The organism is Parasutterella secunda (assembly GCF_024733725.1).
In the GTDB taxonomy this organism is placed as follows: Bacteria; Pseudomonadota; Gammaproteobacteria; order Burkholderiales; family Burkholderiaceae_F; genus Aphodousia; species Aphodousia faecalis.
In genome coordinates, this window is record NZ_JANRHP010000008.1 from 1 (window position 1) to 57,671 (window position 57,671).

Annotated in this window: 46 protein-coding genes; 24 read left to right on the forward strand and 22 right to left on the reverse strand. The window is 46.8% G+C overall.

Annotated elements, in window-relative coordinates; genetic code table 11:
* The first annotated feature begins 72 nt into the window (after nucleotides 1–72).
* The 12 genes from NW199_RS07650 (at nucleotide 73) to NW199_RS07705 (ending at nucleotide 24,139) form a co-directional block, all read left to right on the forward strand.
* Nucleotides 73–8,130 (forward strand): hypothetical protein, encoded by an 8,058-nt coding sequence (locus NW199_RS07650; protein ID WP_258334177.1) that lies wholly within the window; start codon nucleotides 73–75, stop codon nucleotides 8,128–8,130.
* 174 nt (nucleotides 8,131–8,304) lie between these two features.
* Nucleotides 8,305–13,311: an autotransporter domain-containing protein gene (locus NW199_RS07655; RefSeq protein WP_258334178.1), complete on the forward strand. Its 5,007-nt coding sequence runs from the start codon at nucleotides 8,305–8,307 to the stop codon at nucleotides 13,309–13,311.
* A gap of 223 nt (nucleotides 13,312–13,534) precedes the next feature.
* Entirely contained in the window at nucleotides 13,535–13,999 is a 465-nt protein-coding gene (locus NW199_RS07660) for a helix-turn-helix domain-containing protein (protein ID WP_258334179.1), read from the forward strand.
* A 346-nt stretch (nucleotides 14,000–14,345) separates the two neighbouring features.
* Nucleotides 14,346–14,771 (forward strand): hypothetical protein, encoded by a 426-nt coding sequence (locus tag NW199_RS07665; RefSeq protein ID WP_258334180.1) that lies wholly within the window; start codon nucleotides 14,346–14,348, stop codon nucleotides 14,769–14,771.
* Between the two features lie 12 nt (nucleotides 14,772–14,783).
* A complete protein-coding gene (locus NW199_RS07670) occupies nucleotides 14,784–15,191 on the forward strand; it encodes a hypothetical protein (protein WP_258334181.1) in 408 nt (135 codons plus the stop codon).
* 68 nt (nucleotides 15,192–15,259) lie between these two features.
* Entirely contained in the window at nucleotides 15,260–16,537 is a 1,278-nt protein-coding gene (locus NW199_RS07675; RefSeq protein WP_258334182.1) for a hypothetical protein, read from the forward strand.
* Between the two features lie 10 nt (nucleotides 16,538–16,547).
* Complete coding sequence (locus NW199_RS07680) at nucleotides 16,548–18,146, forward strand: hypothetical protein (RefSeq protein ID WP_258334183.1); 1,599 nt, start codon at nucleotides 16,548–16,550, stop codon at nucleotides 18,144–18,146.
* Entirely contained in the window at nucleotides 18,146–19,369 is a 1,224-nt protein-coding gene (locus tag NW199_RS07685) for a hypothetical protein (RefSeq protein WP_258334184.1), read from the forward strand. Before NW199_RS07680 ends, NW199_RS07685 begins: the two co-directional genes overlap by 1 nt.
* Before the next feature lie 10 nt (nucleotides 19,370–19,379).
* Complete coding sequence (locus NW199_RS07690) at nucleotides 19,380–20,180, forward strand: DNA-methyltransferase (protein WP_258334185.1); 801 nt, start codon at nucleotides 19,380–19,382, stop codon at nucleotides 20,178–20,180.
* 17 nt (nucleotides 20,181–20,197) lie between these two features.
* Nucleotides 20,198–21,454 carry a hypothetical protein gene (locus NW199_RS07695; protein ID WP_258334186.1) on the forward strand — a complete coding sequence of 419 codons (1,257 nt, stop codon included), beginning with the start codon at nucleotides 20,198–20,200 and terminating at the stop codon, nucleotides 21,452–21,454.
* Between the two features lie 13 nt (nucleotides 21,455–21,467).
* Nucleotides 21,468–22,775, forward strand: coding sequence for a hypothetical protein (locus NW199_RS07700; RefSeq protein WP_258334187.1), 1,308 nt, complete (start codon nucleotides 21,468–21,470; stop codon nucleotides 22,773–22,775).
* Nucleotides 22,776–22,816: 41 nt separating this feature from the next.
* The gene (locus NW199_RS07705) at nucleotides 22,817–24,139 is read left to right on the forward strand and encodes a hypothetical protein (RefSeq protein ID WP_258334188.1); all 1,323 of its coding nucleotides are present in this window, start codon (nucleotides 22,817–22,819) and stop codon (nucleotides 24,137–24,139) included.
* A 47-nt stretch (nucleotides 24,140–24,186) separates the two neighbouring features.
* On the opposite strand, the gene NW199_RS07710 is transcribed toward NW199_RS07705, so the two are convergent.
* The gene (locus NW199_RS07710; protein WP_258334189.1) at nucleotides 24,187–24,330 is read right to left on the reverse strand and encodes a hypothetical protein; all 144 of its coding nucleotides are present in this window, start codon (nucleotides 24,328–24,330) and stop codon (nucleotides 24,187–24,189) included.
* Here NW199_RS07710 and NW199_RS07715 point away from each other — a divergent pair.
* From NW199_RS07715 to NW199_RS07725, 3 genes are all read left to right on the forward strand, one after another.
* A complete protein-coding gene (locus tag NW199_RS07715; protein ID WP_258334190.1) occupies nucleotides 24,329–27,175 on the forward strand; it encodes an autotransporter outer membrane beta-barrel domain-containing protein in 2,847 nt (948 codons plus the stop codon). The two genes, NW199_RS07710 and NW199_RS07715, sit on opposite strands and share 2 nt — an antisense overlap.
* A gap of 47 nt (nucleotides 27,176–27,222) precedes the next feature.
* Nucleotides 27,223–27,708, forward strand: a complete 486-nt coding sequence (locus tag NW199_RS07720) for a hypothetical protein (protein WP_258334191.1) — start codon at nucleotides 27,223–27,225, stop codon at nucleotides 27,706–27,708.
* A gap of 95 nt (nucleotides 27,709–27,803) precedes the next feature.
* The gene (locus tag NW199_RS07725) at nucleotides 27,804–28,559 is read left to right on the forward strand and encodes a competence protein CoiA family protein (protein WP_258334192.1); all 756 of its coding nucleotides are present in this window, start codon (nucleotides 27,804–27,806) and stop codon (nucleotides 28,557–28,559) included.
* On the opposite strand, the gene NW199_RS07730 is transcribed toward NW199_RS07725, so the two are convergent.
* From NW199_RS07730 to NW199_RS07740, 3 genes are all read right to left on the reverse strand, one after another.
* Nucleotides 28,453–29,001, reverse strand: coding sequence for a hypothetical protein (locus tag NW199_RS07730; RefSeq protein WP_258334193.1), 549 nt, complete (start codon nucleotides 28,999–29,001; stop codon nucleotides 28,453–28,455). The genes NW199_RS07725 and NW199_RS07730 overlap by 107 nt on opposite strands.
* Nucleotides 29,002–29,120: 119 nt before the next feature.
* A complete protein-coding gene (locus NW199_RS07735) occupies nucleotides 29,121–29,696 on the reverse strand; it encodes a recombinase family protein (protein WP_258334194.1) in 576 nt (191 codons plus the stop codon).
* 133 nt (nucleotides 29,697–29,829) lie between these two features.
* Nucleotides 29,830–30,558, reverse strand: a complete 729-nt coding sequence (locus tag NW199_RS07740; protein ID WP_258334195.1) for a hypothetical protein — start codon at nucleotides 30,556–30,558, stop codon at nucleotides 29,830–29,832.
* A gap of 77 nt (nucleotides 30,559–30,635) precedes the next feature.
* Between NW199_RS07740 and NW199_RS07745 the strand changes: the two genes are divergently transcribed.
* The 9 genes from NW199_RS07745 (at nucleotide 30,636) to NW199_RS07785 (ending at nucleotide 39,556) form a co-directional block, all read left to right on the forward strand.
* On the forward strand, nucleotides 30,636–30,953 hold the full coding sequence (locus tag NW199_RS07745) for a hypothetical protein (protein ID WP_258334196.1): 318 nt from the start codon (nucleotides 30,636–30,638) through the stop codon (nucleotides 30,951–30,953).
* A complete protein-coding gene (locus tag NW199_RS07750) occupies nucleotides 30,940–31,416 on the forward strand; it encodes a hypothetical protein (protein WP_258334197.1) in 477 nt (158 codons plus the stop codon). Before NW199_RS07745 ends, NW199_RS07750 begins: the two co-directional genes overlap by 14 nt.
* The gene (locus NW199_RS07755; protein WP_258334198.1) at nucleotides 31,409–32,032 is read left to right on the forward strand and encodes a LexA family protein; all 624 of its coding nucleotides are present in this window, start codon (nucleotides 31,409–31,411) and stop codon (nucleotides 32,030–32,032) included. Before NW199_RS07750 ends, NW199_RS07755 begins: the two co-directional genes overlap by 8 nt.
* Nucleotides 32,033–32,034: 2 nt before the next feature.
* Nucleotides 32,035–33,297: a Y-family DNA polymerase gene (locus NW199_RS07760; protein ID WP_258334199.1), complete on the forward strand. Its 1,263-nt coding sequence runs from the start codon at nucleotides 32,035–32,037 to the stop codon at nucleotides 33,295–33,297.
* 88 nt (nucleotides 33,298–33,385) lie between these two features.
* Entirely contained in the window at nucleotides 33,386–33,532 is a 147-nt protein-coding gene (locus NW199_RS07765; protein ID WP_258334200.1) for a hypothetical protein, read from the forward strand.
* Nucleotides 33,533–33,586: 54 nt separating this feature from the next.
* Complete coding sequence (locus NW199_RS07770; protein WP_258334201.1) at nucleotides 33,587–34,237, forward strand: GIY-YIG nuclease family protein; 651 nt, start codon at nucleotides 33,587–33,589, stop codon at nucleotides 34,235–34,237.
* Between the two features lie 101 nt (nucleotides 34,238–34,338).
* A complete protein-coding gene (locus tag NW199_RS07775) occupies nucleotides 34,339–36,102 on the forward strand; it encodes a site-specific DNA-methyltransferase (RefSeq protein ID WP_258334202.1) in 1,764 nt (587 codons plus the stop codon).
* A 12-nt stretch (nucleotides 36,103–36,114) separates the two neighbouring features.
* Nucleotides 36,115–38,781, forward strand: coding sequence for a DEAD/DEAH box helicase (locus tag NW199_RS07780; protein ID WP_258334203.1), 2,667 nt, complete (start codon nucleotides 36,115–36,117; stop codon nucleotides 38,779–38,781).
* Nucleotides 38,782–38,794: 13 nt separating this feature from the next.
* Entirely contained in the window at nucleotides 38,795–39,556 is a 762-nt protein-coding gene (locus NW199_RS07785; RefSeq protein WP_258334204.1) for a metallophosphoesterase, read from the forward strand.
* Between the two features lie 133 nt (nucleotides 39,557–39,689).
* On the opposite strand, the gene NW199_RS07790 is transcribed toward NW199_RS07785, so the two are convergent.
* The 18 genes from NW199_RS07790 to NW199_RS07875 form a co-directional block, all read right to left on the reverse strand.
* Entirely contained in the window at nucleotides 39,690–41,114 is a 1,425-nt protein-coding gene (locus tag NW199_RS07790; protein WP_258334205.1) for a hypothetical protein, read from the reverse strand.
* A 150-nt stretch (nucleotides 41,115–41,264) separates the two neighbouring features.
* Nucleotides 41,265–41,801 carry a hypothetical protein gene (locus tag NW199_RS07795; RefSeq protein ID WP_258334206.1) on the reverse strand — a complete coding sequence of 179 codons (537 nt, stop codon included), beginning with the start codon at nucleotides 41,799–41,801 and terminating at the stop codon, nucleotides 41,265–41,267.
* A gap of 45 nt (nucleotides 41,802–41,846) precedes the next feature.
* Entirely contained in the window at nucleotides 41,847–42,359 is a 513-nt protein-coding gene (locus NW199_RS07800; protein WP_258334207.1) for a hypothetical protein, read from the reverse strand.
* A 47-nt stretch (nucleotides 42,360–42,406) separates the two neighbouring features.
* The gene (locus NW199_RS07805) at nucleotides 42,407–42,937 is read right to left on the reverse strand and encodes a hypothetical protein (protein ID WP_258334208.1); all 531 of its coding nucleotides are present in this window, start codon (nucleotides 42,935–42,937) and stop codon (nucleotides 42,407–42,409) included.
* 148 nt (nucleotides 42,938–43,085) lie between these two features.
* A complete protein-coding gene (locus tag NW199_RS07810) occupies nucleotides 43,086–43,847 on the reverse strand; it encodes a Fic family protein (RefSeq protein ID WP_258334209.1) in 762 nt (253 codons plus the stop codon).
* A gap of 244 nt (nucleotides 43,848–44,091) precedes the next feature.
* Nucleotides 44,092–44,289 carry a hypothetical protein gene (locus NW199_RS07815; protein ID WP_258334210.1) on the reverse strand — a complete coding sequence of 66 codons (198 nt, stop codon included), beginning with the start codon at nucleotides 44,287–44,289 and terminating at the stop codon, nucleotides 44,092–44,094.
* A 74-nt stretch (nucleotides 44,290–44,363) separates the two neighbouring features.
* Nucleotides 44,364–46,121: a type IV secretion system protein gene (locus NW199_RS07820; RefSeq protein WP_258334211.1), complete on the reverse strand. Its 1,758-nt coding sequence runs from the start codon at nucleotides 46,119–46,121 to the stop codon at nucleotides 44,364–44,366.
* 2 nt (nucleotides 46,122–46,123) lie between these two features.
* Complete coding sequence (locus tag NW199_RS07825) at nucleotides 46,124–46,909, reverse strand: TrbJ/VirB5 family protein (protein WP_258334212.1); 786 nt, start codon at nucleotides 46,907–46,909, stop codon at nucleotides 46,124–46,126.
* A 12-nt stretch (nucleotides 46,910–46,921) separates the two neighbouring features.
* The gene (locus tag NW199_RS07830) at nucleotides 46,922–48,385 is read right to left on the reverse strand and encodes a TrbI/VirB10 family protein (RefSeq protein ID WP_258334213.1); all 1,464 of its coding nucleotides are present in this window, start codon (nucleotides 48,383–48,385) and stop codon (nucleotides 46,922–46,924) included.
* On the reverse strand, nucleotides 48,372–48,926 hold the full coding sequence (locus NW199_RS07835) for a conjugal transfer lipoprotein TrbH (RefSeq protein ID WP_258334214.1): 555 nt from the start codon (nucleotides 48,924–48,926) through the stop codon (nucleotides 48,372–48,374). Before NW199_RS07835 ends, NW199_RS07830 begins: the two co-directional genes overlap by 14 nt.
* A gap of 2 nt (nucleotides 48,927–48,928) precedes the next feature.
* The gene (gene trbG, locus NW199_RS07840; RefSeq protein WP_258334215.1) at nucleotides 48,929–49,816 is read right to left on the reverse strand and encodes a P-type conjugative transfer protein TrbG; all 888 of its coding nucleotides are present in this window, start codon (nucleotides 49,814–49,816) and stop codon (nucleotides 48,929–48,931) included.
* Between the two features lie 15 nt (nucleotides 49,817–49,831).
* Entirely contained in the window at nucleotides 49,832–50,623 is a 792-nt protein-coding gene (locus tag NW199_RS07845) for a VirB8/TrbF family protein (RefSeq protein ID WP_258334216.1), read from the reverse strand.
* A complete protein-coding gene (locus NW199_RS07850; RefSeq protein ID WP_258334217.1) occupies nucleotides 50,607–53,219 on the reverse strand; it encodes a VirB4 family type IV secretion/conjugal transfer ATPase in 2,613 nt (870 codons plus the stop codon). The genes NW199_RS07845 and NW199_RS07850 overlap by 17 nt, the downstream gene beginning before the upstream one ends.
* A gap of 15 nt (nucleotides 53,220–53,234) precedes the next feature.
* On the reverse strand, nucleotides 53,235–53,579 hold the full coding sequence (gene trbD, locus NW199_RS07855; RefSeq protein ID WP_258334218.1) for a conjugal transfer protein TrbD: 345 nt from the start codon (nucleotides 53,577–53,579) through the stop codon (nucleotides 53,235–53,237).
* Nucleotides 53,580–53,659: 80 nt separating this feature from the next.
* Entirely contained in the window at nucleotides 53,660–53,989 is a 330-nt protein-coding gene (locus NW199_RS07860; protein WP_258334219.1) for a TrbC/VirB2 family protein, read from the reverse strand.
* A 60-nt stretch (nucleotides 53,990–54,049) separates the two neighbouring features.
* Nucleotides 54,050–54,994, reverse strand: coding sequence for a P-type conjugative transfer ATPase TrbB (trbB, locus tag NW199_RS07865; protein WP_258334220.1), 945 nt, complete (start codon nucleotides 54,992–54,994; stop codon nucleotides 54,050–54,052).
* 41 nt (nucleotides 54,995–55,035) lie between these two features.
* A complete protein-coding gene (locus NW199_RS07870) occupies nucleotides 55,036–56,181 on the reverse strand; it encodes a replication protein RepA (protein ID WP_258334221.1) in 1,146 nt (381 codons plus the stop codon).
* A 105-nt stretch (nucleotides 56,182–56,286) separates the two neighbouring features.
* Entirely contained in the window at nucleotides 56,287–56,655 is a 369-nt protein-coding gene (locus NW199_RS07875; protein WP_258334222.1) for a hypothetical protein, read from the reverse strand.
* Nucleotides 56,656–57,671: the final 1,016 nt, after the last annotated feature.

Consider the following 57,671-nt stretch of genomic DNA (forward strand, 5'->3'; position numbering starts at 1 on the left):
AAAGAGACGTTTGGAGACGCAACTCAGATCGTTTTTGAGGGCAACATTTCAGGTGTTTCGAAGAACGATGTTTTGAATGTTGCGAAGGTAAACGAACTCTATGAAAAAGCCGGTCTCCAAGATGTGATTTATGTTGATCGCGCCCTGGAAGGCGAAGGCACCGATGTTGTCATTGGCAATGACGGTGTGAAGAATTCCACGGGCTTTACCTCCGTCAATGATGCCAAGTCGATTACCGTTAAAGACGCCAAGAACCTGGTGCTGATCGGTAACAAGGAAAACATGGACATGACAGGCGGTAAGGCAATTACCGCTCAAGGCGAAGGCTCGAAGGTCACTTTGGGTACTTTGGGATTGGCCGAAGGCGCTGATTACTCCGGCACATTGGCTCAAATCATCCTCAAGGGTGGAGCCGGATTGGATGTTGTCAACGGGACGTACAACGTTGATGAACTCGAAGCTCGTGAATCCACCAAGTCCAACATCAATATTGCCAAGACCGGTAAGCTCACCGGTAAGGGCTTGCGCCTTTACGACGGTTCGACTTTTGTCAATTCCGGCACGGCCGAATTTTCCGGTAGTTTGCAAGGGACGTTGAGCGCTCGTTTTACCAATGAAATCGGCGCGACAGCAACCATTAAGGGCGACTCCACCTTCTCCGGCAACTTCGCTAATTATGGCAAGATGACCATGGGTGATTTGGAAATGACTGGTTCTTTCACCAACGGTGAAGGCGCCACCATTGACATGAACACCTTGGTGTTAGCCGGTGACCTTAATAACTACGGCAATTTGAACGCGTTGGATGACTCGTACTTAAATGGTACGTTGCTCAACACTGGTGTGATTAAGCTGTACAACACCACAGTGGAAGAAGGCCGTGGTGATGTCAACAACACACATACGATCGATGCCAAGGGCACGATCACAATGAACGGCTTGCTCTCGAACGTCGATAACGCTGACTTGGAAGCTATCGTTGTTTCGGGTGAAAAGGCTCGTGTTTACAACATTAGCGGTAATTTAACCGCGAGCGACAAAGAAGGCACTGACGCGACGGGCTTGATTGAAGTCTCCGATGGCGGTGAAATCTACAATACCGGCAACATCGTGGCCGATAAAGTAGTCGTCGGCGCCGGTGGCTATATGGTCAACGGTGTCATGGCAGCCGAAGCTCAAACCGGCACACTGGCTACTTTGGGTTTATATCGTGCGCCACGTCAACAAGCAACTGAATCGCTGCGCGACCTTGAAGTGAATGAAGGCGGTCAAAAGACTAACGCCGGTATCGGTTATTACGCTCAGGGCACTATCGCCGGTATCTTCACCAATGCCCAAGGCGCACAGTCTTTCGGCGGTATCTCGTCAACTTGGCCTGACGGTCAAGGTTTAACCATTACGTCAACCGGTCAAATCCAGAACGGCGGTACGTTCACGATGGGTGGTAGCTTGGATAACCAAGGTACCATCACGGGTGACGGAGAATTAATCTTGAAGCGTGAAGCGGCTGCGCAAAACATCTTCAAGAATTCCGGCACGATCAAAGTCGGCACGCTCACGGCTGACAACATCACGTTCGAGCACACCGGCGGTGATGTCCAAGCCACAAACGGCTGGTTTACCAATTCCACCGTGAACGTGAAGGGCGGGGCTATGAGCCACGCAGAGTTGGGTACGGGCAACACCTACAACGTGGGAACCGGCAACAATACGAGCACGGCAACCCTGGCCGTTGATCGTTTGACGTCTGATTCGACGGTGAATATCACCGAAGGTGGACTTTTGAAAGCGACGGAAATCGCTTTAACGAAAGATGAAAAGACCACGCACTTGTTAGGCGGTACGTTAAATACGACATTGAATCAGATCTTCAATGACGTTTATTACACCGCGCTTGACATTGACGCCCAGGATCCCGATGACATTGTGAACATCGAAGGCATTAAGGTCGCCACGGGTGTTTCCGACATTATCGATTCTGTCGCCAAGGGTATCGAGTTTGGCTGGGGTACCATCGCTTTTGATGACGCCTCTTACTCAGCCGGTATGGCAAGCGACGTTTTAGCGAAGTTGGACGCCAACGACACGGATCCGGCCGGCCACGAAGGCCAATTGGAAGTGACCTTCAATGGTGACGCATCCGAACACTTCAATATTGATATGGCCAACCAAGTGCGCGCCATTGATAAAGAAGGCGGATCGACTTTTGCTACATTCTCTCGTGAATTGCTCACGAATGAAGCCAGCGGCAGCGACGCCACGGCTTTGTTGGTGGCCGGCGCTGACTATGACCAGGCGATTCTTAAAGATGCTAACCGATTAACGACCTCGATCGGCTTTAAGGGTATTGAAGGCGTAACGGGTGGCACCGAAGTGGCCGACGGCAAGCACTTGGTGCTTGTCGGTGAAAACCAATCCGTCAACGGTGCGAAAGACTTCGCCATCCTTGACGGTGACTTGATGATTCACGGCAATACGGCCGATGGCGTTGAATCCATGGTGACCTTGGGTTCTTACGGCACGACCGAAATGACAACCGGCACCTTAAAGGACATCTATGTCGCGGTCAACCCGAATGACAAGGATGGTTCTTACGGCAAGGGTATGTTGCGTGTTCGTCACGGCGACTTCTACGCTAACAACGTTTACGTCGGCGGTACGATGTATGTCGGCGGCAACGGTGAAAATGGTTTGCGTGAAGATCATGACGCCACCTTTAAAGCCACTCAATTAGTCCTCAATTCTGAAGGAAAAATTACGAACTGGGGCACGCTTAATGCGACGACGCTCGCAAGCGGTGCGGGTTCCTATGGCGGTGTTTTGAACAACTACAACGTTATGAATGTCGAAACCGGATCCATTTCCGGCGAATTGCATAACTTCGGTCAATACACCGGCGGTACGCTCACATTAACCATTGGCGCCGACCCCACGAGCTTGGCTTGGGCAAGACCGACCGTTAATGAAGAAACGGGTGTGATGGAATTGGATACACTCAATGTGAACGCACCGGCTGAATACGCCACGGGTGCTTCCGCTGCGGGCGGTATGCAAAACCTGGGCGTCTTGACTGTCAATAATGACATGACGGTAGGCGGTGCTTTCCAAAATGATAAGACGGCAACGATTGCCCACTTGACTTTGGACGGATTGGGCCAATTTGTGAACTCCGCCACTGGCGAAGCCACAATTGATTACCTCACTACGACGGGCGGTAAGCTCGATAACGCCGGTACAATCACTTTCGCTCAAACCCAAGGCGCGAGCTCTCTCGGCTCCGTGTTGAACAACTCCGGAACGATGAACATTGCTGAAGGAGCGAACGCCTTTACGGTGGCGACGGGTGGTACTTTGACGAACACCAACTTGATTGAAGCCAAGGGCGGGATCAGTGTGGAAGGCGGTACGTTCACGAACGCCGGTACGGCTAACCTCACGGGTTTGAATGTTACGGCCGGTCAGGTCATTGCCGAAGAAGGTTCTACCTTCAAAGATAGTGGCACGACCACGATCAACATGACCAACGCCGAAGACGTGGCCATTGACAACAGCACCACGCTTGAACTCGCTGACCTTGATTTAACACAAGGTACGATTGAAGGCGGTACGCTTAATGTCGCGGATGGTCAAGTCGCCTCCGGTGGCATCCTCAAAGATATTGTCAACTTCATGGGCAATATCTTCTCGTCAGGCTCCATTAAGAACGATGTAGCCACGACCATCACCGGTACCGTGACGAACGCCGGCACGGCTGACTACACGGATGTGACCGTGGTGGCGGGCGGTAAGCTCGACAACCAAGCCACGATGAACGCGGATAACGTAACGGTGAACACCGACGGCACGCTCGCCTCGTCGGGCGCCACGGAACTTGGCAGCCTCACGGCTCAAGCGGGCGGTGTGATTGAAGTGTCCAATGGCACGCTTCACACCGGTAACTTAGTCGCCGACGGCGCGATCTACAACCAAACGGGTGGCACGATTTCGTCGGATAAGGGCTGGTTCGTGAATTCAACATTAAATATCTCCGGCGGTACGCTTAACGCTAACAACATTAAGGACGCCGAAGGCAACACAACTGGTTTGCTTGGCCATAATACGGTCAACATTTCCGGCAAGAACCCGATGCCGACCATCAATAACGATGATCCGTCTGCGGTGAAGATGCCCTGGAAGGACGGATTGACAGTGGTGACAGCCGATGTTGTCAACTCTGATACCACCATCAATATTTATGAAGGCGGTGTACTCGATGTTGAAGATTTGCAACTCACGGCTCCGGGCACCATCACGATGCAAGGCGGTGGATTGCAAACGAGCTTGGGTGACTTCTTTGACTATGTGAAGACAGAAGCCATTAAGATCGACGCTGAAGATCCTGAAACGGGTGTGGTTGAAATCCCGACTGAAGTCCTTGTGTCCACGACCGTAGGCGATGTCCAAGACAGTATTGCCTCGGGCATCAATATGGAAAGTGGCATGGTGGCCTTTGATGACGCGCTGATTAGTCAATCGACCATCGTCTCGGCCGGTATCCAATTCGGCGAAGCTTTTGCCGACAGCGATGTAACGTTGCACTTCTTAGGCGACCTTGAAAGTGACTTCACGATTGACACGGCTGAAGAGTTGATCGCCGAAGGCTTGAGCCAGGTCTTGCATGGCATTGTGCTTGATACCACGACGTTGCATAACGTCTCTGAAGCTAATGGCGATACCAATAAGAACCTGGTTCTTGGTGGTTCAGCGGAAGGCGCTAACTCCATTGGGGCAGGTACTGACGCCTTTAAGGGTATTGGCTTTAAGGACATTGCCAACGCAGAAAACGTCTTGATCCAATCCGGTCAAGAATTGGCCCTGGTGGGCACGGTTCGTCCGGATGACTTCGACTGGACGACGGGTTATGACGACAGCAACAAGTTGTTGATCGACGCAGCCGACGGCGGACAAGTCAATATTGAAAACGGCATCTTCACGATGGGCAGCGACGGTGTTCGCAATCCGACCGTGGGTTGGATCAATAGCTCTGACATTGGCGCTGACGGTCAATTGGTGGTGAAAAACGGTGAATTCGCTGATTGGACAATCACCAACGCCGGCACCGTGACCGTGAAGGATAACGGTATTCTCCATACCAATACGTTCACGAATAACGGTCAGTTGAACATTGGCGGCGGTATGACGATTGGCACATTGGATAACGCTAACGGCACCGTGACGAACATTGGTAATTTGCATTTGACGGCCACGACCGATCTCAACGGCACGATCAACAATGGCGGAACGCTCACAGCGGATGGCGCGGTGACGGTATCCGGCACCTATGTGTCCGATTCCGACAGTCAAAACAACTTCGAGGATCTTACGATCACGAGTTCGATGACTAACGGCGGAGCCTTGACAATTGCGGGCGAAGAAGGCGTCAATGATGACGAATTCAAGCTCACGATTGCCGACGGCGCAACGCTCACATCCACCGGTACGATCACCAATACAAGCCATGACACACTCGTTGAAGGCGGGCTCACGAATAACGGCACGGCTAACTACGATGACATGACGATTGCCGAAGGCGGTCAATCGATCAACACCGTGTATGAAAAGGGCGACATCTTAACGATTGCCCAGGGCGCAACGCACCAAAATAGTGGTACTTCCATTTGGAACAACATGACTGTGGAAGGCAGCGCCACGAATACCGGTAAGAATGACATCGATGGTACGTTCGACATCAATGGTGATTACACCAACAAGGGTGAAATTGACGCGACCGGTACGCCCACTACAAATGTGGCAGGTGATTTGACGAACGAAACCGAAGGCAAGGCCAATTACGATGATATGACCATTGCCAACGGCGGTACGTCCACGAACGCCGGTTACGAAAAGGGCGACATCCTCACGGTTGAAGAAGGCGCCACGCACACCAACTCGGGCACATCGATTTGGAACAATATGCAAGTCGCGGGCTCGGCAGAAAACAGCGGTAAGGCTGATATCGACGGCACGTTCGATATCAATGGTGACTACACCAATAAGGGTGATTTGGACGCCACGGATACCGAAACGACCAATGTGGCGGGCGATCTTGTCAACGACAAGGACGGCACCGCTCACTACGATGACATGGACATCGCTCAAAACGGCACGTCAACGAATAACGGCTATGAAGAAGGCGACATCCTCGACATTGGCGGCGATTGGACGAACAATGGTGAATCCCATTGGAACAACATCGTTGTCGGTGAAGGCGGTGAAACGCACTTTGGCGAAGACAGCACCACGACGACCGATAAGATCACGGTTGATGGCGGTGACTTGATCGCTGACGGCGGTAACTTCGTTGCGGGCGAAGCTGAACTCAATAATGGCACGTTCGTGGTGGGTAACCACAAGGAACTCGGCGAAGACAACAAGGTTGATTTCACGATTTCCGGTGAAACCACGATCAATACCGACACTTGGGTGATCGGCAACGGCAACCTCGCGCTCGGATCCACAACCGATTTCGATTCCATTATCGGCATGCCGGATCTTCCGGAACATCCGTCTCGCGTGACGGTGGGCTCCACGGTCACAGTGGGTGACACGGGTAGTCTCGCGGTTGGCACGGGCGTTTGGACGGACAAGGACAACCACTTGGATATCGCCAACGGTGATTTGTACTTTGCGACCGACTCCACGACGATCATCGACGCGGGTTCTTTGGGTCAAACGAACCCTGCCTTCCAAGCCACGTTAGACACGTCTAAAGTGACGGTGGAAGACGGCGCCACATTGATTCTCGGCAACATCAAGGTCAACGGTGAATACAAGATCACCGAAGGCTTTGCCACGGCCGGCAACACCGACGGCACGAACTGGATCGGCGGTTGGACGCAGGATAATCTCTATGCGCTCCCGCAAGACGGCTCCGGCCTCGGTTGGATCCTCGATATGTTCTACGACGAAGACTCCATTTGGGTGTCCGCCGTGCTTGAAAATGTCGAAAACGTTTATCCGGATATTGTGTTGCCCGACAATATCAATGACAACAATAAGCATCCGGAATACGAAGGTACCGATGTCGACTGGATCGACAGTGTGTTGCAAGATCAAAATCATGGTGTCGATGACAAGACTCGTGTCATCAACTCGGTGGCTGAAATTGGTTTTGCTTCGGGATCAATGGCTCTGGCTTTGAACGACTTGACGACGGCCACGAACGCGGTTGAAAACCGTGTCTCGATGATCGGCGAAGCGTTCACCAACGAAGGTGTGATGTTACGTGATTACCGTAAGGGTCATGCTTTGTGGATGGACGTTTTAGCCTCCAGCCAAGAAGCTGATTCTTACTCGGCTTCCGGCAACATGGATATGGGCTTTGACGCTGATTCTTATGGCTTCATTATGGGTTACGATCACTTGCTCGAAAACCATAACGTCATTATCGGCGGAGCTTTCAGTTATCAAAAGGGTGACGCGAATTCGACGGGTGATTCGTTGAAGACCACGAACGACTACAAGACTTGGGGCTTGCATGCTTATGCAGCTTGGAGTCCGTCTTCAGTCATCAATGTGATCGGTAACGTGAGCTATATGAGAAGTAGCTCTGAAGCTGAACAAAATCTGCCTTTCGGCAATGCACAAAAAGCAACGGCCGATATGGATACGGATATGTTCACGGCCGGTGTTCGTGCTGAAAGCAACTTAAAAGTTGCCGAAGGTGTGAGAGTCGTTCCCCATGCCGGTATGCGAGTGATCCATATGGATCAAGGATCGTTTACAACGAAGCTTGATAAGGCTGATGGATTTGACAACAAGACGGATGCAACCACTTTGGTTCAATTCCCGATTGGTGTCGCGGTTCGCATGGACAAACAGCTTGAAAATGGTTGGAACGTCCGTCCGAGCGCAGATCTCACGATCATTCCGCAAGCCGGTGACACGGATCAACGCATCAAGGTCGAAGGCAGTCACGGTGTGACCGACACGGTGAAGGGCGACTACGCCGGTAACTTCAACACTCAAATGACTTTGGGTGTTCAAGCCGACAAGGGCCCGGCCACCTTTGGCGCTCGCTACGGCTTAGGCGTTGGCGGTGACGGTAAACAAGATCATCAATTTAAGGTCGAGTTCCGTTATCAGTTCTAATCACTTTTAGCTGAAAGAAACCCGAGGTTGAGCAATTGGCCTCGGGTTTTTCCTCATAGGGAAGTAATGAGTCGGAATTTTCCGACTCGTTCATTTCAAAATTGAGCCGATGCGCTCAAAAAGTCTTTGTTAGCATAAGACTGTCAATTAAAAACGGGCTACAAGGAGCCAAGTATGAATAAAGTCTATAAAACGGTTTGGAACGGTTTGCGTCAGTGCATCGTTGTGGTGAGTGAAGCCATGAGCTCACAGGCTGCCAGCGGTAAAAAAGCAGTTAAAGTGGGTGTTGTGGGTGCAGTGGCAGCCACGGGATTGATGATTGCCGGGCAAGCCGGCGCTCAGTCGGTGCAAGTGGAGGCATTGGTTGGTTTGGATAATGCCGACGGTCAATCTCAAACAATTGAGTTGCCCGCCAATCCGACAGAGTTGAATTCTTTGACTGCCGATCAATACAACAATCTCATTTTTCATACAGTCGTCGCTCAAAAAGGCACAATGAATGAGACGGTGACTTTCGGTAAAGAAGATAGTACGCAAGCGTTTTTCAAAGATAGTGACCGCGTAACGCAAAATTTAGGCCTCAAGGCTTTAACCGGTTTTACTAAAGTGGAAGTCGCAGACGGTCATCATTTGGTGCTGATCGGAGAAGACAGTAGTGTTCAAGACGCTGAAAGCTTTTCGATTTTAGGCGACGGGAACTTGTATGTGCACGGCAACGACGGGACTACTGAAACCCGGGTATCTCTTGGTGCACTCGGAGCGAATCAGTCCAAGGGACAATTAAATGACATTTATGTCGGTGTTAGTCCAAACGACATTGATGGCAGTACGGGAAACGGGACTTTGGAAATCCGAAACGGACAATACACGGCAAAGGATGTTTATACTGGGGCAGACATTGTTATCGGTAGTCAATCCGATTCAGACTCATCTCTGACAGTACAAAACTTAACAGTGAACTCTCAAGGGATCGTTCAAAACTACGGAACTTTATCTGTCACAGGTACTTTGGGTAGTGGAAAAGGAACGCACGGCGGTCAAATTATCAATCATAAGACCTTAACTTTTGGGACGGCGGATCTTTCTGCTTTTATTGACAATTATGGTTCCGTGACCGGTGGCGCATTGACTCTTAGCACTGGAGCTGAAAAGCAAAACGGCACTTTGGCCGGTGAAGGGACGATTAATGAAAAGTCCGGCACAATGAATTTAGCTTCACTGACTCTGGAAGGGCTAAGTGAATTTGAAGCCGGAGCCTATCGTGCAGGTGCTATGCGAAATGCTGGCTTACTGACGGTATCCGGTGCTATGAGTGTTTCCGGCTTATTTAGTAACAGTGGCGAGACCCACGTCGGAACGCTTGCTGTGAACAACGAAGGCAAAATTATCAACAACGGTAGTTTGAACGCTTCAGGTAGGGTCGCGATTAATGGAACGGGTGCGATAGAAGGAACGGGTACGATTGAAGTCGCTCAAGTTAGTGTTTCAGCTGATGAAATTGACGGTGCTGGCACCCTGATTCAAGATCAACTCAAAGTGACAGGAAATTCTGGTGTTTTAAATAACGGAACTATTCGCGTTAATATCTTGGAAGCAACTAAAGTAGCGAATAATAACGGTCAATTGAAGGTCGGAAGCGCAACGGTTACTGGTGTTTTAGAAAATTACTCTGATGTGACTATTTCAGAAAAAGCAGATATTAATGAGTTGATTCAACACTCAGGTTTTATTCAAGGTGAAGGAGCCACTTTGAGTGCTGATGCCGTTACGGTTAACGACGGTACTATCAATGTGGGCACGCTCGATGTTTCTGGAGATATGGCTGTTGATGGCGGTAGCGTGACTGCCGATGTCTGGAAATTAGGCAAAGTGACGGAGATCAGTGGCGGCACGATTAACGTTAAGGATATTCAAAGCCAAGGCTCTGAAATTGCGTTCACTGGGAATAATTGGTCTTTTGCCGAAGGCAGCGATTGGTTTGATGGCGCCACGATTAACTTTAATAATGGCGTTGATTACACCATGAAAGAAATGGGTGAAGGCAATTCCCTTTATGTCCAAGCTGGCGGTACGTTGCGTATTAATGAACTCAATAATGATTCACAAGTTTTTGTGGGCCAAGGCGGAACGCTCGTTGCCGGTACCGTTAATGATTCAACGGTATCCATGCTCGGCGGTACGCTTCAAACCTCGTTGGATCAGCTTTTTACTTTTGAGACAGAAGGTGGAGATCAGCCGGTGGACGCCGAAGGCAATCCTTATGATGAAATCCTTTTTGGCGGCAATACGGTCATTACCGGTGTGCGCGACGAGATTAAAGGATGGAATCAGCAACTTAATGGCTCGTTGCAGCTCTCTGGCGACTATGTATTGAGTCAGGACATCGGCCAAATTACCGATGTTTTGCAAGAAAACGGTTTTACCACAACGAATACAGAATTAGTTTTAACGGGCGATATTAAAAACAGTGAAGCTAACATTGTGACGATTCAAGGCTTATTGAATACTGGGAAGTATGAAGGCGGGTTGATTCTAGCGAACACGACGTTCCAAAACCGCCTTAACGTCGATGGGGATTACCAATCAGAGGCTAGGTTTGGTCTAGGGTTTGCTGCCAATAGTACCTTTGGTTTTAAAGATATTGCTGGTGCGGCCACTGCGTTTGTAGGCGAAGGCAATCATTTAACCCTTGTCGGCGCAAGCGACGTGGAAAACTACAAAGACGCTCATTTGTTGGATCCGACGCAAGGCGGTGAAACTTCCATCACAATTCATGGCGGACAGAATGCGAGCTCTCTGACATTAGGGTTGTCCGGAGGCACTGCCACAAAAGGCTGGATTGATAAGATCACAGATAATTCCGACGGCGATGAAGTGGGCTTAACCGTTCAAAACGGCGAATTTGGTACGGGCACACTCGCTACTGGCAATATGCACGTCGCGGGCAACGCCACGTTCCATGTTGAAAATAAAGCTGAGATTAAAGGCAATTCCATCGTGGACGGCCATTTGGATGTTCAAGGCGGCACGATTGACGTCAGCATGGGTAAGTTGACCAATAACGGCACCGTTGATGTCAACGATCTTCAATTGCAAAATCAAGGCCAAGGCGTCGAAAACACCGGCTCGCTCACGGCCAACACCGTGACGGCCGGTGCGGACATCACAAATAAAGGCTCCTTGACAGTCAAAGACTCACTGAGTATCACCCTCGGTCACTTTGTCAATGACTCCGGCGATAAAGTTTTATCCGTTGGTGAATTGAACTTGACCGGTAACGGCGATAAAAAACCTGCGTTTGTTCAGAAGAGCGGTCAAGTTGAAGTGGGTACGATGGATGGCAATCACCACTGGTCAATGGAAGGCGGATCCATGCAAGTGGATACCTATAAGGGCGCTATCGGTATCTCGATGACTGACGGTGTGCTTTCCATCGGTGACTATCAAGCTAAGTCTCCCATTGAAGTGCAGGGCGGTCAATTAACGATTGACAAGAAGGGCGATCAAACCATCGTGGTAACGGGCACGGACGAAAAAGAGGCGATCTTGCAGTTGACCGCTCTCGATCCAATGACCGGTCATGTTGCCGTGTCGGGTAATAGCCAAATGATCTTCGGCAACAACACAGATATCGCCGGTGTTCCGGAAACGGGTACCCGTGTTGTCTTCTCGCAAAAGACCACGTTGGCTGACGGTGCGACCTTGAATGTCGGATCGACCACGAAGGCCGTCGTGGACGCCACGTTTGGCAAAGACTCCGTGACGGTTGTTGACGCCGGCGCATTGGGACTCGATAATGCAGCCTTTGTCGCGGGCGGGTCGGATCAATCGTTGAAGGTTGAAGAAGGCGCTCAATTGATTATCGGCAATGCTAAAGACCAGGGCAACTACGTGGTGACCGAAGGCTTCAATATTGATGATAACTTTGATAGCGAAGGTAATTGGATCGGCGGCTGGGCCGATGGCGTCAAAGTGTTGAGTCAAGCCGGCACCGGTTTGGGCTTTGATATTGAATTCAATACCAACAAAGAAGACGGCTCCATCTACATTACGACCGTGTTAAACGACGTCTCGGTGTTGTACCCCAACATCGGTATCCAATCGATTGCCAACGCCGCGGTGCGTGCTGAAGGTGAAATGGCCGCCGGTTTGAGCTTTGTGAAGGACGTGCTTTCGTCAGAAAACTTGACGGTGGATGAAAAGACCAACGCCGTGAACTCCGTGGCTGAAATCGGTTTGGCTTCGGGTTCCATGGCCGTGGCTTTAAATGACGTTGAAACAGTGACTGATTCCATCGTCAATCGTCTGTCCCTGGCCGAAGAGCCGAGCAAAGCCAACGGCTTGTGGGTTGATATGCTCTATTCAAGCCAAGAAGCCGACGACATGAAGGCTGAAGGCCACATGAAGTACGGCTTTGAAACCGACAGCTACGGCTTTATCATGGGTTACGATCATCAAGTCGCGAACTCCAATGTTCGACTGGGCGCAGCCTTTAGCTACCAAAAGGGTGATTTGGACTCAACGGGCGATGTTCTGAAGACCACGAATGACTACAACACCTTTGGCTTCCATGGTTACGGTGTGTGGCAGCCGACGGATCGCATCAATGTCTTGGGCAGCGTTTCTTACTTGCGCTCAAGCTCTGACGTTGAACAGCAATTGGGTGTGGCGGGCCACAACAAAGCCACGGCTGACATTGACACTAATGTCATTACCGCGGGTGCCCGTGTGGAAGGCGTCTTCCCGGTCGCGCAAGGCGTGAAGGTTGTACCGCATATCGGCGCCCGCGTCATTCATGCCGATTCCGGCTCTTATGACACGAAGATCGACGGTGCTAAGGCTTTTGATAACGACGCGGATGCGGCGACGTTATTCCAAGTGCCTATCGGTGTGGCCGTTCGCATGGATAAGACGTTGGATAACGGTTGGACGGTTCGTCCGCACGCCGATTTGACGGTGATTCCGCAATTTGGCGACACTGAGCAAGACATCAAGTTGAAGACCGGCGCGTTCACGGATACCGTTTCGGGTGATGTGGCCGGCGACTTTGCTACGAAGGCAACCTTCGGTGTGCAAGCCACGAAGGATAACACTACGGTGGGCGCCCGTTACGGCTTCACGGCCGGTGACATGGGTCGCCAGGATCACGCCTTCAAGGTGGAAGTCCGCTACGCCTTCTAATTATTAGTGAGGAGTGAGAACCGGGTTCGAGCGATCGGATCCGGTTTTTTTGTTGTAAAAATGAGCCAATACTTAAAAGAGTTTGGCCTAATACTTAACTAATACTTAGATCAAAATCAAAAGTCGATCAAATACTTAAAAATCCGGAAGGCGCCGAATTTTGGGGCCTAATAAGCTGATAGCAGGAAGTCTAAAACATCATTATTTGTTAAAGGTGAAAAATATGAAGACAACGGTATGGTTCATTAAAAATGTGAATAAATTAATGACTGACTTTGACATCAGTCAAACAAAATTGGCTGAAAAAACCGGCTTATCTCAGGGAGGGATCAGTGACCTTCTTCAAAACAAAGGAAGAAGTCCTTCACTGGAAGTATGCGAGAAAATTTCCGAAGCTTTAGGGTATCCCTTGGCAGCGCTATTGGTACCAAATATGTCTTATCCTGTTATTGAATTACCTAGCAGTGAGAAATGGGAATTAAGGGTGGTTATCAACAAAGAAATATCTTCGCTTGATTGTTTGTTTAACGATCCAAGAAAAGAAATTATTCAATATAAGTCAGATGAAGAAGACACAGAAGAAGATATTGAATGGCATACAAATAAATTAAAAAACGATCTACTTTTAAAAAAAGAATTTGAAGAAATGCAACGTAATTATGTAAAAGATCTTCGTAGATACAGCTAGGAATAAAGAAATGCCCGGAAACGCTCAACACGTTCCGGGCTTTTCTCTCTCTTTTGTATATCCTCACACTTCCAGGAAAGGAAGAGGAGCGCTCATTCTACACAAAGCATGGGCAATGACTGTTTGAGAAAAGTCAAAGAGCCATATCTCTTTTCGTTTTCAAAATTGACCCTAAGTCGAAAAACAAAGCTTGTTAAAATTCCTTTTAGCAGTCGAGTACCACCCGGTTAAACGATGAACCGGTGACTGAACAGCGGATTGGTAAGACAAGGCTTATCAATCAGAAAATGACCGTGAATCGTGAACGGTTGTTGTTCGTCGTCTCGGCTCCAAAGAGGAGTTAGCGATGACTAATCGTCAAGTCAAATCCCCCCGGTCGCAAAAGACCTCCGACAATCAAAAACAATCGGAAACCGGCCATCAACTCATTGAAAATCTGAAATTTAAAACCATAGAGATTCAAAAAGAACCTTGGATAGCCAATCAGATGGTGGTGAAAAGCGTTAATCTGGATGACAAGGGCTTTCATTATGAGATTCTTTTTGAAAACTTTTTGGGCGTTACGTCCAAGACCATTATTGATCGAGCCGATTGTTTCGTGAATTTCCCGAAAGTGATCGCCCAATTAACCGCGGGCGGTTACAGCTACGACGTCAACAACCCTAAAGCGCTTGACGCCATTCGCACTTTCTTAACCGGAATCCATTTAGATCCGGGCGACTTCGCCAAAGCTCAGGAAACGGGCGAGAAAAACAAAAAGAAAGCCAATTAAAGAGGAGTCCACATGGAATACAAAGACATTTCCATCAAACTGATCGTGACCGGGACGGCCGAATTTAAGACCATCACGCCGGCTTCCGGCGTGCACACCGGCAAGCCCACGAAGATCATCACTTTCCGCGCCTTCAAGCCTAACTATCTGAAAAAAGATGACGGAACTTGGCAGCGCCAGGAAAGCACCTTCTATTCCGTGCGCTATTACGACGCCACGGAACGCATGGCGGGGCTCATTAAAGACGGACTCACACTTTTTGTGGTGGGAACGACTTATGACCGTCCCTACACCGGCAAAGACGAATCCGAGCACATCGAGCACGTTTTAAATGCTGAAAAGCTTATGGTTCCGCTCGAACAAGAGGAGCTTAAAGACCTCGTATTTGAAAAGAAAGAAGCCAAGAAATCTAAGAAATAAGCGCCAATAAACGGGATGCCGGTTGTACCACCGGCCGGCATTTCCGACGCGTTCACAAGGGGAACGAGATGGCCAGAAGCCGAAACTATTACGAATTTCATGCGTTCGACCGCACGCATTGCATTGAGCCCATTCTCAATATCAACGATGTTTGGACACCGGATCAGGATAAAGAACACCTGATTCACAACTGTTTGCGTGAAGGGCTTAATAATCAGCAACCCAGCCCACAGGCGGTTATCGAAGATCTTAATGAATTACGTCAAACGGGCGGGTACGCCCACCTCTATGACGACCTCACGCGCGCCTACCGGCTCACCGACGGCGAAAACGTCTATGAAGTCATCACGCGACCGAGCACCTATTTGAACGAATTCGACGATCCGTGTCTGTCGGTTGAAATGCTCTGGGACAACCTCATTGAAGACGCACTCAAAAAAGTGAGAACGTTCCCGGTTGAACGGGTGCTCAATGAACACGAATACCAGGAAGCCAAAGCCTATCCCTTTCGGCTGAAAGCCGACGAGTTGTTTCAATGTCCGCTTCGCCGGATCTCGGTAACAGACGACTACGAGCCTTTTTACATCAAAGAAGAAGGGGCGCTCAAGCGCGTCGATATTTTCACCCGCACCTATGTTTACGGCCTATTGGATCAAGACTACCGCACCATCGCCACGGTACCGGTAAAGGTCAAGGCCGTGCGGGTGGACGATGATCTCGACATGGACATCACCGTGAATCATGAACGCGATAACGTCACGTTTGAAGGGGGGAAACCCTTGGCCCCCAACGATACGATCGCCAATGTCCTCAATCTCAAAGTCGCCAATGAATTAAAAGGCGAGGAATACTACATGATCCACGCGGTCGATACCGCGGCGCTCGTCTTCACCAACAATCTCCCAAAACGCCGAACCGAAACCCAGCAAGCCTTGGTTGAATACGAACGGGGATTGGAAACAGAAAACCGACAAGTCACGCTCATTGAACCGGGCCTCACGTGGGAAGAAATCCGCGAAGCTCTCGTCGCCCAAGTGCTTGTGAACTTATCCACCAACCTCACGCCGGACGCCTACAAAGACCTGATGTCCATCCCTGCGGATCCCCGCCAGGGGCATCCCCTGCAATTTTGGGAAGGGTGGAATGTCGCCATCACCGACGGCGAAGAAGTGTACGAGGCTCAGGTGGACTTGAGCCGACTGGCGCCGGAGGCGACCTATGCGGACTTGTGTCAAACCGTGGCCGAAGAATTGCTCATTCGCGACAGCCACCCGGTCACCAAAGTTCAGCGCTTGGAAAACGTAGAAACCGTCAGTTTGGATCCGAAGAAATTCCGCTTGAGATAAGGAACACACCATGAAATCCCTTTATGAATTATTTAGCGAAGCGGTGATTGATACCCAGTGGTACATCCAAGACGGCCATTATCACTCGCCGATCTTAGGCATTAATGTCAAGTCCGTGATCGATGGGGAAGGCTGGGGACATCCGGCTATTGAAATGGTGTATTCCGAACCCCTTCAGAATGAAACCTTGACCGTTGGATCCGTTGTGGCCGATGACCGGCGCCTCACGCACGGCCGAGATGACGAACTTCGTCACACCTGTGTGGACGACGCCCTGGAGCTTTTCGGTCTTACCCGGAAAAACGTGCTCAAGGCCGCGGGTTATCAAGATGAAATGGTGTTGTCCCGGAAATTACTCAATGCCTTTATCAATTTAAACAATGCCGACGATCCGTTGCCTTTTTTAGATGAAGCGGAAAAGAAGGAGTTTGGCGCGATTTTGGAAAACCTCAAGAAAAAAGGGATCTCAACCGATTTTCGTTATGTCACGAAGTTTGAGAGCTACGAAGAAGGGGAACGGTACCGGGTTGTCTTTGGGCCTTCAACAGCTCACGAGATTTTCACCGTCGAGCCCTCGAAGACGCTCACCTATGCTCAGGAAACGGTTATACGCGACTTTCAGGATCAATGTGAAGGCGCCACGATTGAGGAAAAAGAAAAAGCGGTCTTTGAAAACGCCATTTTCGTTCCGAAGACAGTATTAAACGCGGCGCAAACGTGGCTCGAAGAAGAGAAAAAACGCGCGAGGGAAATGGGCGTCAAAGTCACCGATCCTTATCCGGCAGACGGCCCCGGCAAGCAATACACCTTGGGCACGCCCTCCTATGACTACGCTCCGCGGTTTATAAACGATGATTTAATCATCGGGCGCGTTGATGTGTTCCGGGTGGATTTTGACACCCGTCTTATCGACCCCAATGGCTTTACGATGGCCACGCTCCCTGTGACGCTCATTTTTGAAAGCGACACTGAACATAAAATCACCCGCTTTGATATTGAAGTGCATCCGGAAAACGCCCTGGATTGTGAAGGGCGCGCCATTGCTGAAGATTCTGACCTTTATCGAGAAATCTATCGTATAGCGATCTCACACTTGGCCATTTACGGCAAAGAATACGGCAAGGTGTACGCCAACACGGCGCAGCTTGTTTTTAACGAACTGCCCTTATCTCACGAATTCATGCGCGGCCAAGACTACGTTTTGTACGTCGATGGCCATAACGATATTCGCCGGGACATCCCACCGATGATCGGTTTGGCCAATACCGAAGATGAAATCCTCGATCAATGCAAAGCCGTGTTGCTCACGCAACTGATGAATCGCGAACAGTTTGAAAAACGCTTCAATGAAGCGCTTAAATCGAGAGACACCTCGTTAAGAGGGGATTATCGGCCGGAAATGTCCCGCAAAATCCTCGATCCGTTAAACACGACGGAGCTCGTATGCACCGACGGCAACCGACTTTATCGCTTGAGCCACTTGGCCGTTGAAAGCGAAGGCAACCACTTGCAGTACGCCCTGGATTGTCTGCACAACGCCCAATTTGAAGCCACGCCCATTCTCACGAGAGAAGAAGCGCTGCGCTTCCAAAAAGGGAGGGGCCGTTGATGAAAGACTTGGACTTTTTTAAATGGGAAGATCCGGGCGAATATTTCCGGTTGTTCGACTTAAAAGACGATCCGGAATTTCAGAACGGGCACTACAAGGAAAGTCAATATGTCACCTGGGCGCTTTACGGCGCCTTGCCGGAAAGACGTCTGCAAAAAGCGATTGACGCTTTTGCCAAAGACGCCGACGCGGAAAGACTCGCCCAAGCGTTTAATCAGACCGTTCATGTCACAAACGGCCAAGTGGTTTATGAAGCCAAAATCGACGGCCTCGCGACTGTGAAGAAACTGTTAGAACTCGGATGCGAACACTTGCCGAAGGTCATTGACGACGCCATTGACGAAGCGCTTCGTCATTGCAAGATTTATTCCGTCCGGGAGTATTGCTACGGGCCCATGTGGGAAGAAATTCAATATCAGAAGTACCGTCATGCACCACTCGAAGAACTCACTTTTCGCTTAACGCTTCAAGAAAACCTTTTCGACCCGGCTCTGATCGAATGGCCGGATCGCTATGAGCGATTGGATAGCTACACCAAGCGTTACGCGGGGGAACTTTTGTACAAAGACCGAGTGATTGTTCAAAGCCCTGTGGATGTGACGTGTTCGCGAGGCGAAAGAGATTGTTCAATTGTCTCTATTCCGGGCGCGGCGCATTTTGTCGATGGGCACGACCTTGATTATTACCAAGACCGGGAACTTTTTAACTGTTTAGACAATCACATTGACCGCTATGTTGCCAAGCATGAAAAGACGCTTGAAGCGGATTGCAGAAAAGAAGCCCGGGCCTTCTTTGTCCATTTGCCTAAAGAGCGAGTGATTCCGAAGCCCACGATTGTCGGCGAGTTTATCGACGAGAAAGGACAAAAGCGGATCGCCCAGCTCATTGAAATCAAACCGGAAGACGGCATGGACATCAATGAGGTGTTGGATGCATTGCAACTCTTTCAATTGCCCCGGTTTGATGACTTTTACGACCTCAAAAAAGAAGAAGCCAACCCCCGGTTTTATAAGAAAACGTCGGACGCGATGGCGGAGGCTTTAACTTATGCAGCCGTTACCGACGGCCAACACGTTTTTTACGCCCGTAATCCTCAAGAGGTGGACACCCAAGACTACACGACGGCCGTGATCGACGCCCTGGAGCAAGGTAGGCTCGGCCGAGTGAAGGCTCGGCTCATGAATCCTCAAACGATTCAAAAGGCCCGGAGTCAATCACGATAGGGGAGGCGCCATGAGGATGGAATTATTTAATAACGATTGCTTTGAGGTTTTTGGGCAAATCAAACCCAAAAGCGTTGACGCGATCATTTGCGACCTTCCTTATGGCACGACGCACTGCGCGTGGGATAGCGCGCTGCCGTTGGACAAATTGTGGAACGCCTACAAACGGATCATCAAGCCCACCGGGGCCATTGTTCTTTTCGGCACGGAGCCCTTCTCGTCCATGCTTCGTGTCTCGAACCTTTCCTGGTTCAAATACGACTGGATTTGGGACAAAGTGAGGGGCACCGGGTTTTTAAACGCCAAAAAACAGCCGATGCGCAACCATGAAATCATCAGCGTTTTTTATCAAAAACAATGCACCTACAACCCGGTGATGACGGAAGGCCACGAAAGAAAAACGGCCTTAAAGCGTAAAGACCTTCAATCGGAAATCTACAACCCGACCTACGAGGACAACTTTTACGACTCAACCGACCGGTATCCGAGAAGCATCCAAGTCTTCTCGACGGACATTCAAAAAGAAGCGCTTCACCCGACGCAAAAGCCCCTGGAGCTTTTGAAGTACCTGGTGCTCACGTACACAAACCCGGGCGAGACCGTGCTCGATAACTGCATGGGAAGCGGAACGACGGGCGTGGCGTGCAAGATCCTTGACCGCCAATTTATCGGCATCGAAAAGGATCCTCACTACTTTGAAGTGGCACGCCGGCGCATTGATGAACAAGAGGCTTCCCTTTTGCCCTTAAACGGCAATGCTTTTGAGACGCCGGAACTCACGGCGGAGTCTTTGTCCGGGTACCTCTTTTAAACATAGGAACGAATGAAATGACTGATTCAAAGGATTATTACCTCTGGCACGATGAAAACGGGGAAGAACATTGCCGAAGGCTTTTTAATGTCTCCGAGTGGATTATTCCGGACAGTGACGGGAACCTTCAGGATGATATTAAAAAGGCGCTTTACCACGGCTTTGCCAATCACCCGCCCGTGACCGAAGTGGACTACGAGCAAGAAGCTGAAGAACTCGTGAATACCTTTGCTGGATTTGCTCAATACTATAAAAGCCAAAGTCAATTCGTCACCGACGGTGAATACATTTATGAAGGCAAATTTAATCACTCCATGAGTGATCTTGACATTAAGCGCTACCCCGTTGAAAAGCGAATGAACACCTGGGATTTTTACAGCTACGGGCAGGAAAAGCAGATCCAATACGAAAACACCCACGATGTGGACAAGCTCACTTTTGAGCCGATTCATACGGATTGGACGTGGCTTTATTCCTTCAGGGATTCTGAGCCCATGGGCTACGTCTTCCGGGAAGATCGAATCAACAAGACAATCACTTTCGGATTACTCGATGAAAACAAAAACGTCATCGCAACGATCGGGCTCATGTTTGAAAAGAGCGGTGAAGAAAAAATCGACCCGTTTTTGCAGCGGGTGAATGCGAACTTTTATATCAAGGGCGAGCATTGCCCGACGCGGGGCGGTTCGCCCTTGAACCACAAACTGTCAGAAGCATTGGCCATTTATGTCGAAAACAACAGGGACGAACTCAATCAAAGCTATCTCAAAGAACGCGAAGAACGAGCGCGAAATTTGCCGGTGAGCGGTTTCCCCGGATTGTTTGAACTCTATGAATTTGAGTTAAAGGATGGCGAACGAGTCACCACCCCCTTAATCAACCTAGAGGAAACGGATTTGGCGCCTTGTGAGGCGGTGAAAAACGTTCTTTTAAAAGAAATCCTTCCGCAGTGGAGCTATCTGCATCAAATGAACGATGACATCGATCCGTTCAAGTACCAGCGTTTGGCCGAACGCCTCAACAAGACGGTCGCCATTACGGACGGCGAAACCGTGTATCTCGTGCGACTGAACACGGAAAACCTCAATTCTCCGGGAATGCAGTTGGATCCGATGGGCTGGATCGAAAAGGCCGTTGAAAATCCCGAGTTGATTACCGGGGTTGAGATTAAGAGAGTCACCAAACTCAACAAAATGCTGCCTTTTGACAGTGATTGGGCCGAGGAATTAGCCAACGGCCACTACTTGTCCGGGCAAAAGAAACATTCACGATAAATGGAGGCAAATTATGAGTGGATACTATTTATACAAAGACAACAACGGTGAAGATCACTATGTTCGACTTCGGGAAATCGAAACCGATTCGATTGAGTATGAATTGCAAAAAGAACTCGAACAATTAATCCCACCTATTCATGAAATTCTTTACGAAGCAATTGAAGCGGTTGAAGAGATGGATTGGAGTGAATTTATCGAAAGCTTCAATAATTATGTGTGCAGATTAACCGACGAGGAGTTTGTCTATGAAGCACGTTTTGATGCCAATAAGTTAATAGCTCTGATTGAAGATGGTGGGGATCCGTATACATTTGACTACTCACAAGCCATTGAAAAGGTAATTGTAAAAGCGGCGAAAAGTCCCAATAAGTATCCGGTTGTTAAGCCACTGAATGATACTGAGTTTTGGGCTTACTCGATGAAAGAACGGAAGCAATTGGAAAGCAGTAACGAAATTGACTATGCCTCATTCATATTCATCCGAGAAGGTTGGGATTATCTCCCCACTTATTCCGAATATGACGAGAAAAACACATATCGTCAGGATAACTTCAAAAATCGACAATACTTAGGACTCGTTAATGGTTGTGGGCGAATTCTGGGAATGACGTGTTTTTCAATCGACACGATTTCCCAAAAGACGGAATTCAGACCCTTTAAAGATACTTATTTTGTGAATAAAGATGGTGAAAAACTTTTGATTGAACCTTCAACCCAACTCGGTCAGCGATTGGTCGAGTTGACTCAAAATTACCTTAAAACCAATGAAGAAAGAATTCGAGCCAAGTTTGAACGAGATCTTCAGGCGTTTATAGAGGTGCTTCCGATAAACATCTTGCCAAATGCCAGAGGCGTATATACATGGGATGAGGATAAGTATGGAGAGGTGCGTAACATTTTTGTCAACGTCAATGATGTGGAAGGATTGGATAAGTCAACTGCCATCAAAGAGCTTATGAAAGCATTGGTTATAAAGGAAGTAGGGGATCGGCTAAGTGACAATGAACTCTTTGAAAATAATAAGAATCCCTACAAATATGACACAAGAAGATACGCATTAGAGGTAACAGCAGCTGTTACCGACGGGCACGATTTGTGGCGGGCACATTCAAATTGCCAGTTAAGTAAAAATTCACTCAACAATTTACTGCTTACCATACGAAATCTCTTGAAATTTGAGCAGATACAAAAAATAGGCCCGGTAAAAAATATTGATTCATTGGAAGGATCCATTCGCTTTGATCGCGACTTTGATCATTATGTTCATTATGTGTTGAAGTGCCTTGATAACGAAAAAGAATGTGACATTTTTCGATAAATAAATTTGAAGACCGTTATACACGATAGAGAGTAACCATCATGTTGTTGTACTACGTTTACGCCGATGAAAAGGGTGATGAACATTGCAATCGTTATTGGGACGTTCGAGACAGTCAGTTTTACAACGAGTCTCGAGCGGAAGCCGTGGATCGCTTGTTGACTCGCTCGATTAAAAACGGTCTTCCGCCCTGGTACTCGGTTATGACCAAGGCGGTTATGGCCGAGGAAAGAAACGAATGGGATGAATTTGTCCTTGATATGACGATCACCGCACGCGTGGCTGATGAAAAGTTCGTTTATGAAGCCACGTTTGATGGAGCGATGCTGAGAGAAAAGCTCAAAAACGAGGATCTTATTCATTACGGTTACACGGAAGCCGTTGAAGAACTGATTGGCCAAGCGTTAGCGAATCAAAGAAGGTTCCCGGTGCTTAACACCTTATCGTTTAATGACCATTACGACTACTGCATGAAAGAGTGCCGGACGGTTGAAGAACGAGGCGATTTTAAAAACGCCACGCTCAAGGTACTTGAAGAGCGCTGGCGTTACCACCCAACTTACGTTAGCGGCGGATCGGAACACGAAATGCAACGCCACGACATTTTAAGTAGCGACACGATTTTGGGATTGGTACGCGAAGACGGCCGAGTTCTCGCCACGGTTGAATGTTGTCTGGATACTATCGAGCGAAAGCCGGATCTCAATTTATTCAGCACTCAATTTGTGGATCGAGACGGGGAAAAGCACATATTGGGCGAGAAATCCCCCTTGTACCAACATCTTATTAAAGAAGCAAAGAAGTACATCCGGACGTACCGCGAGAGTTTGCTCAATAAATTTGACCGGGACGTTGAAGAGTACACCAATCAGCTCCCGATCAGCACGGTGCCCAATGCCGAAGCTATTTATGAATGGACAGATCACGACTTTGAAGATCACCGGGCCATGCTTTTAAGCGTTGAGGGCTCCCAAGAATCCATCAAACTCGTTGCCATTAAGCGTCTTCTGAGCGCCGTTATTTTGAAAGAAATCGACCAGGCTTTCGTCAGACCCGTTGATTTTGACAATAGCTTGGATCCCTACAAATACGAAAAGCTCAAAGATCGATTGGAACAGAAAGTCGTCGTCACCGACGGGCGCCTTGTCTGGGAAGGACGAAATTCAATTGATTGTGCGCCCAATCAACTCGCCAATCCTTTAAACGCAGCGATTGTCGCTACACGAATTGACGAACTCTATCACCGAGGGGAAGTGAATCAAGTCACCCGCTTGCAGCAACCCGTTGGCTTTGACCGGGATTTTGAACACACCCTTAAATGGGACGATTGGCAAGAAAAAAAGGCCAAGAGCAACAGTCGATAAATCCACAAAACACGCAAAAGGAGAATTATATAAAATGAGGTCTTATCTCAATTCTGAAATTCCAAGAGGAAAAAATCATGGCTCATTTGCCCCCCCCAACGCATAGCAATAATCATTGCTTCGCTTTTTACTCTTTCTAGCCCTGTCATTGCTGCCAATAATAACTTCGTTAGCAATACTTCTAAATTCATGAAAATCGTCGAAGATAAAGAAACCGGCGGTTGGATTATTCAAAACAAAATAGAAAAAACCGAAGCGCATTCATTTGAAGAAAATGGACAGAACGTTGTCGAGATGGACGTGAATTTTAGTCCGGCAGAACAGGTCAAACAGGGCGACTATTTGATGCTAAAAGTAGATCCAACAGACTTGCCCGATGATCTTGATGTCATTCGATTTAACTTCAAAACTGATGCCAAATTTGACGCTCAAAACGAATACTCTTATTACCCAACTGTCTCGGCTGATTATGGAAAAACCCTTGAATTAAATGTTGACAGCGGTAAAACTTTAACCATAGATGTTCAACCATCGGATTATTCAACTGCCGGTGTCCGAGCCAGTGATGAAGGCATCCTGTCAATCAGCGGCGGTAACTTACAGATCAATGCAATTGGTTCACATAAATTCACTTATGACCAGACTATTCTTTCGATTAACTCTAATGCCATAACCACGGGAGGTGGCCGTTGGGATAGTGGTGGAATTTATGTTAATAATGACTCTTTCATTATTGAAAGCCAACTAACCACTCCCTCCAATGACATCACTGCTATTAATTTCAATGGTGGTTTGGCAGAAATCTCAACTAAAGACTTTCAAATCCGTAATGCCAAAACCGGTGAACGATTTAACTATGGCTTAATCACAACTTCTAAAAATCAAACCACACTGTCAGCCGATAATATTTTGATTGATGCTGAGGTAGCTATTGTTACACAGGACTTAGGAAGCAAGATTGACATTGAAGGTAAAAAAGTCACTTTACTCGGTCAAATCCAAGCTTATGATGGCGCCGAAATTAATTTCAGAAAATCTCAGACTCAAGACGCATCAACGGTCGTTGTCGCTACAGAGCATTATGACGCGGTAGTCGGAATGCCCGTTGACGCGCCTACCAAATTAAGTAACAGCCCGGTCATTAATTTTGAAACCAATACTTTGATTTCAGCAGAAGGCACTTCTGACTATGAGACCTATAAGCCCGGCGAATTTAATTACGCAGCCGTTCGTGCAAACCGTCTCTCTGTTATTAATTTGAACACAGAAGGCTCAAAGTATTCCGTTTATGGCAATTTAGTTGCTGGTCGAGGCCAAGAGACAACTCAAAACGGCGGAACGATTAATTTTGGTGGATCCGGATCTGTTTTGGTTGGTGACGCCTTGGCAGGAAACACCGGGACGATCAAATTAGATCTTAAAAACGGCGCGGTTTTTGAAGGACGAACCGATGACTATGCAGATACCGAATTAGAAAACAAGATCTTCCGCCCCGGTGAATTTTCAATTCCCGTAACAGAAAAAGGTAAAGTGTCTCTATCCATGAATAATGCAACGTGGATTGCAAGAGGCAACAGTTTCCTCTCGGAACTTTCTTTCTCAGGCGATTCCTCAACGAACATTATTGACATGACTAAAGAGGAGCGTTCCGCTTTAACTATCGGTAAGGTTAGCGGTTCCGGTCAAGTCAAAATGCGTTTGGATGCCGTCAGTGAAGATCACTCAGACGGCGATATGTTATACGTTCGCGATATTTCCGACGGTGAACTCGTTATTAACGTCGATTGGGTAAACGGTCAATCCATTCAGGAAGGTGATTGGATCCGTTTCGCAACAGTCAACGAGGGAACAAATAAGCTAAGAGTCGTTTCTCGGGACAATGGCTTCTTTAATTTAGAGTACGCAACCAAAGCCGTAGCTAGAAATGAAGATGATGCTAGTGCAAATGAAGCCTATGACGGCAATGCAACGGACATTGAGAACGGAGACACGCACAAACCCGGTGAAGAGGTTGTTAATGAAGTTTTCAATGAAGACGGTACCAACTGGTACATCGGTTACACCGATCAATCCGGGGACAATCCTGCCAATCCTGGCCATTCTGAAATCTCTGACGCAGGTTCAGCCTTATTGGCTACGGCTCGCGGCACCTATTGGACAGCCGTTGAAATTGACCGCTTAACTAACCGCATGGGTGATGCCCGCTACGCCAACAATGGCGATGATGGTCTTTGGATCCGTTTGCGTCAAAGCCGTCTCGGCACTGACTCCGGTGAAGGCGACTTCAAGAGCGACAATACCGTCTATCAAGTGGGCTACGATCACGCCTTCCAACGTGACGGTGGCCGTCAACTCGTAGGTATCGCTTTTGATTACATGGATACCGACTTGGACTACAAGGGTATCTCTGGCGAAGGCAATACGGATCGCTACGGCGTCACGGCTTACACCACTTGGCTCGCCGACAACGGCTTCTACGTTGATGTCGTCGGTAAATGGGGACGCCTTGATAATGACTTCGACATTATCAATGGCTCCGGCGGTCGAGTGAAGGCTGACTACGACAACAATATGTGGGCGATCTCGGCCGAGTTTGGTAAGAAGTTAAGCAATCCGAAGACCGGTATGTTTATTGAGCCCAATGCTCAATTGCAATACACAATGGTTACGGACGCCCAATATTCCACCAATCAAGGCACTCGTGTCGATCAAGACCGCATTGATTCCGTCATTGCCCGCGCGGGCGTGAGAATCGGCCGTGCTTTCGGCGAAACACAATCGAACACGATTTACGCCAAGGCGGATATGTTCCGTGAATTCTTTGGTGAACAAAAGATCCACGTCAAGGACGTGACTACTCACGTCGAGGGCGACACGATCACAGTTCAAAACAAGGGATTCTGGTTTGACGTTGGCGGTGGCTTCCAAGCACAGCTTGGTAAGAGCACCTACGCTTATGCTGACGTTGAATACCGCTGGGGCGATGACCTCGATAAATCCTGGTTAGTGAACGCTGGCGCGCGTTTTGAATTCTAATTATTCAATCTGATGGGTTGGGGCTCGCCCCGGCCCAAAGGATCGGTATGACCCGACAATGTTTGTACTCGAAAACCGATAAAAAAATTGTATTGGCTTGTTTTCAAGCGAATTTGGCGCTTCGAGCCATTAGTGAAAAACTCAATATTCCCTATCAAACCATTATCCGGTGGCATCGTCTTTTTAAAGACGGTAATCGCTCCTGGGCGAGAGAAGACGATGCCGATCTTATTCTCCGGCAAAAGGCCTTTCAAAATTTTCAAAAGGGGAAAGGCTACAAGTCCGTGGCTAAAGAACTAAAGGTACCGGTTAGCCGGGTGAAATACTGGCATATCCAATTTAACGGCAACAATGAGCAATTTTTCCTGAGCTCACGCAAAAGGCCCCGGAAATATCCTGAAGAAAAGCGCATCGAGGTGATGGATCGCTTCATGATATGGACAGGATCTAAAAAGCGTTTTTGCAGTCAGGAAGGCTTGAGTGTTGGGACGCTTAATCACTGGTTGGCCGAGAAAGGCATCCAAACCAAATAAATACCTATTAAATCATTGGGATTCGTTTAAAACTCACTAAAATTAAACCAAGTACCCACAGAGTTATCCACAGAAATTGTGGATTATTAAAGGCAATGAAGTTTGGTCGGTTAAAGGGTGAAAGAGTCAGGCCCGAACCTCACTTGAAGGGGGTTCGTTGCCCTAAATGCGACACTGAATTAGTAGCGAAATGCGGAAAAATTCGCGCCTTCCATTGGGCGCATAAGAATAAATTGCAATGCGATGACTGGATGGAAGATGACAACAAGTGGCGCGACAGTTGGCTCAATGAATTTGAAGACGATTGGCAGGAAAGCTTAATTGATCGGGGAGGAGTCAGTCACTTCGCCGACATTGAAACAGACAAGAACACCATTATTTTGCTTCACCAATCCCGATTAACCCCGGAGATCATCCGGGAACGTGAGGATTTTTACCGAACACCGGTTTGGATTTTCAATGCCGGACTACATAAACAGGATGTCTCCCGCTTTTTAAAGGCTTTTGAAAAAGACTGGATACGCTACCCGAAAATTCAAAACATCAAAAACCCCTTCCTAATGATTAGCGAATTTCATGTTGAAAATGTTTTCAGAAAAGAATGGTTATCAGCGAGATTTCCGGTCTTTTTAGATTATTCAACTGCTAAAGATGTCCAGGGAAAACCGTTTCCAGAAAAACTTAATGAAATCTGGTACCTAACACCATTTAAAGTGCAAAATTTTAGAATTTTGTACCACTATTCTAAAAAGGATCTTGTGGAAACACTCCAGAATCGCATCGGACTATCGTTGGAGCAAATGCAAGAAAAGTCCATTCAATTTGAGAAAAAACTCTCAAAACAACTTTAGCATTTAGTAAAAAAGCCCATTTTTTATAATACTCGTTAGTTCCGTCAATCAATATCGAGTGACAGACGCGAAGCGCTTTTTTGCCCGGTTGTTTTGCCTTATCGGCTTTTTTCACCATCGCATTACTTAAAACAGTGGCCCGATATTTAAGAGCGCTTGCGTAATGTTTGAGATCTTCAGGTTGAATGTCCCCAATATCCACCGTGTCGCACTCAAACTTTTTGTGAGTCGTGTGTCCGATCACAAGCATTTGCGCCTCTAACAAATAACGATCCAATTGCTCCAGGACGAAATCCAGCCGTTGACGCTTGAGCCGGGGAAGGTCTCTTTGAATGGTTAGCAAATCCTCGTCGGTTGCGTTATCCGTCGAACTCACCATACAGCCGATGGCTGAATATTTTCCTTTTCCAAACCAATGACGACGCGCATCCAAAAGAATCATGTAGATCACGGCCACTTTGACACGTTTTTTGCCCTCCAGCTTGAACGCTTGGAATTGGGACTAGTCAGAATTCGAGGAATAACGCATTTTAGATCTATCTTAAATTGATGGTTCGTGTGTTAGGCGCTTTGTTTGAGGTATTTATAAAGCGTTTGCCGGGAAATGTGAAGCTTCTCGCAGACCTTTGTCTTGGTAAAACCTTCGTCAATGAGTTTGCGGGCTTCCTGCATTTTGTCCGGATCGATGGGCTTGCGTCCTTTATAAACCCCGCGCGCTTTAGCTAAAAGGATCCCTTCGCGCTGACGCTCCCGAATCAAAGAACGTTCAAACTCGGCCACGGCGCCCATGATGGACATAATGAGTTTACTCATGGAAGAGGTTTCCGTTCCGGGATTCAAACAAATATTTTCCTTTAAGAAGTGAACAGTGATGCCCTTCGATTGCAAACGTTTCGTGATGGCCAAGAGATCATCCAAATTTCTGGCCATTCGATCCATCGACGCCACATAAATGATGTCGCCTTCCCGGACATAATCCATCATTTGTTGAAAACCGGGGCGTTCTAAATTTTTCCCGGATAAATGATCGGTGAAAATTTTGTCCGGGCAATACGCTTTGAGCGTTTCCAACTGACGATCCAAATTTTGGTCATCGGTGCTCACGCGAGCGTAGGCAATTTTGGCTGAACTACTCATTTTGTCAATTTAGGCTAGTCAAATGACATTTTTGTCTAATTAAACAAATTATCTACTCTAAATTGACACTTTTCAATGAATACAGCAATGTCTAATTACGGTGTACCTCATATTGACTTAAATCGGACACCACTTATTGCTTGATTTGAGAGATTTTTAGAAAAGCACAAAGTCTTTGATAGTCTTCTTCCAATACTTTATCGGAAGGGTAATGGTCAATTTCGTTTAAGAACCACAATTCTTCAGGATGAAGCTTGGCTAAAAAAGCGCGAAGCTCAATTTTGACGATCCGGTTAACTTCCGCCTCTCGGAATAACACCGAGTGAAAAAGACCGGCTAAGGTTGATATTTTCTGAAACTGCTTAAATTCACTGATGCGGGCTTGAACAAAAGCTGACAAGCTATTGTCAGTAGGGGCCACCGGTTCAAAAGTCGGGTTGGGATTGGTGGGCCAATCAATGTTCTTTGACTTTAAGAATTCAAGCCATTGAAGACCATACTCGCAGCCAATAAACCAACTCACCTGATTCCATACGTTTTGCGTATGAAGCTCGACCACTTTATCAAAGAGTTCCGGGGTTAATTGATCGTTGGCGATAATCTCTCGCTTGAGCCCGGCCAGATCTTTGAATTTTCCCTCATAGAGCAAATCCAAAACCGCTCGGAGGTGGTTGGCCACATTCCGCGTCCCGGATAACCGGGCAACTTCTTTGTCCGTCTCAACCCCATAGTCACCGAAGAACGCCGTTTCGGTATCGGCCAAGGCCGGATACGTCCAGTCCACGCTCGCGTGGTGGGTATCTCCCGGGGTATTGAGAGTGCAAGGGCATTGAAGTGCGTGAAGGCCAGTGATGTATTGCATGATTCGAGAAGTTTACTGAAAAGAACAAGTTTCTGAGGAATGAGTCCTCAACACTTTTATTCAATAGGTATTTGCTTTTGTCTGATATTGTAATACAATATCAAATAAATGGGGAATTTTGGTATTTCGCAGGGGGTGGAAACATGACAGGGGTGAAGTTTTATTTACAAGCGAAATTAAACGGAATGCGCCGATTCTCGGGTATTTCAGTATTTGGAGCGCAGTATTCACGGCCTAATTACCGGTTGCAGCGCAGTAAAGACTGGATCAGTTTTTTTGAATCCGAAAGCGTCGCCAATGATGTGAAGGTCAAATTGGAAAATCGCTATCCGCAAGTCGTTTTTAAAGTGAAAAAGGACAACCATTATGGAAATACGGGCTATGGATTTAATTGACAAGGAAGATCAAAACAAGCGCATAAAAATCGTGACACGTTTTTTGATCGAGCCCAATGAACCGGAGCGGACATACATTTATGGGCCCGGCAATGCCTTTGAAATAGAAGAGGATCATGTTTCCGGCGTAATGGTTTATGCGGCCGATGACGCATTAGCTCCCGACATTGAAAAAGGGATGCGTCTTTTAGTGAACACGGCCATTAAATCTTATGACGGGGATGACTTTTATGTTTTTGAAAGGGGAGTGGGAAAGCCTAAAGACATCGCCAAATTAGTCCGTAATGTTGACGGTAGCTTTACTTATATTTCCGATGTATCGAATCCACAACGAATACCTGATCTGGAGAATCTTGTCTTTCTAGGAAAGGTGCACGAAGTGCAAATACGCATACCTTTTATGGGCTATGCCAATGAACATGAAATCCCGACAGCCAATCTCAAGGAATACGCAAATGACTAAAGGACGCGGTGGAAAAAGAGATAACGCGGGGCGAAAACCCTTGGGCGACGAGACGTTATCGTCAACCATCATCGCTCGGGTGACACCCGAACAAAAAGAAACTTTCAAAGCCAATGGCGGTGGACAGTGGCTTCGATGCGCTCTGACTAATTTAAAGGAAAGCCGGCAATCCATCCCTGCCTGGGCTCAAGCCGTTATGCCGGTGCATCATGCTGCGGTTCCTTTGTTTGAATATTCAGTTCAAGCGGGTTTCCCTTCTCCGGCCGAAAGCTACAAGGAAACCTTGGACTTCAATGATTTGTTGATTGAAAACGCTCCGGCGACCTTTGTGTTGCGTGTGTCCGGGCAGTCAATGATTGACGCGGGAATGTGTGACGGCGATCTCATGGTGGTGGATCGCTCCCGGACACCTAAAAACAACGATATTGTTGTCATGCAAATTGACAACGACTACACCGTTAAGCGCTTTATCAAAACCTCAGACGGTTTTTATCTAAAGGCGGAAAATGCCTCCGGCCTTTACCCGGACATCTACCCCAAAGAGGGAGAACAGTGGATGCTTTTTGGGGTGGTGAACTATGTCATTAAACCGATGACTTCGACGAGAGTGGCCTAACCATGTACGCGTTGATTGACGGCAATTCGTTTTACGCGTCATGCGAACGAGTCTTCCGACCGGATCTATTAAAGCGGCCGGTGGTGGTTTTAAGCAACAACGATGGTTGTATCGTGACCTTGACCCGTGAAGCCAAAGCCTTGGGCTTAAAGCGAGGAACCCCGCTATTTAAAGTGAGGGATATTGTCGAGCGGTACGACGTGGCCGTTTTTTCGAGCAATTATGAGTTGTACGGGGATATGTCCGGCCGGATGATGCGAAGCATTGCTTCGCTCGTTCCCGAAATTGAGGTTTATTCCATTGACGAGTGTTTTGCCAATTTGACCGGACTGATGGGCAATTTGACGGAACTCGGCAAACAAATCCGAAAGCGGGTCTGGCGCTGGGTGGGCATCCCGTCTTGCGTCGGCATTGCCCCCACGAAGACACTGGCCAAATATTGCAATCATTTGGCCAAGCATATTCCGGGCTTTCATGGTGTTCTCAATTGGAATGATTTAACGCTCGAACGGCAAAAGAAGGCCTTGGGCTACGAGCCGATTGACGAAGTGTGGGGAATTGGATCCCAATTAAGTAAGCGCATGATTAAGCTTGGGATCGAAACGCCCCTGGCCCTGGCTCAAGCGCCGGAGTCCTTAATTAAACAATTCTTTCCGGTTACCGTCCTTCAGACGGCCCGCGAATTACGAGGGATCCCTTGCTTCGATTTTGAACCGGTGGCGCCCACTCGGCAGCGTTTAGTGCGAAGCCGAAGCTTTTCGAAGGACGTGTACAGCAAAGACGATCTATTAAGTGCTTTGACGATGCACACCGAAGAGGCTGCGCAAGTGTTGCGAGCTGAAAAACTCAAAACGAGCCGGATCGGGGTATTCATTATTTCCAATTACTTCAAATTGGAAGTCCCCCGGTATTACGGGTTCGATGTAGAGGATCTAGGGATCCCGGTGAACGACACGCCAACTTTCATGGATGCCGTTGTAAGGCTCCTTGATAAGCTTTATCGACCGGGAATAGCTTATAAAAAAGCGGGCGTCTCCCTGGAGAACATTCAACGGGAAAACGATGTCGAGCAAGATCTCTTTGCTTTTGAAAATGACCGGGCAGATCGCCTCTCGGCCGTCATCGATCAGCTCAATAATCGTTTTGGGAAAGGCACCGTCAGTCTTTCGACCGCCAAGAGGGAAGGGGAGGACTGGAAAATGAAACGGGAACACCGCAGTCCGTCCTATACCACACGTTTCAGCGAAGTTCTAGCCGTCGGCTAGTTTTGTCGCATGAACGACACAATCAACCGGTTTTGTCATTTTCATAGGCTAAACTGCAAACCTCTCTCATTCATAGGATCTTGATGCGATGGAAAACATCGATGTCGAATTAGTGGTAATGGTGGTGGCCGTTATGGCCTTTGCCTGTATTTTTATTGGCGGCCTACTCCGGGGAAATTCTTCACCCACAACCGGTGAAGGGTGGATTGAAGCGATTAAAAAGACCCGCCGATAATCTTTCCGCTATCCAAAGTAAACTTCTCACTGTTTACTGATAAGGAGGATAGCGATGAAATATGAAGTTCTTTCTGCCCGGTTGGAAGCGGCCGTTCTAGGTTGGGATCAAAACTGCTTTGTATTTGTGAAAAACGAATCCGGGGACATCAATCAATTTGTAGTGAGCCGACACGGGGAGATATTAGACGCGGGAGACATCGAGGCGATCCCGAAAGATCTTCAAGAAGCCGTCAAAGCAAGCGCCAGGGAAGCGTTTGAGTCCGAACCAAACCAATTGGCCACTATCGAAAATCTTCTCGTATCCACACAGCACTTTTTTAACTGGCACTGGAATCGTCAGTCCATTGGTCACGAACCGCCACAGTGGTCAGCGCCATTTCCGATAAAAGAGGATTGTCCCATACCAAACCACGACAAACAGGGGGTGTACGCCTTTGTGAAAGACAATGTTGTGACGTACATCGGTGTTGGTACCTCAAAAGGCTATGGACTTTACCGGGGGCACGGCATTGGAAAACGGTTTCAAGCCTATGCGAAGTATGTGAACGGTCAATATCAAGCCGTCGATGAACGACTAAAAGAGGCGGGGAAGGCCATGACAATAGGCTTTGACATAGACGAGGCGTATTTAGCCAACGCCCTGGAGCTTTATTTAATCGCCAAGCTTAATCCGAAGTACAACAGCAATCATCCGGGGAGTTAATGTGCACACCCTTTCCTATTTTTGAAATTGGCCTGATAAAGAGTGGACTATTTGTATAAACTAGACGAGATAAAATTTTTTATTCTTATAAGAGAATAGTTATGCCTACTTTAAACTGGATTGGTAAAGAAAAAGTTGTTACCCATCACTTAGACGTGCCTTACCATGTTTTAAATCGAGTGCGTTCTTATGATAAAAAAGGGGAACACAAAAAGGATAACAAGTCCAAGAATATGATTATTCATGGGGACAATTTGCAGGTTTTAAAATCACTTTTACCAAAATACGAGGGGAGAATTGATTGTGTTTATATTGACCCTCCATACAATACAGGTAATGAGCAGTGGATCTACGACGATAATGTCAATGATCCCAAAATTTTAAAGTGGTTAGGTAAAGTCGTAGGCGCTGAGAGTGAGGACTTATGCAGACACGATAAATGGCTGTGCATGATGTATCCACGTCTTTGCTTATTACATAAATTATTAGCTGATGATGGTTTTATTTTTATTTCCATAAATTTCAAAGATGAACTCCATCATCTTCGAATGATTTGTGATGAAATTTTTGGCAGCAAAAATTACATTGGGACATTAACTTGGGAATCTGTTACTCAACCTGTGAACGCCGGAGCTGCCAAATTCAATTTGCAGCAAAAAGTTGAAGCTATTCTCTTATACATTAAGAGAAAAGAAGAATTTAAAGGATTCAAAATTGAATCTGTAATTTCAAATAAAAATTATCCTGAACAGGGAGCAAATGGCCCATTCCGAACAGAGATTATTGAAAAATCAGATGCGGGTGGATACAACAGAGAAACCATGAAATTTCCGATCCTAGGACAATTGCCCAGGGAAGGGAAGCGTTGGCAAATAGGTGAAAAGACGGCTCGCGAACTTGAAGCAAAGGGGCGTCTTGGAATTTTTGATGGTGTAGTTAAAAAGATTATCTACCCTGAAGATGAACAGGACTCTGAACAAACTATACCGTTTTGGTCGCACTATTCAGCAGAAGAATATGGAACGGCAATGTCTGGGAAAAAAGCGGTAAATCAAATCTTAGGAATACCAACCGGTTTTGATACAGTGAAACCGGTGGAACTCTTAAAAGCATTGATTAGTCGTGTTCCTTCAAAGAAAGCAATATTTCTCGATTGTTTTGCCGGAACAGGAACGCTAGCCCAGGCGGTATTAGAAAAAAACATGGAAGATCAGGGTGAACGATCGTTCATTTGTGTCGAAAAGGAAGGCTACTGTACCTGGATCCTTGAAGAAAGAATTAAACGTATTATCAGCGGTTATGAAACTGAAAAGGAACAGAAACAAAATCTGTATGAGAAAAAGATAACGCTGGCTACATTAAATGATGGTAAAAACATCGTTGAAGAGGCAAAGAAAGTAAAAGAGTTAAATGCTGGCGTATTTGACAAGATTGAAGGGCCAAAAATTGAAAATGATAAATTAGTTGTAAAAGGGATAACCAAGAAAAGCTCTCACGTCCCGGGAACGGGTTGGGACTTTTCATACTATGAAGTAGGCGATCCTATTTTCGTTGGGGATTATTTAAATGAAAAACTCGATGATGAAATCATCGATCAGTACATTTGGTTTACAGAAACACATTCAGATTACAAACAAGGAAGTAAAGACAAGAATGGTCTATTGGGTATAAATAATTTTGTGGCTTATTACTTCCTTTATAAAAAGGATAAAACTACAAAACTTGCTTTAAGTACATTGCGAACATTGACTAAAAAGGCTAAGTCGTATGTTATTTATGCTGATGTTTGTACATTGTCAGAGCAAGAATTAATGAAATACAACATAACATTCAAAAAAATTCCCCGTGGGATTGCGCGTTTTTAAAGGTGAAGCATCATGGAAATGAAAAATTATCAAAAAAAGGTGATCGCTGATCTTAAAGATTTTTTGAAGCTTTTACGAACAAATGAGAATGCAGAAGCCTATCGCCAATTATGGGAGTATAAGGGAGTTGATGTTTTTTCTCACTCAGTACTAGGAAATTGGCACGCGCCGATTCAATCAGTACCTATGGTTTGTTTAAAAGTCCCAACCGGCGGCGGTAAAACATTTATTGCTTGTAATGCTATTAAACCTATTTTTGATGAATTAGGCTCTCGTAAAATTAAGACTGTGGTTTGGCTTGTCCCATCGGACGCCATTCTCCAACAAACCGTTAAATCATTGACCAACTCTAAACATCCTTATCGACAACAATTAGATGTCGATTTTGGAAGTAGAGTTTGTGTGCTGACAAAAGATGAATCCCTTGGTGGACAAAACTTTAATATATCTACTGTTTACAACCAATTGACTATACTGGTTTTATCCTACGACTCTTTCCGAGCAAAGAGTAAAGATCAAAGAAGGTCATACCAGGAAAATTCAAATTTAACTCAATTGTCCGAACACTTGGGGCCGGCGGGATTTACTGTAAAAGATGCAGATGAATCAGCACTGATTCAAGTTATTAACAAAATGAATCCCTTAGTTATCGTCGATGAATCACATCATGCGACGACTAGCTTGTCGATTGAAATGCTTAGAAATTTCAATCCAAGCTTTGTCTTAGAACTCACGGCGACTCCAAAAGAAACTAGTAATATTATTTCCATTGTTGACGCAACCCAATTAAAGAAAGAAAACATGGTAAAGCTTCCGGTTATTTTGTATAACCGGTTACGGGTTGATGATGTCGTTGTCAATGCTATTGATTTAAGGGATAGATTAGAAGAGCTAGCGAATGATCCAGAAACGCCATATCTGCGCCCTATTGTATTAATACAAGCACAGCCAAAAACAAATAACGACAGCGAAACATTTGAAAAAGTAAAAGCCAATCTTATGAAAGTTGGCATTAAAGAAAGTGAAATCGCAATAAAAACGGCTGAAAAGGATGATCTAAAGGGGAAAGACCTACTAAAACCGGATTGCCCAATTCGCTACATTATTACCATCAATGCGCTTAAAGAAGGTTGGGATTGTCCATTCGCATATATTTTAGCTTCACTAGCCAACCGCTCTAGCAAGGTTGAAGTTGAACAATTAGTAGGACGCGTATTGAGACAACCTTATGCTGAGAGAATGCCCCATCCAGCTCATAACATGGCTTATGTTTTGACGTCTTCTCAAAACTTTAGTGACACCATTCAAAATATTGAAATCGGGCTAAAGAGAGCTGGATTTTCAAAAGAAAATTATCGTTTTAAGAATGACGTGGAAGAAACTAAAGCAAAAGATGGTTTCACCACAACACAACAAGAAAAACAGGAAACAGAAATTGAACTTATCGATGATATTCAATTAGAGGAAGAAACTACATTTAATCCTGAAGCCGTTAGTGCAAGGCTCAATAGTAACTCTAAAAATCAAAACGATGAATCTTTGCCATCCAAAGAACAGATGACGGAAGAAATCATTAAAGCCGCCGAAGAAGAGCAAGAGAAACAAGATATTGAAAATGCCGCTGATGATTTTGATTTAAGTGGTGATGATATTCCTTCTGGAATTAGAAATGAAATGCTTAAATTAAGTGTAAGAAAAGAATTTCAGTCTGATATTGAGAACATCGTTTTACCTCAATTTTTGATCCAAATATCTAACTCGTTCGACTTTATAGACCACAAAGAAGATTGGGTTGAATTAAAACCCGAGCATTTATTGGATGATTTCTCTCTTAAAAAGATCGATTCAAATATTGACATTACAGCCAAAATGCAAGAAATTGCCCAGATTGATGCGGATGAAGATAGTGGGATCTCTTACAGAAGACTAACAACAGAAACAAAAAATGACCGGGCGTTGTTAAATTTTATAGAAACAAAAGAGCCGAGAGACGTTCTTGAAATGAAATTCAAAAGAGAATGCTTGGTTCAATTAGCGGCTGATAAAACACTGAATGATAGAGAAATTGATTGGTTTATCAATTCAATATTTGATAGATTAACCATTGCACAAAAGGATACAGTACGATCAGAACCAAAAACTTTTGCGTTGGCTCTAAAAAATAAAATAGAAGAAGAAAAATCAAAATTTGCCTGGGCCCAGTTCAGAGAAAAATTAGAAACTGGAGAAATTAAATGTGCTCCGCTTTACCGTTTCCGTAAGCAGATTGATTTGGAAATTAAAGCATCAGTATCGCCCAATAAATCTTTATATATAGGTGAACAGAAAGGTAATCAATTTGAACAAAAGTTCGTTTACGACTTAACTGGACTTAATAATATTCGATGGTGGCACCGTAATCTATCACGAAAAGGCTTTTACATAAACGGGCCGGTTGGACACTACCCTGACTTTATTATTTGTACTAAAGCAGGAACGATATTAATAGTTGAAACCAAGGGTGATCATCTAATCGACAGTAAAGAAACTTTGAAAAAACTTGAACTCGGTGAAGAATGGGAAAAACTTGCCGGAACTGAAAAATTCAAGTATTTCATGGTGAACCAATATGTAGAAACTGATAATCGAGACATATACAAGTACGAAGATTTTATTCAATTGTTGAAGAAAATCCCTTAAATGAAAGATAAATATGAAGATCCAATACGCCTCGGACTTGCATTTAGCGTTCCCGCTAAATTACCAGTACGTTACTTCAAAAGGCTTGCTACCTGAAGGTGACGTGTTGGTACTGGCCGGAGACGTGGCGGATCTCTTTTATTTGCATCGCTATGACGCTTTTTGGGATTGGTGCGAAGAACATTTCAAACACACAATTTTTGTCCCTGGCAACCATGACTATTACGGGATTTGGGACAACAAAAAGGAGTTAGTGGAGCCCTTGAATGTTAAGATCCGGGATAACGTCTTGTGTTGCAATAACAGCGTGATCCGGATCGATAACATCGACTTTATTTGCTCAACATTGTGGTCAAACGTCCCGCCGGAGGCCACCATGGCCGTAGGCTCCGGGTTGTTGGATTACCGAGCCATTTATTTTGGAGATCAACGCATAACGGTTTCGGACTACAACGAACTCCATGCTGCGGCGTTTGCGTTTGTTCAAAAAAGCGTTGAGGAATCACAAGCTGAGAAGAAGATAGTCGTGACACACCATGTCCCGAGCTTTGCAGCCATCACGGATTATTTCCGTGATTCTCCATTAGCTTCTGGGTTTACAACAGAATTAGGTAATTGGATTTCCAATACCAATATCGACTACTGGATCTATGGGCACTCGCACCGTTCCATTGAAACAACGATTGGCCAGACAAAGCTTCTTTCCAACCAACTGGGCTATTTAACCATGGGGGAAGGTGAAGGCTATCTTCCTAATAAGTCGATAACCATTTGACATCAAAGGTTCAAAAAGCCAATAAAAACGGGGCAAAATCGAAAGATCTGCCCCAAAAAGTCTTAAATTTTGCTCAACATAATTATGTCTATGTTGAATTTCTCCAAAGTGATTAGGTCTTTAAGTTCCACTCCTAACCATTTTGTATATTAAGCAGTTCTGCAATTCTTTCTTCAATATCTGAAACCTTTCCTAATTTTTCTTCCGTTAGATCCTGAACTGTTAGCCAAAGATTTTGAAGAGAGCAACTAATACTTTGCGAAAAAGCGTATATGGTGAAAGAGAAACTTTTAACTTTTTCTTTCAGCATTTTGTCGTTAAGTTGATGATCTGTCTTAGTTAATAAGCTGGTGGCAACTGTCTCGGTAAAAATAACGGATTTTGCTTCATGAGGATTGGATAAATTTAAAAATTCTTTAAGAAAAGATTGAGGTGACGTAAAGTCTGGATTATTTTTGAACATTAATTGCTTAAATTGCTCTGCAATTTTCATGCCTTTGGCAGTTTTCATGTACAAAGGAAGATAACAGATCAATATCTCTGTTACCAAACTGAAGACATATTCAGCTGCTTTTTGATTTTCTTCTAGTTTTTCCGGGGTATTCCGAAATTCTCCAATTTTTCTAACAAGCTCCCTGATTTGAGGTTGATATCCGTTTATATCTAAACAATCAGTTAATGCCATGTACAAAAAGGCACAATCCCTTTTATAACTCAATATGTCTTCTCTCTTAGGTTGATATCGATTCGTTTGGTAGGGTAAAGTTAACAAGTCACTGAAATGAAATGAGATTTTTGTGTCAGGGAAATATGTCGTAGAGGCGGCAGTAAGCATGAGCTGTATTGTCTCAAGTGAAATTTTTTTTGCATCAATATTGTTTTCTTTTTTCGGGCTTTCAAGTTTTTCCATCACAATATTTTGATATGAAACAGGCAATGGGTAATTCTGAGTAATAAATGCATAGAGATCCTGATTGGGGTCAATGAGAAGTTTAAACTCGTCATTGTTCCAACAACTTTCTAAATAATCATTAACAAATTCGCAATAGCTTAGTAACTTTTTGCCCAATCCCGAAATAGAAGTTTCTTTATATCTACAACCAATTGATTCCACAAACGATTCAATAATGTCAATGATTGTTTCCTTTAAATCTGGCTGACCTCCAGGTGAAGGTAATTTTACTTTCTGGTAATTCTTAGAACTTATAACAAGTATTTGTTTAAATGTGTCGAATGATATTTGATTCTGACCATTAACACGAAGGAATTCTTGAAAACTTAAGGTCCAAAAAAGATTATGATAATCTGAAAGGCTAAAGTTTTTAAAACTCGCCATTTTCCACATCGTGATAGCTTCTATCAATACATAAGATCCAGCTAAAGCCGCTATCGAATTATTCTTTTGTTGGGATTTACTAAACAATAGCTTAAGGAACCCAGAAGAATCATTGGCTACGGTGAGAAATGATTTATAAAGCTCATTATCGGGTTTATCAGGAAGAAGAGATACCGACTCATTAACTACTTTGTGCAGATCTTTATCAAATTGAGGAAGCATGATTTTTCCAGAACAAATTAACGATCTAAGGACGAAAATGTGTTGTTAAGCGATATGTTTAAACAGAAAACATTTTTAACACTATTTTCAACGGCGATTTCAAGTTTATCAGATCTGGAAAAACCGATGATCTTCCCCTAACTTCACATTTTACCTGTGATGACTTGTTTGTATCGCCTTGATGAAATCATCAAGGCCATAAACTTGTTTCAAAGCCGTTAAGGTTCGCGCATCTAGTTTCTGCAATAGCTCAGGATCTTTTTTAAGCGCTTCATTGAACCGTTGGCACATATAGACATCGCAGGTAAACAGATCCTGAGTATCCGTTTTTCCTTCGTTATAAATCGAAAACCAAAGTTCTTCAGAATCCAATAAAACCAAATCCTCAATGCCGGTGTGATTGAAAACGTCTTCATTGATTTTGGTTTCAACCAAATGGCCAATGGCGCAAAGAAACTCATAATCTGCGTTTGATTCAGAGAAATCGGCGGTACCAATAAAATCCGAAGCGACTTCATAAATATCTACTGACCACTTTTCGGCCAATGTAAACGCCTGATCGAGCACGAAGGGATCCAAGCCAGATACTTGTGCATATAAATCAATCAGAGAATTAAAGCGCGACACTTTTGCGCGCAGTTGTTCATTTTCCGCTTGAAGCGCCTCAAAGGTGGTTTCTTCAGACATGAGCAGTTCCTTGGTATTGGTTAAATAGAGCCGGTGGTACGGCCATTAACGAGAAAAGGACTTCTTTTTCGTTGCTTTGAGAATGTCCTCCAGACCATAAACTTCGTTTAAAGCGTACTTGGTTCGATCCTCTAAATCGTCAAAAGCACGAGGATCCTCCTTGGCGAGTTTTTCCAAAAGTTCACACTTCTCGTCGGTGCAATCAAACCAAAAATCAGCCCCATCATTCCCGCTTAATTCAAAAAAGTCTTCAATACCAGTGCATTGCTTTAAATCTTCGTTCAGTTTGCGAACGACATAACAGCCAACGTCACAAATCACCTCCATTTCCTTGTCTTCTGTCTTAATTTGGTCAAAAAACATCAAGCAATCCTCGTCAAAGACGGCATCGACATCGACGTCCCAACGCTTACATAACGAAAGGGCATTTTCTACAAACGATCGACCCACATTGGAGAGATCCGCATACAAATTAATCACTGTTTTCAAATGATCTTCATTTGCATGAAGTCTTTGAATTTCAGCTTCAAGGGCTTCGATATAGCTTTTATCTGACATATTCCAATTCCTTGTCATTGGTTAAAAATTAGCCGGTGGCACAGCTATTAGCGAGTGTGTGTTTTTGCTTTTGTGTCTTTGAGGATCTTGTCCAACCCAAAGTCATTGACGAGCAAGTCAAGAGTTTGATTGCTCATTAAGTTGAAAACCTCAGGACGTTTCTGAGCCAAGTCCGTCAAACAATTTTCAGCGGAATCGCTGTAATGGAACCAAAACTCGTGCTTGTCGTTTCCGGACAATTCAAAAAAGTCTTCAATCCCCGACGCTTTCCCGAAATCTTCGTTGAGCTTTGTGACAACAAAATCACCGATGACTTTGATAATTTGCTCTGATTGATGTTCTAATGGCGTATCAGCGTAGAAAGTGTTGTAATGGTCAAACACTTCGTCAAGACTAATCCCCCATTGATCGCAATAATCGACAGCATTAGAAATGGTTTCCCGGTCAATCCCGGTAAGGTCTGCATAAAGCCCCAACATGGAAAGAAGGCGGTCAATTTTTTGGTGCAGACTTTCGATGTACTCGTCTGTTTGGTCATCACGGAAATAATCTCCCGAATGCCCTGTTTTTTCTGGCATTTCAATCCCCTTGCGCATTGAAAAATTGAGAACCGGTGGTACGGTTCAATAAATAACTTAGCAGATTAGGAAAAAGTTTGAGGCATCAATTTTTAAAACACTTTCTGAATACTTTTAAAAAGCCGTTTATCTTTTTCCTTCTAATCTTTTAACGAGATTTTGATTTGCTTTTTTGATTTTGGATATAAATATTTTTAACGCTCTTTTCAAAGAAGGCCATCATGTCATTGGCGTTACCGGTTTCGTAGAATTGGCCTAATTTTTGATGAAATTCGACACTTTCCTGATTCAATACTGTAATTGGCCAATAGCCGTTTAACATTAGACAGCCATTCATCATCAAAGAAGCGGTTCGCTTATTTGCATCAAAGAAAAATTGAGTTCTAGCCATAAATAAGAAGACTGCGATGGCTTGTTCCTTTGGATCCCTAACCTCAGAGGTTAAAAAATCAAAGCCATCCTTTGCAAGCATAGGTAACTTTTCAAAGGAAGGTGGGACATATTCAACATCATGTATCCCAGTATTTAGATTACGAAGAGTGCCCCACTCAAGCGCATCCTTATAACCGACATAGCGGTGCAACGCACTAGCGGACTCAATATCTACTCTGAATTCCCCTTCTCTTAACAAACGGACAAGTTCCTGAGCGCCGATTGCATAATTTTTAACCTGAAGAAAATCAATAACATCAAGACCATCAATGGATTGACCGTTCAAAATTGTTTTGGTTTGAGACAAAGTACACGGATTTTGCTCCAGAATTTTCAGCCAATTCCAAGTGATGACCGGTAAATTTTGATTGAAAAAGAATATTGAGTTTCCAAATTTACCCAAGAATGGAATATCAAAATCAAACGCACCGATTGTCCAGTGCATTCCGTTTAAAATTCCAGAATCATTTTTGAACATCGAGTGAACTACGTTAAAAACTATCTAACTCTAACTTTTGAAGATCCACTTTCTGAGCAACGAAGAAACTCCGGTTTTTCTTCACCAATAGGCGTCCGTTGTGAGATAAACGCAGCCGTCGCCGAGACTTCTTCCAACAAAACGTCTTTTTCCATTAACGAGCACATGGCTCTCCTTTTGCAGTAAAAAAATAAGGGATGTCCACAGTCATTAGACCGCGAGGCATCCCCGTCATGGCTATGAATTACTTCTTCGGTGTTTGTTTTTGAGCCGGCGCTGCGGGAGGCGCCTTGACATCAAATGTGACGTTCACGGGCTTGGCCGGTTTCATAGCCTTGGCCGTTTTGCGCGGATCAAAATCCGGGCCTTCGTCTTTGCATCCGGTCAAAGAGACTGTCGCTACACAAAGTGCTAAAAGCGGAATTAAAGCTTTTTTCAACATACCGTTCTCCGAGAAAATAACTTGATAGCTCTTATTCTATCGAAAGTTTTTTCTGCGCATCGGCTCAATTTTTATTAGCCAAAACCGGTGAAATTACGAACGCTTAACGCATTACCGGCAATGGCACCCAAACCATAAGCAACACCCTTCCAAGAGCGGTGTTGAGACATATACTCACCGGCTTTGTACAACCCTTTCCCGGTCGCATGAACGGCCTTTGCTGCCATGGATTGAGGCGTTGACGTGACCGTTTGAGGTGTGGCGCCGGTAGTCGTCTGAGCACCGACATTCCCAACTCCGTTCGATGAAAAACCGACATTGGTCGTTTCAGAACTTGATCCCTCGGGAACAGTCGCCTGAGTATTGGGATTAGGCACCCCATCGATTCCAACCGCGGCGGCCGTCCCAGCCACCACATTCTGCGCGCCTTGGAGCGCTGCTTGAGCGTCAGAGATCGGTTGAGAGCCCGATTCACCAACCTGAGCGGTTCGTGTCGATGGAGCTTGCGTAGCCGATCCCCCAGCTTGAGGATGAGCACCCGAAGCAGGATAAGCTCCTTGTGCGCCATTGGCGCTCGTAGCCCTGCTAGCCGGCGAAGCACCCACCCCCCCGGATCGGGGCTCACCGGCAGCAGAAGCATCTTTCGACTGACCAGCAGCCTTTGAGAATTCAGAGAATCCGGACGAAAAACCGGAACGCCCAGCGCTAAGAATGCTCGATAAGCTACCGCCAGACTGCAACGTCGAATTCATGGCAGAGCCACTTTGTGCAAGGCCGTTAAGCGTGGATCCCAGACCTTTAACGGCGGCGCCGGTAAAGCGATTCGCAATACCGGAAGCACCCAAAGTCGCAATACCACCAGCTAACGCACCCGCACCGGCGGCCATTGTCACGGCGCTACCCAAAGCATTGCCAGAACTGTATGCAAAGTTACCCGAGAGGATCCCCGCGAGCATGGTAGGCACACGGTTACTCAGTAACTTCATGGCCAGTCCGATAATGAACGCTTGAAGACAGGCGTCCCACATCATGCCGGGACTAGGCTCAACATCATCCGGGTAAATCAGGTTTGCACTGATGTCAACAAACATGGATTGAGCAATTCTCACAACAACCACAAGGCCTAAAATTTGAAGCGCAGCAATGAAAATACCCTTGAAGTAACCAAAGGCAAAGTCTTTCGTCCAATTGCTACCGGCAAAGCCTAAAGTGACCACACCCACATTGATGTACACGTTGGCGGCGATCATCATCACCAGGAATTCCAACGCCACGGAGAGCATCATCATAAAGACGGCAAACGCCACGCCGAAATTAGCCCAGGTTGTCGGTGAATTCCATTTCACCGCACTGTAAGCTGTACTAAGGATGTTGATGCCAATATCGACAATCCCAGAAGGAGTCACCTCCCCCATCGATTGAGATACGTCACCAAACAGTGTCACCGACATCATTTGGAAGACGTAGCCACCCGGCGCGACAAACATCCAAGCGATACCGGTGAAAAGCATCCAGCGCACCAATCCGGCAATCAAATCCCCGATTTCACCGCGACTGAGCATGAGCTGAATGAGTTGCCACACTAAGGCAATCCCGGCTAATGCCCAAAATAGTCCCGTAATGTAACCGGAGAGGTTAATGCCTCCAATCGCATTGATAAATGAGTTGTAAACCGAGTCCAGGGTTCCCGCGCCATAGTTGGGCAACGTCACCGTCAGCCCCATGGCGTTTTGAACTTGCGTCGGGGGTGTGTTGGTCATATCCGTCGTGGTTTGCGCCACGGCGGTGAGAGTCACAAGCCACCCCAGACCGGTCAGTAGTAATCGACGCATACTTATCTGCCTAAATTCACATACACCTGACGAGCCGGACTCATGTCATAAGGATTCGAGCGCACTCGTAACGCATTGCCAATTGCTTGATGTTGCGCTTCGGCAGCCAACTCTTTGGCTTTTTCGTTGCGGATCATTTCCAGGAGCAAATCGCGCGTTTGCATATTGATGTCGGCTAACTGCGCCAAAAGCATATTCGTGTAGCCAATGGCTTGAAGTTGCCCCTGAGCCGTTTGGGCTTGCGCTTTAATCCGGTCAAATTGCTCGTCCGACTCTTTGAGTTTGGAATCAAGCGAGCTTTGTTGATCGAACCAAGTGTTCAATCGGTCGATACGATCTTGAGTCAATTGCTGATTGGAGTTAATCAATTGAGTCCAGGCTTGTGGTGTGCAGGTACCACCCGTTAAACACGGATTGGTTTGATAGAACTGCGGAGCCACATAGTTTTTGAGGTATTGACCAATATTGCCCATGGAGACATTGGCAAAAAGGTTTCTCGTGTTATTGAGCACCCGTACCGTATCCTGCAAAATCCACAAATTAGGCACCTGCGTGTTTTGCAGCATATTCTGATATTGCTGCAATTGAGTCTGGTACTGGTTAATTTGTGTGGCGTATTGCTCGACTTGCTGAACTTCCTGAGTCAAAGTCGAGATTGTGTTCATGGTTTGCTGCGAAAGATTGGAGGCGTCAATAACCGGGATCCCGGCAGCGAACGCCCCCGAAGATCCCAATGCGATTGCCGAACAGATCCACGCAGCCAAACGAGTGTGAAAGCGTAATTTCATACTCCCCTCCCCTTACCGATAGTCAAAGCTTTGATAAGGTTTCTTAAACACCATGTCCTTGGTGACCACCACGTTGAAGCGGAAACCCGGACGAATTTCAATCGTCGGCGCAATTGTGAGGTTTCGTTGAATCAACTGCGCAGCCGTTTGGCCCATTTGGTTAGCCAATTGCTCGGACATCGCGTCGCTTGCCGAATACTCGTCGTCATTGTTGCGGTCGTTGTGATCTTGGCTATACACGACACCCGCGGTAATCATGGACATCAAGAAAGCCGAGCCAAAGACGCGGAAATAGTGGTGATTGACTTTATCTTCAAAACCCGAATAGCCGGCGCCTGTCGCCCCCGGCATGGATCCGATGTCAAGCGACTTGCCGTCCGGGAAAATCAACCGGTTCCAAGCAACCAACACACGTTCCTGACCATAGGCCACGGAACTTGAGTATTGACCGATTAAGCGCGTACCTTGAGGAATAATCAAATGATTGCCTTTAGCGGTGTCATAGACGTTCTGAGACACTTGAGCGACCATTTGGCCGGGAAGATCAGAGTTAATCCCGGTAATCAGCACAGCCGGAATCACCGTTCCGGTTAAAACCTCATAAGGCGTCTGAGGAACATGGACGTTGGAGTCCAGCGTCCACTTCGCCTCGTCGGGTTGTTCCTTGAGCAAGTGCTCGCCACCCGGACGGCTCATGGAATCATCCCCATAGCCCACGGCGCTCATGCCACCCATACCGGCACCACCGCCTCCGGGCATTTGAGCCATGCGTTGACGGTAAAGATCGGTCACATCGGTACTGCCCGGACGGGCGTTATTGAGCTCGTTAATCTGGCGTTGCACCCGACTCATTTCCGATTGATACTCGTCATAGGTTTGGGGACGACGTGCGGACGTACCGTTCATGTTGTCCATGGCGCCATTTGAAAACGAGGGCACCGACGAACGAGAAGTCACCGCCGCCGTAAATGCGGCAAGCTTCATTTGGCGGAAACGTTCTTCCAACTCAGCCTGGGGATCAGGCCCCGAAGCCATCATCGGTTGTTGTTGCGGAGCAACCGGCATAGGTTCGGGCTCAGGAGGCGGAGGCGGTTCGTCCGACTTCGCTTGTTCAATCACCCCCATGCGATCACCGGCGAGGCTATCCACCGTGTCGGTTGTCGCGTGCGAGGGTTTGTTCGCTTGCGTGTTGACGTCCGTTTGTTTATCTTCAGGGATTTGAGGCTTATCGGAGCCGAATAATCCCAAGCCCATGAACCCCAAGACAATCGCTAAAAAGCCAAAGAGCAACATTTGCGGCAAACGGTTAGCCGTGCGCACACCGGAGCCGGGCGACGTCGGCGTGTTATTAACGTCCAAAGCCGGATCGGGATCTTCAGCATCGCCAGCCTGAGCGTCCATGATGGGCTCATTTTTATCGTCCATCGTGGGCTCAATGCGTTCATTTTGTCCTTGAGGACGGTCATTGGTTGTCATTGCCACCTCCCAGCGACCAAGCTCCGACCGGCATCAATTGATCGGCGGACAATTGATAGGCGCGCGACAGTTGCGTGTCGTTTACATAAACCGTGAGACGGTAAAAGCACGCTTCACCCTGAGTGCAGGGGCCCAATGCGGAGAAGTCCCACGTTAATTTGCTCGCACCTTTGGCCAAGGTTTCGGCCATGGAAATCACCTCAATGCCTTTGGCTTTGCCCGAGCGGTTTTCAAGCGTGTTGGGCGCTTGATACGAATAGCATTCAACGAGCGCATAGCCCTTTTGGCGCAGTTCGTTTAAAAGCGCGGTGCTAAAGCCGTCATTGGGATCGGCAGCCATGCCAACGGCGAATGTCGTTTTAGCCGGCAACCAGAGTTTTGCCATTTGATCGGCCGTCTTTTGCGCAGCGACCGTTTGAGAATCCATGGCGACCGCGACTTGAGCTGAGGTCACGGGGCCTTGTTTAACTGTCGCCACGCAAGAGCAAAGCAGTGCGCAAGCCGACAAAGCCGAAAGAACGAGTTTTGTGTGTTTCAGCATGATTACTCTCCCCGCGTGATCGTGACGCGATCTTGGTTACTGCCCACACCGGCGATCAACACCGCGTGCTCAAAGAGTTGATCGACAATCATGCGATTGCCGTTGACGCGATAGTTGACGATTTCCAAGTCGTCTTCGTCATAACGACCGTTGTCGTTTCTAAGCACCAAAAGGGTCGGCATTTCATTGGCCTTCGTCTTTTCAGGCAATTGAATGATCGTTTGACGATCCGTGGAATAGACGCGAACCGGCTTCCAAGGCGCCGAACCGTCGATTTCAAAATTGAAGAACAAGTTGTCTAAGTTTTCTCCGGTTTCCGGAATCGTCTTTTCTTCTTTTTCCACGGCTTGAGCTTGAGAAACAGCCTTAAATCGCGCGGCAAGTTCTTCCGGATAGGAAAAGGTCACCAAGGGCATATAAGCGGTCTTATGGCTCTTTAATTTGATGTGGTAGGCACGTTTATCCGTGGCCACCACCATCATCGTGTTCAAACCCACGTCCAGGGGCTTGATTATGACGTGTTGTTGCTGATAGGAGCCATTGCCCGTCACCGCCGGCTCAATATGCCAACGGGCCGGGTCGCCCACGTTAATCGAATTGATGCGTTCCCCGCTTTGCAGCGTCACGTCGCAAATCTGGAGCGGTGCGCAAACAATTGAAGGCGTTCCGGATCCAAACGAGAACATGATGGAGCCATTGGGGCCCGGCACCGGGTTTAAAACCCCTTTGTTGTACTGACGGGCAATATTGAGGCCAGCGACTTCGGCACGGGTTAAAACCGGGTTTTGCGCCGCGTCAAAATAGGTATTGTAGGTTTCGTCGTCAACCGCCAAGGCACCCGTGGCGCTTAAAATCAAAGCGGTCAGAACAGTGAGTTTCAATGTTTTCATGTGTAATCTCCGGTATTAAAGCTGACGCGGCGACCAGGAGACGTCCGTGACAAACAAGGCCAGGGGGTTCCTTCGCATTTCAGCGTTGTTGGTAATTCGAGAGGGATCGGTGGCTACCGTCACCAAAGCGCGCATTTGCTGACGCTGTAAAACAGCGCCGTCACGGCCCCGGGAGGTTTCGATCCATTCCACTTCCCAGGTCGATTCGCTCGCGGCAATCACCGACGTGATTTGCACGTCCACCATTTCCTTTTCCGCGCGGGCAAAAGGATTCGACTGAGGCGTGGCGTTGTAGTATTCAGTGAGCTTGACGCCGGCGGGATCGGTCGGGCGCATCACTGCAAAGACAAAATCAAGCGCTTTGCGCTGCAAAGAGGAATCGGGCGTCACCATGCGGGCTTGCGTGATGAAACTTGCAACAAAAGCTTGCTTCACACGATCACTGGCTTTGGGGTTCATATCCACCGTTCCCCCGCCAATCACCGTTCCGGCTTTATCAACTTCGACCACGAAAGGCATGATTTTCGACTGACTGCCGACGTATATCATTCCGGCCACCGACGCGAGCGTGACAAGCAAAGCCAAAATCGCCGTCACCATCCAAGCCTGACGGCTTGCGAGCACGGAGCCGTTCACGTTATTCCATTCGCTGCGGGCATCCAAAAACGGATTTCTCGGGGCGTTTTTCAAACGCTTTTCCCGTTCCTTCTCGGCTTTCTCAACGGTTTGCTGAGAAGCAACGGCCGATTTTTTCACGTCCTTCTTTTTCCGCAGCTTCGAGAGAATGTCATTAATGTTGAAGGGCATCTTCGTAATCCTTTAGATTTAGATTCTTTTCACTGAGGTAAAAGTCCACCCAGGCGGGCCCGTGAATGTTTTTGAGCATTTGAATATGCTCAAGCGTTTCACGTTCGCTTGCACCGATAATGGCGAGCGCCAAGGGCCCCAAGGCAAGATTGAAGAGTCGATGACCGATGGGACTGGCGACGTAATACTCACGTTTGGGACGCGCTTGCCGAATGATGTCGATTTGGCACGCGTTCAAACCCATGGCTTTGTAAAGCTCAACGCTGCCCTCTTGATTGGCACGCGGATTGGGCAAAAAGATCTTTGTCGGACACGACTCGGTAATGACGTCGGCGATCCCGGACTTAATCAAGTCGCTGATGGACTGCGTGGCCATCACCACCGAGCAATTAGCACGGCGCAAAGTCTTCAACCACTCACGGATCTTCTCCCGGAAGATCTTGTGGCCGAGCATCGTCCAAGCTTCGTCAAGGATGATTAGCGCGGGCTGACCGTGTAAAGACCGCTCAATGCGGTGGAACAAGTACAACAGAACGGGAAGCACGGTTTTTTCACCGTGACTCATTAACTCGTCTAATTCAAAGCAACTGAAATTGCATTCACTGATACCGTCTTCGTCAGCATCAAGAAGTCCCTGGCGATTGTCGTCAGAGACGTATTGATCCAACACTTCCTTGATCTCCGAGTCTTGGATCGCGGTTCTGAAAAACGACAATGTTTGGCGATTAGACTTGGCCGTGGCCATCAAGGCGTCCGAAATCTTGTTGCGTCGAGCCGGTGTTAAATCAATGCCGTTTAACGTCAACAGATCTTCAATCCAAGACTGCGCCCAAGCTCTTTCCGTTTCGAGCTTGATGTCGTGCAGAGGAGCGAAATTAAGCGACTTTTGCTCATGCAGTGCTTCGACTTCGTTGCGGTTAGAGCCCGTATCTTTACCCTGACTGCCAATCGTCACCTGTCCGCCGATCTCATAGTGCTGACCGCCCACGGCTTCGCAAAGGCACTTCATGGAACGACCTTTATCGAACGAAAAGATCGTCATGTCTTGGTAGCGAAGCGCTTGAACCGCAATGGTGCCCAATAGGGTGGACTTACCCGAACCGGTCGGGCCCAAAATCACCGTGTGGCCCACGTCACCCACGTGAAGATTCAACCGGAAGGGCGTGGCGCCAGTCGTCACGCATTGCATCAGGGCGGGACTGTCCGGCGGATAGAAAGGACACGGCGCCGATTCTTCACCCGTCCAAATGCCGGAGGTCGGCAGAAGATCACCCAAGTTTTGCGTCGTAATCAACGGCCGGCGCACGTTGGCAATGCCATTACCCGGCAAGGAGCCAAGCCACGCTTCCACGCAATTGAGTTCTTCAATGCGACCGGCAAAGCCCAGTTTCTGAATGAGCTTTAACGCCGTTCGAGAAGCGGTATCGAGCTTATCTCGGCTTTCGTCCATCAAAACAATGACCGAGGTGTAATAGCCCGCCGAGAAGTAACCCCCGGTCACCCCGCTTTTCATGTGATCGCAATCTTCGACCATGGCGGCAGCATCCACATTGATGCGTCCGGTGCTGCGATTAAAGATTTGATCGAAAAAACCTCGAACTTTTTGCGCCCAGTGACGGCGGTACTTATCGATGTGGTTTTCGGCGGTCATTGTGTCCATGCAAATAAAGCGCGTTGACCAACGATATTCCACACCAAGGGTGGACAATTGATTGAGAATCCCAGGGATGGAAGCCGACGGGAAACCTTCAATCGATACCGTGGAAATAAACTTTTTACCGATTTTGGGCGTGGTACCTGCCCAGAAATCTTGCCCCCCAATGACACGATCCAAATACATCGCCACGGGAGGCAATTGGATTTTTTGATTTAGGCCCGTCACACAGAAGTGAAGCCACGAGAGAAAATCGTCGTAGCAAATGTCTTTGCCATCCTCGCTGACGGCGTGACGCGTTTTTAGTTGCGCCATGTGAGGGAAAGCTAAGGTGAGACGATCTTGAATGCCTCTGAGGCCCTTTTTGTACGTCTCAATGAGTTCTTCGGTGCGCTTTGTCCGATTGGGCTTTGCCCGGTCGTCGTCGAACATATATTCAACGAGCCTTTGGGCCACCAACATCGGAGGCTTCCACGTGATCGTGATGATGAAGTAACTTTCATACATCAGGTCTTTGGAGGCAAAAAAACGCCGGCGTTCTTCGTCAATGGCACGGCTTACCCGATCCGGGAAAAAGCTTCGATTAGGTTCCGGATAGCCTGGCGACTGGCGTCGCACGGCATCAACGTGCACCATCCATCCGTTGCCCAAACTCTTAAACGCTTCGTTCAGGTAAAAAGAGCGCAATTCTTTTTCGTCCGGCGTCTCATAGTCTGAGTCTTTCGGAGCGTAGATGAACGCCGAACAGAAGGATCCGTTTTTACAAACAATGATTCCATCATCGACTTCCGCAGCCCATGGCAGAAGATCAGCCACGCCCGGGTTCATTGATTTGTGTTTTCTGTCTTTGAGCGTCGCGTCCAGTTCCGTCGAACGGCGAAAAAGTATCGCCACCAACAAAATGCCTAAGATCGCGATCACTAGGGTTAATGTCACCAACATAGCGAGTTTGTTTCTTTAAACATTGTCCTTGATCGAATCGCTCATGGAGCCGTTCCAACGCACCTTGTCGCCGGGCGTGTTTTCACGCCAGGGCGTTGCTTGCGGAGCGTAAACCCGCTTGTAGGTAATATGTCGTTGGTAAACAGGCACGAGCAATGGATCGTTTTTGGCCAGTTTTCGAAGCACCGAATAAGCGATCACGAATAAGATCACGCCGGCAATGGCGGTGATCATCTTTGGGGTCATAAAAAACATACAACCTACGAGCGTGACCAAAAGGACAAAAAGCTTGCGGTCGCATCCGGCCATCAAGTCCGGGCGATTACAAGCGGAATAAAATCGTGCGGTTCTCAGTTCCATACCGCCTCCGTCAGTCTCTTTGCGGTTGTCAGGAGGGGCCCAACAGGGCCCCCGGGATCAAGTGATCCCCTCCCGTCTCACTAAAGGACTTGAGCACCGGAAGAGTAGGAACCGCCGGCTGTCGCGACGGTATCAACGAAACTATTGGCAGTGAGCAACACACCGGCCACCAAGACAACGTACACAATCGTCTTCGTGAAGGTGTTCAGTTCACCGCCAAACATCAGAGCACCGACACTGCCGACGATGCCCAAAACGCCAATGCCACGGGCAACCGGGCCGGACAAAACAGCACGGAAATCGTCTAAAACGGTGACAAAACCCCAGGAACCGGAGGTCGAAGCCATAGCCATATCGGCCATCAGAAACAAAGTCGCAAGTGCGACAAAATGGGATGCTTTCAATTGCATACTTTCCCCTTGTAAAAGTAAGTTGTTGAGCGTTGGTGGTACAACGCGAGAAAAATAAAACTAAAGACTCTTAAAGTCGTATTTTTTGGTGACGGCATCGTAGCCATCGACCCGAATGATTTCTTGTAGCTTCCTCCCTTTCTGTAAATCACGGGCGATAAAGACCACGTAGTCAATCGCCTCACCAATCAAAATTTCACTGTCTTTCGGAGCGTTCGCATTCATTGAAATCAACAAACGCAAGCGATCCAAACCGGCCGAAGCCGAATTAGCGTGAACAGTGGCAAGTCCCCCGGGGTGTCCGGTGTTCCAAGCCATCAATAAGTCCAGCGCTTCCGGCCCGCGCACTTCGCCGACCAAAATCCGATCCGGCCTCAAGCGCAGCGTCGCCTTCAATAAGTCCGTCATAGATGTCGTGACGGTGGAGTGCAGTTGCACCGCATTTTTCGCAGCGCATTGGATCTCACCGGTGTCTTCGATAATCACCATGCGCTCGTTGGGAAAACTTTTCACCACTTCGTCAATCAAACCGTTGACAAGCGTCGTCTTCCCGGAGCCCGTTCCGCCCACAATCAACACATTGGCGTGCTCACGAATCGCATCCGCAAGCACCCGGCGTTGCTCCGGGGTCATGGTTTCCTGCTCGACGTACTGATCGAGCGTGAAAACCATTGAGGCCTTCTTTCTCAACGTAAACGAAGGACTTGCCACAATCGGCGGCACCAAGCCTTCAAAACGGCTTCCGTCAATCGGCCACTCCCCTTCGATAATCGGTTGATCTTTCGAAAAGGTCTTGCCGAGCGAGTCGGCGACAATACGGCAAATATTGTCCGCGTTGTACGCTTCCATCTGTCCGATTAACTTTGGGCTACTGCCCGCTTTTTCAATCCAAACAGAGCCGTCGGGGTTGCACATCAGCTCAAGCGTCAATGGATCGTTCCACTCCCTAATCACATCGTCACCGAGAGCAAATTCCAACGCATCCAGATCTTTTTTGTTGGCCAATGCACACTCCTAGCAAATTTCCTTACCCATTCTAACCGAAGTTATTTTTCCGCAATGGATGGATTTTTAGCCTTCTCTTCTTTAGCCTTTTTCGCTTTTTCCGTTTTTGTCTTGACAGGCTTGGGCGCAGGGCCGGCCGACAGAGCCGGCGCGACTGAAGGCCTCGGCACCGAGGGAGCAGAACCGGGCTTGATAATCAAACCGCCCTTGTCGTCCAATTCCATCTTTAACTTCGGATACACCATCGCCACATCCTTGAGCGCATCCGTGAAGTCCGCCTTAAAGCGAGCCATACGGGCAATGCCGGGGCGGAATTGATCGCGCAACACCTCCCACGGCAATTCAAAAGGCTTTTTCACGTAGCTTGAAAGGTACGACAGGTACACATAGACGTCCATCGCCATCGGGCTTGATAGAAGCTCACGATAGGCTCGCATATCAATCGGAATCGGACGGTTACAGATCTCATTGAAGAAGTCTTCACTGATTTCCAGGAAAAACTTCGTTTCGTCTTCCAAACCTAAAATGTCCGAAGTGTTTCCTTTTCGCCACAACGAAGCGTCAGAAATAATCGGGAAAATGGTGTCGCGCTCGGAATACATATCCGGCGGAGCAATCGTTCCATCCGGGAAAGCACCCCCCGCTTCCGCCCAACGCACTAAGAACGTTGAATAACGCAAGCGGATTAATTGGTTGCGAAGAGTAGTAATCGTGCCACGGGATCCGCCCGTGACTTTATCGATGCCAAACTGGCGAAGCATATCGCCGATGTTGTCCGCTAAACAAATGGTGCGAACACCCCGACGAACGGCGGCTTGCGTGATGTAGCTCAGAATCAATCGGGCCATACCGCCGTAGGGCAAACCGACTTCGGGCGCGAGCGTGCCGATACGCATATAAACACGGGAGAACTTGCGCTCGTAGAGCATGGCCGGCGTTTTGGTGCCGTCGGCTTGCTGAACCATGGGCTTTTTGTAGGGAAGGCCACAATAGACCATCGCACGGGGAGAAAATGATACGGCATCGTCTTCAAGCGCCGTTTTCTCCATGATCTCACGACGCACTTGGGCGAGTCGATCAAACTTCGACAACGTGTAATCGGAGGGCGTCAGTATCAATTCCGATGATTCAGAGTTCATGGAATTATGTACTTTAGTGTTCGTTCGTTTAGAATGTGCGTCAGGCATCGCGGTCTAACCCTTGTTAATGGCTGCTTTGCTTAGGCGTCAGTGCGGTGGTGGTACACCCTCTGGCGCCGATTCATTTCTACAACAAGCTAAAAGTGACCTTGCTCACTTCGCTTGGTTTAAAATCTCTTTGATTGTTTTTCCAAACGGTGTCTGAATCAACTCCGATAAGAACAACAGCCGGATCAAACGGGCTGAAGACACACCGAGTTCCTTGGAAACTTGAACAATCAATTGACGGTACTCGTCGGAAAATAAAGCGATCACCGAAGTCTCATTGGAGAGCGCCTTCAGATCAAACGATTGAAGCTGACGCTGATCCTTGGGCAACGACAGGAAATCAACCGCCAGTTTGCGGACGTGTTGACTAACAGTCGTTCCGAGACTTTCACACAGAGCTTGCAGCGCCTCCTTTTCCATGAGGCTTATTGCCACTCTGACTTGTTTGGTTTGAACTTTATTTTTTACCGACATAAACACCTCGCTCGGCGACATTATAAAACAAAAATGTATATCGGATAGATAAAAAGAGAAAAAGCCGAGTTATCCACAAAAAATTGGTGGATAAGTGGAGTTATCCACGCAGAGTAAGGTACCGAAAACAGGCTTTTCCACGCAGAGCTGGGTACGTTTTTACGCAGAGTTAGGTACGCTCCTATATATATAGATAAATATGTAATATGTATTTAATTAATTATGTAGGGCGGGCTACGATTGTTGATAACTCAAAATTCAAACACCGCCGGATCATTTTTAACCTCAAAGAAAAAAGTTTTTGTTTATTTCAAAGAAAAAACCACAATAGATAGAAAATTCAACGGTTGAAACTTCTTAAAAAGCTCAAAAAAGTAATCTTTTGTTTTATAAGAAAATTAAGAAACTCAATTAAGTATTCCATAGGAATGATTTTCTCGAACACCTCCCGATTCAAAATACAAAAAAATCAGACTCTTTCATACGCTGACTTGGGTACAGAGAAAAGAAAAAGTTACGCAGAGTTAGGTACAGAAATAAGAAGTTTATTAAGAAATAAACATTAAAAATCAATGAATTAACTTTTGAAATAACCAAACGCCTCCGCGGTGTCTTCAAATAAATCAAAGAAAATCAGCCAAAAAAGTGCGTCCTGAATATAACAAAATCATTACGCAGAGCTAGGTACACAAAAGAGATATTCCATTTTGATAAGCATCAAAAAACAACCGGACATTGCCTACACAACATCTTGGGGAAAACTCACTTCAAACTCACCAAAAGGAATAAAAACACAATATCTTGTAAGTCAAGAAAATAATTTGGAATTTCCAATAATTTCTTATAGATCATTGATTTATAAAGGAATATGAAAATTAACAAAAAAACAGGTTACCCTGGGTATTTAGACAAAAAATTACAATTTGTTACGCAGACTTAGGTACAGACATGAATCGTAAAAATGAACGGTTTAATGGAAATTCTACGCAGAGCTAGGTACATTTTTAACCAAAATA

Coding starts and splice junctions, on each gene's coding strand:
- NW199_RS07750 (WP_258334197.1), top strand. CDS start 30,940: ATGGATTTAATTGACAAGGAAGATCAAAACAAGCGCATAAAAATCGTG.
- NW199_RS07685 (WP_258334184.1), top strand. CDS start 18,146: ATGAAAGACTTGGACTTTTTTAAATGGGAAGATCCGGGCGAATATTTC.
- trbD (WP_258334218.1), bottom strand. CDS start 53,579: ATGGAACTGAGAACCGCACGATTTTATTCCGCTTGTAATCGCCCGGAC.
- NW199_RS07730 (WP_258334193.1), bottom strand. CDS start 29,001: ATGATTCTTTTGGATGCGCGTCGTCATTGGTTTGGAAAAGGAAAATAT.
- NW199_RS07795 (WP_258334206.1), bottom strand. CDS start 41,801: ATGTCTGAAGAAACCACCTTTGAGGCGCTTCAAGCGGAAAATGAACAA.
- NW199_RS07800 (WP_258334207.1), bottom strand. CDS start 42,359: ATGTCAGATAAAAGCTATATCGAAGCCCTTGAAGCTGAAATTCAAAGA.
- NW199_RS07695 (WP_258334186.1), top strand. CDS start 20,198: ATGACTGATTCAAAGGATTATTACCTCTGGCACGATGAAAACGGGGAA.
- NW199_RS07760 (WP_258334199.1), top strand. CDS start 32,035: ATGTACGCGTTGATTGACGGCAATTCGTTTTACGCGTCATGCGAACGA.
- NW199_RS07815 (WP_258334210.1), bottom strand. CDS start 44,289: ATGTTGAAAAAAGCTTTAATTCCGCTTTTAGCACTTTGTGTAGCGACA.
- NW199_RS07870 (WP_258334221.1), bottom strand. CDS start 56,181: ATGCCTGACGCACATTCTAAACGAACGAACACTAAAGTACATAATTCC.
- NW199_RS07785 (WP_258334204.1), top strand. CDS start 38,795: ATGAAGATCCAATACGCCTCGGACTTGCATTTAGCGTTCCCGCTAAAT.
- NW199_RS07705 (WP_258334188.1), top strand. CDS start 22,817: ATGTTGTTGTACTACGTTTACGCCGATGAAAAGGGTGATGAACATTGC.
- NW199_RS07820 (WP_258334211.1), bottom strand. CDS start 46,121: ATGCGTCGATTACTACTGACCGGTCTGGGGTGGCTTGTGACTCTCACC.
- NW199_RS07715 (WP_258334190.1), top strand. CDS start 24,329: ATGAAAATCGTCGAAGATAAAGAAACCGGCGGTTGGATTATTCAAAAC.
- NW199_RS07860 (WP_258334219.1), bottom strand. CDS start 53,989: ATGCAATTGAAAGCATCCCATTTTGTCGCACTTGCGACTTTGTTTCTG.
- NW199_RS07770 (WP_258334201.1), top strand. CDS start 33,587: ATGAAATATGAAGTTCTTTCTGCCCGGTTGGAAGCGGCCGTTCTAGGT.
- NW199_RS07850 (WP_258334217.1), bottom strand. CDS start 53,219: ATGTTGGTGACATTAACCCTAGTGATCGCGATCTTAGGCATTTTGTTG.
- NW199_RS07810 (WP_258334209.1), bottom strand. CDS start 43,847: ATGTTCAAAAATGATTCTGGAATTTTAAACGGAATGCACTGGACAATC.
- NW199_RS07655 (WP_258334178.1), top strand. CDS start 8,305: ATGAATAAAGTCTATAAAACGGTTTGGAACGGTTTGCGTCAGTGCATC.
- NW199_RS07845 (WP_258334216.1), bottom strand. CDS start 50,623: ATGCCCTTCAACATTAATGACATTCTCTCGAAGCTGCGGAAAAAGAAG.
- NW199_RS07765 (WP_258334200.1), top strand. CDS start 33,386: ATGGAAAACATCGATGTCGAATTAGTGGTAATGGTGGTGGCCGTTATG.
- NW199_RS07680 (WP_258334183.1), top strand. CDS start 16,548: ATGAAATCCCTTTATGAATTATTTAGCGAAGCGGTGATTGATACCCAG.
- NW199_RS07690 (WP_258334185.1), top strand. CDS start 19,380: ATGAGGATGGAATTATTTAATAACGATTGCTTTGAGGTTTTTGGGCAA.
- NW199_RS07780 (WP_258334203.1), top strand. CDS start 36,115: ATGGAAATGAAAAATTATCAAAAAAAGGTGATCGCTGATCTTAAAGAT.
- NW199_RS07755 (WP_258334198.1), top strand. CDS start 31,409: ATGACTAAAGGACGCGGTGGAAAAAGAGATAACGCGGGGCGAAAACCC.
- NW199_RS07700 (WP_258334187.1), top strand. CDS start 21,468: ATGAGTGGATACTATTTATACAAAGACAACAACGGTGAAGATCACTAT.
- NW199_RS07830 (WP_258334213.1), bottom strand. CDS start 48,385: ATGACAACCAATGACCGTCCTCAAGGACAAAATGAACGCATTGAGCCC.
- NW199_RS07790 (WP_258334205.1), bottom strand. CDS start 41,114: ATGCTTCCTCAATTTGATAAAGATCTGCACAAAGTAGTTAATGAGTCG.
- NW199_RS07835 (WP_258334214.1), bottom strand. CDS start 48,926: ATGCTGAAACACACAAAACTCGTTCTTTCGGCTTTGTCGGCTTGCGCA.
- NW199_RS07675 (WP_258334182.1), top strand. CDS start 15,260: ATGGCCAGAAGCCGAAACTATTACGAATTTCATGCGTTCGACCGCACG.
- NW199_RS07805 (WP_258334208.1), bottom strand. CDS start 42,937: ATGCCAGAAAAAACAGGGCATTCGGGAGATTATTTCCGTGATGACCAA.
- NW199_RS07665 (WP_258334180.1), top strand. CDS start 14,346: ATGACTAATCGTCAAGTCAAATCCCCCCGGTCGCAAAAGACCTCCGAC.
- NW199_RS07875 (WP_258334222.1), bottom strand. CDS start 56,655: ATGTCGGTAAAAAATAAAGTTCAAACCAAACAAGTCAGAGTGGCAATA.
- NW199_RS07740 (WP_258334195.1), bottom strand. CDS start 30,558: ATGCAATACATCACTGGCCTTCACGCACTTCAATGCCCTTGCACTCTC.
- trbG (WP_258334215.1), bottom strand. CDS start 49,816: ATGAAAACATTGAAACTCACTGTTCTGACCGCTTTGATTTTAAGCGCC.
- NW199_RS07670 (WP_258334181.1), top strand. CDS start 14,784: ATGGAATACAAAGACATTTCCATCAAACTGATCGTGACCGGGACGGCC.
- NW199_RS07775 (WP_258334202.1), top strand. CDS start 34,339: ATGCCTACTTTAAACTGGATTGGTAAAGAAAAAGTTGTTACCCATCAC.
- NW199_RS07735 (WP_258334194.1), bottom strand. CDS start 29,696: ATGAGTAGTTCAGCCAAAATTGCCTACGCTCGCGTGAGCACCGATGAC.
- NW199_RS07660 (WP_258334179.1), top strand. CDS start 13,535: ATGAAGACAACGGTATGGTTCATTAAAAATGTGAATAAATTAATGACT.
- NW199_RS07825 (WP_258334212.1), bottom strand. CDS start 46,909: ATGAAATTACGCTTTCACACTCGTTTGGCTGCGTGGATCTGTTCGGCA.
- NW199_RS07710 (WP_258334189.1), bottom strand. CDS start 24,330: ATGAATTTAGAAGTATTGCTAACGAAGTTATTATTGGCAGCAATGACA.
- NW199_RS07725 (WP_258334192.1), top strand. CDS start 27,804: ATGAAGTTTGGTCGGTTAAAGGGTGAAAGAGTCAGGCCCGAACCTCAC.
- NW199_RS07720 (WP_258334191.1), top strand. CDS start 27,223: ATGACCCGACAATGTTTGTACTCGAAAACCGATAAAAAAATTGTATTG.